Annotated in this window: 51 protein-coding genes and 2 pseudogenes (2 of these 53 cut by a window edge); 23 read left to right on the top strand and 30 right to left on the bottom strand. The window is 71.2% G+C overall.

The window, feature by feature from the left end; genetic code table 11:
* Nucleotides 1–752: the 3' portion of a DUF4331 family protein gene (locus tag ABZU69_RS21205; protein ID WP_354966049.1), read on the top strand. 271 nt of this gene lie to the left of the window's left edge; only the last 752 of its 1,023 coding nucleotides appear in the window; the start codon falls outside the window, past its left edge; it ends in the stop codon at nt 750–752.
* A gap of 187 nt (nt 753–939) precedes the next feature.
* On the opposite strand, the gene ABZU69_RS21210 is transcribed toward ABZU69_RS21205, so the two are convergent.
* Nucleotides 940–1,170, bottom strand: coding sequence for a DUF2188 domain-containing protein (locus ABZU69_RS21210; protein WP_354966050.1), 231 nt, complete (start codon nt 1,168–1,170; stop codon nt 940–942).
* A gap of 103 nt (nt 1,171–1,273) precedes the next feature.
* On the bottom strand, nt 1,274–1,921 hold the full coding sequence (locus ABZU69_RS21215; protein WP_354966051.1) for a M23 family metallopeptidase: 648 nt from the start codon (nt 1,919–1,921) through the stop codon (nt 1,274–1,276).
* Between the two features lie 146 nt (nt 1,922–2,067).
* Between ABZU69_RS21215 and ABZU69_RS21220 the strand changes: the two genes are divergently transcribed.
* The 8 genes and pseudogenes from ABZU69_RS21220 to ABZU69_RS21255 all read left to right on the top strand — a co-directional run bounded on the left by ABZU69_RS21220 (nt 2,068) and on the right by ABZU69_RS21255 (nt 11,022).
* Nucleotides 2,068–4,467: a PEP/pyruvate-binding domain-containing protein gene (locus tag ABZU69_RS21220; RefSeq protein ID WP_354966052.1), complete on the top strand. Its 2,400-nt coding sequence runs from the start codon at nt 2,068–2,070 to the stop codon at nt 4,465–4,467.
* A 27-nt stretch (nt 4,468–4,494) separates the two neighbouring features.
* A complete protein-coding gene (locus ABZU69_RS21225) occupies nt 4,495–5,160 on the top strand; it encodes a hypothetical protein (protein ID WP_354966053.1) in 666 nt (221 codons plus the stop codon).
* Between the two features lie 53 nt (nt 5,161–5,213).
* Nucleotides 5,214–5,795 carry a TetR family transcriptional regulator C-terminal domain-containing protein gene (locus ABZU69_RS21230; protein WP_354966054.1) on the top strand — a complete coding sequence of 194 codons (582 nt, stop codon included), beginning with the start codon at nt 5,214–5,216 and terminating at the stop codon, nt 5,793–5,795.
* Between the two features lie 126 nt (nt 5,796–5,921).
* Nucleotides 5,922–5,975, top strand: a pseudogene (locus ABZU69_RS21235) (hypothetical protein); the annotation flags it as partial.
* 76 nt (nt 5,976–6,051) lie between these two features.
* The gene (locus ABZU69_RS21240) at nt 6,052–6,267 is read left to right on the top strand and encodes a hypothetical protein (protein WP_354966055.1); all 216 of its coding nucleotides are present in this window, start codon (nt 6,052–6,054) and stop codon (nt 6,265–6,267) included.
* 93 nt (nt 6,268–6,360) lie between these two features.
* On the top strand, nt 6,361–7,008 hold the full coding sequence (locus tag ABZU69_RS21245) for an ATP-binding cassette domain-containing protein (protein WP_354966132.1): 648 nt from the start codon (nt 6,361–6,363) through the stop codon (nt 7,006–7,008).
* A gap of 85 nt (nt 7,009–7,093) precedes the next feature.
* Nucleotides 7,094–10,120, top strand: a complete 3,027-nt coding sequence (locus ABZU69_RS21250; RefSeq protein WP_354966056.1) for an FtsX-like permease family protein — start codon at nt 7,094–7,096, stop codon at nt 10,118–10,120.
* The gene (locus ABZU69_RS21255) at nt 10,117–11,022 is read left to right on the top strand and encodes an ATP-binding cassette domain-containing protein (protein ID WP_354966057.1); all 906 of its coding nucleotides are present in this window, start codon (nt 10,117–10,119) and stop codon (nt 11,020–11,022) included. The genes ABZU69_RS21250 and ABZU69_RS21255 overlap by 4 nt, the downstream gene beginning before the upstream one ends.
* A 10-nt stretch (nt 11,023–11,032) precedes the next feature.
* Here the strand turns inward: ABZU69_RS21255 and ABZU69_RS21260 are convergent, their stop codons facing one another.
* From ABZU69_RS21260 to ABZU69_RS21270, 3 genes are all read right to left on the bottom strand, one after another.
* Nucleotides 11,033–11,674: a GNAT family N-acetyltransferase gene (locus ABZU69_RS21260; protein WP_354966058.1), complete on the bottom strand. Its 642-nt coding sequence runs from the start codon at nt 11,672–11,674 to the stop codon at nt 11,033–11,035.
* A 73-nt stretch (nt 11,675–11,747) separates the two neighbouring features.
* The gene (locus ABZU69_RS21265; RefSeq protein WP_354966059.1) at nt 11,748–12,731 is read right to left on the bottom strand and encodes a hypothetical protein; all 984 of its coding nucleotides are present in this window, start codon (nt 12,729–12,731) and stop codon (nt 11,748–11,750) included.
* Nucleotides 12,728–14,023, bottom strand: coding sequence for an MFS transporter (locus ABZU69_RS21270; protein ID WP_354966060.1), 1,296 nt, complete (start codon nt 14,021–14,023; stop codon nt 12,728–12,730). The genes ABZU69_RS21265 and ABZU69_RS21270 overlap by 4 nt, the downstream gene beginning before the upstream one ends.
* Before the next feature lie 222 nt (nt 14,024–14,245).
* On the opposite strand from ABZU69_RS21270, the gene ABZU69_RS21275 reads away from it, so the two are divergent.
* Nucleotides 14,246–15,622: a DNRLRE domain-containing protein gene (locus tag ABZU69_RS21275; RefSeq protein WP_354966061.1), complete on the top strand. Its 1,377-nt coding sequence runs from the start codon at nt 14,246–14,248 to the stop codon at nt 15,620–15,622.
* 78 nt (nt 15,623–15,700) lie between these two features.
* Here ABZU69_RS21275 and mmsB read toward each other — a convergent pair whose 3' ends face one another.
* The 16 genes from mmsB to ABZU69_RS21355 all read right to left on the bottom strand — a co-directional run bounded on the left by mmsB (nt 15,701) and on the right by ABZU69_RS21355 (nt 35,106).
* Nucleotides 15,701–16,951: a multiple monosaccharide ABC transporter permease gene (gene mmsB / locus ABZU69_RS21280; protein ID WP_354966062.1), complete on the bottom strand. Its 1,251-nt coding sequence runs from the start codon at nt 16,949–16,951 to the stop codon at nt 15,701–15,703.
* The gene (gene mmsA, locus ABZU69_RS21285) at nt 16,948–18,486 is read right to left on the bottom strand and encodes a multiple monosaccharide ABC transporter ATP-binding protein (RefSeq protein WP_354966063.1); all 1,539 of its coding nucleotides are present in this window, start codon (nt 18,484–18,486) and stop codon (nt 16,948–16,950) included. The genes mmsB and mmsA overlap by 4 nt, the downstream gene beginning before the upstream one ends.
* Before the next feature lie 80 nt (nt 18,487–18,566).
* Nucleotides 18,567–19,709 (bottom strand): multiple monosaccharide ABC transporter substrate-binding protein, encoded by a 1,143-nt coding sequence (gene chvE, locus ABZU69_RS21290; protein ID WP_354966064.1) that lies wholly within the window; start codon nt 19,707–19,709, stop codon nt 18,567–18,569.
* 715 nt (nt 19,710–20,424) lie between these two features.
* Nucleotides 20,425–21,414: a LacI family DNA-binding transcriptional regulator gene (locus tag ABZU69_RS21295; protein WP_354966065.1), complete on the bottom strand. Its 990-nt coding sequence runs from the start codon at nt 21,412–21,414 to the stop codon at nt 20,425–20,427.
* 283 nt (nt 21,415–21,697) lie between these two features.
* Nucleotides 21,698–23,200, bottom strand: coding sequence for an L-arabinose isomerase (araA, locus tag ABZU69_RS21300; RefSeq protein ID WP_354966066.1), 1,503 nt, complete (start codon nt 23,198–23,200; stop codon nt 21,698–21,700).
* Between the two features lie 25 nt (nt 23,201–23,225).
* Nucleotides 23,226–24,215, bottom strand: coding sequence for a galactofuranose ABC transporter, permease protein YjfF (gene yjfF, locus ABZU69_RS21305; RefSeq protein WP_354966067.1), 990 nt, complete (start codon nt 24,213–24,215; stop codon nt 23,226–23,228).
* On the bottom strand, nt 24,212–25,282 hold the full coding sequence (locus tag ABZU69_RS21310; protein ID WP_354966068.1) for an ABC transporter permease: 1,071 nt from the start codon (nt 25,280–25,282) through the stop codon (nt 24,212–24,214). The genes yjfF and ABZU69_RS21310 overlap by 4 nt, the downstream gene beginning before the upstream one ends.
* Complete coding sequence (locus ABZU69_RS21315) at nt 25,279–26,820, bottom strand: sugar ABC transporter ATP-binding protein (RefSeq protein ID WP_354966069.1); 1,542 nt, start codon at nt 26,818–26,820, stop codon at nt 25,279–25,281. The genes ABZU69_RS21310 and ABZU69_RS21315 overlap by 4 nt, the downstream gene beginning before the upstream one ends.
* Before the next feature lie 69 nt (nt 26,821–26,889).
* A complete protein-coding gene (locus ABZU69_RS21320) occupies nt 26,890–27,891 on the bottom strand; it encodes an ABC transporter substrate-binding protein (protein ID WP_354966070.1) in 1,002 nt (333 codons plus the stop codon).
* A gap of 127 nt (nt 27,892–28,018) precedes the next feature.
* Nucleotides 28,019–28,711 (bottom strand): L-ribulose-5-phosphate 4-epimerase, encoded by a 693-nt coding sequence (locus ABZU69_RS21325; RefSeq protein ID WP_354966071.1) that lies wholly within the window; start codon nt 28,709–28,711, stop codon nt 28,019–28,021.
* On the bottom strand, nt 28,708–30,390 hold the full coding sequence (araB, locus tag ABZU69_RS21330) for a ribulokinase (protein WP_354966072.1): 1,683 nt from the start codon (nt 30,388–30,390) through the stop codon (nt 28,708–28,710). Before araB ends, ABZU69_RS21325 begins: the two co-directional genes overlap by 4 nt.
* A 183-nt stretch (nt 30,391–30,573) precedes the next feature.
* Nucleotides 30,574–31,362 (bottom strand): ABC transporter permease, encoded by a 789-nt coding sequence (locus tag ABZU69_RS21335; RefSeq protein ID WP_354966073.1) that lies wholly within the window; start codon nt 31,360–31,362, stop codon nt 30,574–30,576.
* Complete coding sequence (locus ABZU69_RS21340; RefSeq protein ID WP_354966074.1) at nt 31,359–32,315, bottom strand: ATP-binding cassette domain-containing protein; 957 nt, start codon at nt 32,313–32,315, stop codon at nt 31,359–31,361. The genes ABZU69_RS21335 and ABZU69_RS21340 overlap by 4 nt, the downstream gene beginning before the upstream one ends.
* A 41-nt stretch (nt 32,316–32,356) precedes the next feature.
* On the bottom strand, nt 32,357–33,199 hold the full coding sequence (locus tag ABZU69_RS21345) for a DUF4097 family beta strand repeat-containing protein (protein WP_354966075.1): 843 nt from the start codon (nt 33,197–33,199) through the stop codon (nt 32,357–32,359).
* Nucleotides 33,200–33,271: 72 nt separating this feature from the next.
* Complete coding sequence (locus ABZU69_RS21350; RefSeq protein WP_354966076.1) at nt 33,272–33,793, bottom strand: hypothetical protein; 522 nt, start codon at nt 33,791–33,793, stop codon at nt 33,272–33,274.
* A gap of 101 nt (nt 33,794–33,894) precedes the next feature.
* Nucleotides 33,895–35,106: an FUSC family protein gene (locus ABZU69_RS21355; RefSeq protein ID WP_354966077.1), complete on the bottom strand. Its 1,212-nt coding sequence runs from the start codon at nt 35,104–35,106 to the stop codon at nt 33,895–33,897.
* Between the two features lie 222 nt (nt 35,107–35,328).
* On the opposite strand from ABZU69_RS21355, the gene ABZU69_RS21360 reads away from it, so the two are divergent.
* Complete coding sequence (locus ABZU69_RS21360) at nt 35,329–37,584, top strand: hypothetical protein (RefSeq protein ID WP_354966078.1); 2,256 nt, start codon at nt 35,329–35,331, stop codon at nt 37,582–37,584.
* 8 nt (nt 37,585–37,592) lie between these two features.
* Here the strand turns inward: ABZU69_RS21360 and ABZU69_RS21365 are convergent, their stop codons facing one another.
* Complete coding sequence (locus ABZU69_RS21365) at nt 37,593–38,339, bottom strand: SDR family oxidoreductase (protein ID WP_354966079.1); 747 nt, start codon at nt 38,337–38,339, stop codon at nt 37,593–37,595.
* A gap of 318 nt (nt 38,340–38,657) precedes the next feature.
* Here ABZU69_RS21365 and ABZU69_RS21370 point away from each other — a divergent pair.
* From ABZU69_RS21370 to ABZU69_RS21395, 6 genes and pseudogenes are all read left to right on the top strand, one after another.
* Nucleotides 38,658–38,997: pseudogene (locus tag ABZU69_RS21370) on the top strand (RNA ligase RtcB family protein); the annotation flags it as partial.
* A 119-nt stretch (nt 38,998–39,116) separates the two neighbouring features.
* The gene (locus tag ABZU69_RS21375; RefSeq protein WP_354966080.1) at nt 39,117–39,950 is read left to right on the top strand and encodes a PIG-L family deacetylase; all 834 of its coding nucleotides are present in this window, start codon (nt 39,117–39,119) and stop codon (nt 39,948–39,950) included.
* Nucleotides 39,951–40,009: 59 nt separating this feature from the next.
* The gene (locus tag ABZU69_RS21380) at nt 40,010–40,654 is read left to right on the top strand and encodes a response regulator transcription factor (RefSeq protein ID WP_354966081.1); all 645 of its coding nucleotides are present in this window, start codon (nt 40,010–40,012) and stop codon (nt 40,652–40,654) included.
* Nucleotides 40,655–40,726: 72 nt separating this feature from the next.
* A complete protein-coding gene (locus tag ABZU69_RS21385; protein ID WP_354966082.1) occupies nt 40,727–41,896 on the top strand; it encodes a DUF418 domain-containing protein in 1,170 nt (389 codons plus the stop codon).
* The gene (locus ABZU69_RS21390) at nt 41,893–42,894 is read left to right on the top strand and encodes a histidine kinase (RefSeq protein ID WP_354966083.1); all 1,002 of its coding nucleotides are present in this window, start codon (nt 41,893–41,895) and stop codon (nt 42,892–42,894) included. The genes ABZU69_RS21385 and ABZU69_RS21390 overlap by 4 nt, the downstream gene beginning before the upstream one ends.
* 4 nt (nt 42,895–42,898) lie before the next feature.
* Nucleotides 42,899–43,426, top strand: a complete 528-nt coding sequence (locus ABZU69_RS21395) for a MarR family transcriptional regulator (RefSeq protein WP_354966084.1) — start codon at nt 42,899–42,901, stop codon at nt 43,424–43,426.
* Nucleotides 43,427–43,442: 16 nt separating this feature from the next.
* Here the strand turns inward: ABZU69_RS21395 and ABZU69_RS21400 are convergent, their stop codons facing one another.
* On the bottom strand, nt 43,443–45,749 hold the full coding sequence (locus tag ABZU69_RS21400) for an LLM class flavin-dependent oxidoreductase (protein WP_354966085.1): 2,307 nt from the start codon (nt 45,747–45,749) through the stop codon (nt 43,443–43,445).
* 207 nt (nt 45,750–45,956) lie between these two features.
* On the opposite strand from ABZU69_RS21400, the gene ABZU69_RS21405 reads away from it, so the two are divergent.
* From ABZU69_RS21405 to trxA, 4 genes are all read left to right on the top strand, one after another.
* On the top strand, nt 45,957–46,286 hold the full coding sequence (locus tag ABZU69_RS21405; protein ID WP_354966086.1) for a nuclear transport factor 2 family protein: 330 nt from the start codon (nt 45,957–45,959) through the stop codon (nt 46,284–46,286).
* A gap of 197 nt (nt 46,287–46,483) precedes the next feature.
* A complete protein-coding gene (locus tag ABZU69_RS21410; RefSeq protein ID WP_354966087.1) occupies nt 46,484–47,686 on the top strand; it encodes a chitosanase in 1,203 nt (400 codons plus the stop codon).
* Between the two features lie 66 nt (nt 47,687–47,752).
* Nucleotides 47,753–48,145, top strand: coding sequence for a MerR family transcriptional regulator (locus ABZU69_RS21415; protein ID WP_354966088.1), 393 nt, complete (start codon nt 47,753–47,755; stop codon nt 48,143–48,145).
* On the top strand, nt 48,115–48,462 hold the full coding sequence (trxA, locus tag ABZU69_RS21420; RefSeq protein ID WP_354966089.1) for a thioredoxin: 348 nt from the start codon (nt 48,115–48,117) through the stop codon (nt 48,460–48,462). Before ABZU69_RS21415 ends, trxA begins: the two co-directional genes overlap by 31 nt.
* 3 nt (nt 48,463–48,465) lie before the next feature.
* Here trxA and ABZU69_RS21425 read toward each other — a convergent pair whose 3' ends face one another.
* Nucleotides 48,466–49,017, bottom strand: coding sequence for a DUF5872 domain-containing protein (locus ABZU69_RS21425; protein WP_354966090.1), 552 nt, complete (start codon nt 49,015–49,017; stop codon nt 48,466–48,468).
* A gap of 98 nt (nt 49,018–49,115) precedes the next feature.
* On the opposite strand from ABZU69_RS21425, the gene ABZU69_RS21430 reads away from it, so the two are divergent.
* On the top strand, nt 49,116–51,011 hold the full coding sequence (locus ABZU69_RS21430; RefSeq protein ID WP_354966091.1) for an ABC transporter ATP-binding protein: 1,896 nt from the start codon (nt 49,116–49,118) through the stop codon (nt 51,009–51,011).
* A 61-nt stretch (nt 51,012–51,072) separates the two neighbouring features.
* On the opposite strand, the gene ABZU69_RS21435 is transcribed toward ABZU69_RS21430, so the two are convergent.
* The 3 genes from ABZU69_RS21435 to ABZU69_RS21445 form a co-directional block, all read right to left on the bottom strand.
* On the bottom strand, nt 51,073–51,627 hold the full coding sequence (locus ABZU69_RS21435; protein ID WP_354966092.1) for a PepSY domain-containing protein: 555 nt from the start codon (nt 51,625–51,627) through the stop codon (nt 51,073–51,075).
* A 74-nt stretch (nt 51,628–51,701) separates the two neighbouring features.
* Entirely contained in the window at nt 51,702–53,036 is a 1,335-nt protein-coding gene (locus ABZU69_RS21440; protein ID WP_354966093.1) for a HAMP domain-containing sensor histidine kinase, read from the bottom strand.
* Entirely contained in the window at nt 53,033–53,728 is a 696-nt protein-coding gene (locus tag ABZU69_RS21445; protein ID WP_354966094.1) for a response regulator transcription factor, read from the bottom strand. Before ABZU69_RS21445 ends, ABZU69_RS21440 begins: the two co-directional genes overlap by 4 nt.
* 102 nt (nt 53,729–53,830) lie before the next feature.
* On the opposite strand from ABZU69_RS21445, the gene ABZU69_RS21450 reads away from it, so the two are divergent.
* The gene (locus ABZU69_RS21450; protein WP_354966095.1) at nt 53,831–54,286 is read left to right on the top strand and encodes a septum formation initiator; all 456 of its coding nucleotides are present in this window, start codon (nt 53,831–53,833) and stop codon (nt 54,284–54,286) included.
* On the opposite strand, the gene ABZU69_RS21455 is transcribed toward ABZU69_RS21450, so the two are convergent.
* From ABZU69_RS21455 to ABZU69_RS21465, 3 genes are all read right to left on the bottom strand, one after another.
* On the bottom strand, nt 54,283–55,356 hold the full coding sequence (locus ABZU69_RS21455; protein WP_354966096.1) for a hypothetical protein: 1,074 nt from the start codon (nt 55,354–55,356) through the stop codon (nt 54,283–54,285). The two genes, ABZU69_RS21450 and ABZU69_RS21455, sit on opposite strands and share 4 nt — an antisense overlap.
* On the bottom strand, nt 55,353–55,700 hold the full coding sequence (locus ABZU69_RS21460) for a PadR family transcriptional regulator (protein ID WP_354966097.1): 348 nt from the start codon (nt 55,698–55,700) through the stop codon (nt 55,353–55,355). The genes ABZU69_RS21455 and ABZU69_RS21460 overlap by 4 nt, the downstream gene beginning before the upstream one ends.
* A 100-nt stretch (nt 55,701–55,800) precedes the next feature.
* A protein-coding gene (locus tag ABZU69_RS21465) for a ThuA domain-containing protein (protein ID WP_354966098.1) crosses the window boundary here: on the bottom strand, nt 55,801–56,646 show its 3' portion. Its footprint extends 3,090 nt past the window's final position; only the last 846 of its 3,936 coding nucleotides appear in the window; the start codon falls outside the window, past its right edge; its stop codon occupies nt 55,801–55,803.

The raw sequence follows: 56,646 nt of genomic DNA on the forward strand, positions 1-56,646 counted from the left end.
TCACCGGAGCGGATGCCCGTGACGACGCCGCGATGGGTACTCCCGTCGTCGAGGGCCGGACCGGCGAGGTGTCGAGCGGCGGAAACGTCCGGATCTGGGCCGGGCGGATCACCGACCCGTTCTACATCGACCTCGGCCAGCTCGCGACCGTCAACGCCGCGTTCAAGAACGGCGCGAAGCTGGACCGCGCGGCGTGGAAGGCCGACCAGGCCACAAACAGCTTCGCCGGCACCACCGTCGAGTCGATCGTCCTCGAGGTCTCCCAGGACGAGCCGCTGCTGCGCGACGGCACGCAGATCGGCGTCTGGTGCACCACCAAGCTGGCGACCGACGCCGGGGGGTGGCGGCCGATCAACCGTGGCGGCCACCCGATGATGTGGCCGACCTTCTGGCCGACCGACACCGACTTCTCCAACCCGGCCAACGCGCGACACCCCAGCAAGGACCTCACCGAGGACGGCGAGGAGATCGCGTCAGCGGTCGCGCGGGTGGTCGCCGCGAACGGGACCGCGCCGGATCCCCAGGCGTACGGCTGGAGCGTGGTCCGGCAGGTGTATCCCGATGTGCTGCCGTACCAGGTCGGGACGGCGGCCAACTACGGCTTCGCGGTCCGCAACGGTCGCACCATGGCCGACAACGCGCCCGAGGTGATGTTCTCCCTGGTGCTGAACACCGGGATGACGTCCGGCCTCACCCCGGACGTGACCAAGGCCGCCCGCGCCGACGCCTTCCCGTACGTGGTGCCGGCCTGACCCGGGCCGCCTCGGCCCCTGTCCGACGGGGCGGGTCAGGCCCCAGTAGCCCACGCTCGGCCGTATGACGCACGCACAGTTCGCGGACGAAGATGAAGCACAGTGCTGACGGGTCACGCAGTCGCTGAACGCGGACTGACCTCCTCGGCCGCGCCGAAGAGGTCAGTCCGCAGGAGGCTGGAGGCGGTCAGCCCTCAATGTCTCGCGGGTCGCGGCTGCGTGGGTAGGTGTTTTTCTCCCCGATCGTGCCGTCCTGCTTCTTAATCACGTGCTCGACGCCACGGTCGGCAGCCATCTCGCGACCCTGGGCCTGCGCGTCGGCCTTGGAGTCATGCGTACTGCTGGCCCGCTCATTGCCCTCGGGCCGGTTCTTCCACTGCCCGTCCTCGTGGTACGTGTCGACGTCACCCTTGGTCATCGTCGGCTCCTCCCTGCGGCTGAACTGTCACCTCATCAGTTGCCCGGAGCCGTTCTGGGCAAACGTGGGTCGCGCGGTCCTCAGCGGACGGTGGCGCCGACCGTCACTCCGGGCGGCAGTTGTTGCTCGTCCGCTTGACGATGTGTTCGCGCTCGTCGGTGGTGATACCCGACGGCTCCCCGTCGAAGTGCGTCTCGACCTTGTCCCAGCCGCGGCGCTGCTCGTAGTGCAGGTGCGGGGCCCCGGAGTTGCCGGTGCTGCCGAGGCGGCCGATCTGGTCGCCCTGGGCGACCCGCTGCCCCTCCCGGACCAGCGGCGGTTCGAGCAGGTGAAGGTACTGGGTCTCCCACTTGCCGCCGTGGTCGATCTTCACCCAGTAACCGCCACCGCGACCGCGCGGGCCCTCCGGATTCTCCGGGTTACGCCCGCCCAGCGATCCGTTGACGCCCGCCACAGTGACCGTGCCGGCGTAGGACGCGAGCACCGGCCGTCCCCACGCCTCACCCTCGGTCGGAAACAGGTCGACGTCGTAGTCGTCGTGGCCGGGATAGGTGCTGAGCTGCCACGTCTCGCCGCAGGAGACGGGAAGTTGGAAGAGCGGACGCGGGCCCGGCGGTCGCAGCATCGGCACGACGACCACGGCTACGCCAATGAGGGCTCCGAGCGCGACGAGCGCGACGAGAACCCGGACGGTGGTGCGGCTGCGGACGCGGCGGTGGGTGCGGACTCTGGTGGGGTGGCCGGTCGTCACCGCACCGAGCATGGCAGATCCCGGCAACGCCTCAGCTCCGGGTCACGGCTGCCGTCCGGCCGCCGCCCGACGTGACATTGCAGTCGTATCGCGAACCGGGTACGGTGGGATGCAATGCAGTTGCATTGCATCGAAAAGGGGCCCAGATGCACGTGATCGCGCTGTCCGAGGCAACCGCCGACATGGTCGACCTGGTGGGTGGCAAGGCGGCCGGGCTGGGCGAGCTGATCCGGCTGGGCGAACGGGTCCCCGAGGGGTTCTGCGTCACCGCCGAGTCTCACCGGCTCGGTGTCATCCCGCAGGCCGAGATCCTCGCCGCGTACCAGCGACTCGGCGCGGGCCCCGTGGCGGTGCGCTCCAGCGCCACGGCGGAGGACCTGCCCGACGCGAGTTTCGCCGGGCAGCAGGACACGGTCCTGAACGTCACGGGCGCCACCGAGCTGATCGCCGCGATCAGGAAGTGCTGGGATTCGCTGCACACCGCCCGCGCGACGGCCTACCGCGACGCCCGTGCCATCGATCATCAGGCGGTGCGGATGGCCGTCGTCGTGCAACACATGATCACCCCTGTGGTGGCGGGAGTGCTGTTCACCGCGAACCCACTGACCGGCCGCCGCGACGAGATGGCGGTCGACGCGGCGCCGGGGCTCGGCACCACCGTGGTGGAAGGTGCGACGACCGTGGACCACTACGTCCTCGACGGCGTCACCCGGGACGACACGGGATGCCTGACATCGGCGCACCTGGCGGAGCTGCGGACCACGGGTGCGCGGCTGCAGGGTCACTTCGGCTCCCCGCAGGACGTGGAATGGGCCATCGACGGGGACGGCCTGCTGTGGTTGCTACAGTCCCGGCCGATCACCAGCTTGTTTCTCCTCCCTCCGGAGACCGGCAAGCCCCTCCCCCGGGTCTATCTGGAGTTCGGTCACGTTCAGGGCATGCTGCAACCGGTCACACCGATGGGCATGTCCACGCTGCGGTCACAGATCGCGGCGATGCTCGCCGCGCTCGGCGTCCGGGTCGAGATCGTCGACATCGGCGGTCGCCTCTACGGTGACCTGACCGAGCTGGCCCGGAGCAGGTCGTCCCGCAAGCGGCTGGTCAAGCTCATGGCGGTCGACTTCGGCCCGCGGGCACAGGCGGTGATGGAGCACGTCCTGGCGGATCCGCGGTTCGCGCCGACCACGGGCAGCACCGAGCGCGGCGCGGCGGCCGGGGCGTCCCTGCGCACGGCCGGCCGTGCGGTGGTGGGAATCCTGCGCGCGCTGGCCCGTCCCGACGCGGCGCGGATCCGGATGTTCCAGGCGGTCGAGCGGATGGAAGTGCGGTCGGCGGCGCCCGACGACCTGCGGACCTCCACCGACCGGCTGCGCTTCCTTCGCGCGCAGGACGGCGAGAACAGTGCGGACGACATCATGTGGCCCATCGTGACGGGCATGCTCGCCGCCGCGTTGCCGGCCTCGTTGCTCAAGGGCGTCGCCCGCCCGGACGAGATCCACACCGTGCTGGGCGGGATGCCGCACAACGTCACCATCGAGATGGACCTGGCGCTCTGGCGACTCGCCCGGGACGCGGACGAGCACCGCCAACTCCTGCTCGACACCCCGCCGGACGAGTTGGCCGCGCGTTATCTGCGCGGCACGCTGCCCGACATCGGAATGGCCGCGTTCCTGGACGCCTACGGTCATCGCGGCGTCGCTGAGGTCGACCTCGGCGTGCCGCGCTGGGCGGAGGATCCGGCACCGGTCTTCGCGGCGATCGCCAACTACCTGCGGGTCACCGACCCGCAGCAGGGGCCCGATCAACGCTTCCAACGGGCCGCCGCGGCAGCCGAGACCGCGCTGGACGAACTGGCCGCGCGGGCCCGCCGTCGCCGGCCGGTACGCGGCACCATCGCCGGGTTCCTGCTACGCCGGGCCCGGTCGTTGGCCGGCCTGCGGGAGGCCGGCAAGTTCGCCGGGCTGTACCCGTTGCGGGAGAACCGCCGGCAACTGCTGCTCATCGGCGCCGACCTCACCGCCGCCGGTCTGCTGGAGCAGCCCGACGACATCATGTTCCTGACCCTGGACGAGGCGGAGGCTGCGGTCCACCGCAGCACCGATCACCGGGCCACGGTCACCTCCCGCCGGGCGGTGCACCACCGGGAGTTGCGCCGCAGGTCGGTACCGGTGGCCCTGCTGTCCGACGGCACCGACGTCGAGACCATCCTGCCCTCGGAACCCGCCCGCGACGGCACCCTCACCGGTGTGGGGGCGTCGGCGGGCCGGGTGACCGGCTCCGCCCGGGTCGTCCACGACCCGGCAACCGCCCACATCGAGCCCGGCGAGGTCCTGGTCGCCGCGACCACCGACCCCGGCTGGACGCCGTTGTTCCTCACCGCCTCGGCGCTGGTCACCGAGACCGGCGCGATCATGGCGCACGGCCCCACCGTGGCCCGGGAGTACGGCATCCCCGCCGTCATCTGCGTGTCTGACGCCACCCGGACCATCTCCACCGGCCAACTCGTCACCGTCGACGGCGGCGCCGGAACCGTCACCGTCCACTGACCGCCAGCCCACGAGCGAGGACGAGGAATGACCGACATGAAGGCCCCGACCAGGGCGAGGGTGGCTCCACTGCTCCGCCGGGCCGCAGCGACGGAGGGCGCCATGTGGCGCAGCCTCTACGTGTGGGCACGGCGTAAGCCGCTGCCGCTGGCCCAGGGCGACGATCCGTTCGGCTACCTCGGCGTGGTCAAGCCGATCCTCGGCATCTTCATCGCCCTGTCGATCGTCGAGATTCCGGTCTTCGACCTCATCGTCACCCACGTGGTGCCGTGGCGGCCGGCCCGCTGGATCGTGCTCGGCCTCGGCATCTGGGGTCTGCTCTGGATGGCCGGTCTCTACGCGAGCATGCGGATCCACCCACACCTCGTCGGTGACCGGGGCCTGCGGGTGCGGCTGAGTTCGGGAATCGACATCTGGATCCCGTGGACGGACATCGAGGCCCTGCGCAAGCGTCACCGCTCGCTGCCCTCCAGCAGGTCGGTGCAGGTCGAGCAGGAGGGCGAACGACGGGTCCTGAACATCTCGGTCGGCGCTCAGACCAGCATCGACGTTCTGCTGCGCCGACCGACGACCTTCGACCTGCCCAAGGGTCGGACCGAGCCGATGGACGAGCTGCGGCTGTACGCCGACGATCCGGACGGCCTCCTGCGCAGCGCTCGCGGCACCCCCGCGACCGGCGCCGTCAGCCGGTAGCCGCCGCCCGTCGGCGGCGTGTCCGCGCCATCCACTCTGAGATGATCGAGGTCATGCCCAAGAAGGTCGATCACCAGGAGCGACGCACCCTCATCGCTGACGCGCTGATGCGGGTCGCCGCGGATCAGGGCCTGGAGGCCGTCAGCCTCCGTCACGTGGCTGCCGAGGCCGGCGTGTCCGCCGGCATGGTTCAGCACTACTTCCGCACCAAGGACGAGATGATGGCGTTCGCGCTGGCCGTGGTCCGCGAGCGCAGCCAGATCCGGGTCACCGAGGCGATGGACCGGCTGGGCCCGGACCCAGCCCCTCGGCTGCTGCTCCGCACGATGATCGCCGCCCTGCTGCCACTCGACGAGCGGACCCGCGACGACGGCCGGGTGGCGCTGGCGTTCCTCGCCTACACCGCGGTGCGGCCGGCAGCCGCGTCCAGCCTGCGCGAGGACACCGGGCAGCTGACCGGGTTCATCGCCGGCCTGCTGCCCCTTCGGAACGCCGACGCCGCCGCGGCCGGCCTGCTGGCGCTGATGGAAGGGCTGGGCATCTATCTGCTGGGCGGGCAGTACACCGCCGAGCAGGCCTTGGTGGCGCTGGATGCCCACCTCGACCTGATCTTCGGCTCGACGACGGGTGCCTGAGCGAGGATGAGCTGATGAGCCGCGTCCTTCGGACCCGACCGGTGCTCCTGGAGGAGTCACACCGGGCGACCACCTTCGAGATCTTCTTCGACCTGGTTCTGGTACGCCTGGAGCTGCTACACCTGGCTGAGCAACCAGGTCCGCGCCGACGTCGGCCTGGTGCGGGCCGGGATGATCGTGGCGATGGCCGCCATCTTCGTGGCCACACTGGTGATCCCCGACGCGTGGCAGCACGAGGACGGGGCGGTGAGCCATCGTGTTGTACGGCGGCGCCGCGGTCTACCTGATCGGCCGGTTCCTGTTCCTCCGGCTGACCGTCCGCACCTCGCCGAGCCAGTTCGTCGCCATCGGCGTGACACTGCTGCTGGTGCCGGTCGCCGGGGTCCTGCCCGCACTGGCCGCCCTCGGGCTGCTCACCGCCTTCCTCACCATCCTCGTCCTGTACGAGAGGTTCACCGCGCCGGTTCAGTGACGACGTTCTCGACGGCGGCGCGACGAATCGACGGATTGTGCCGCCCCCGCTCGCCATGGCACTGTGCGAATCCTCGGGGAGGGGCGGTTGCAGATGTTGACCATCCAAAGGATGACGCTCGGGTACGGCGACGCGCCACCCGTCCTCACGGACGTCTCGGTGACGGTCCGGCCGGGTCGGGTGCTGGCGTTGACCGGCTCGTCGGGCGCGGGCAAGACCACCCTGCTCAACGCCATGGCGGGGCTGCTGCGGCCGCGCGACGGGGCGGTGACCGTTGACGGGCAGCCGCTCCGCGACCGTGATCACGCGGTGGACCACCGGATCGTCCTCATCCCCCAGGACAACGGGCTGGCCCCGATCCTGACCGCCGCGGAGAACGTGCAGGTGACTCTCGTCGCCGGCGGCGTGGCACCGCCCGAGGCGCGCCGGCAGACCGCCACGGCGCTGGCTCAGCTGGGCCTCGCCGGGCAGGCCGACCAGCTGGTCGAGGAGCTGTCGGGCGGCCAGCAGCAGCGTACGGCCATCGCCCGCGGCCTGGCCCTGGGCGGCGGTGTGCTGCTGGCCGACGAGGTGACCAGTGAGCTGGACGCGGGCAACCGGCAACGGGTGCTGGATCTGTTGCACGACGAGGCCCGGCGGGGCGCGGCCGTCGTGTTCGCCACCCACGACGCGGAGGTCGCCGCCGCCTGCGCGGCGGAGCTGCACCTCGTCGACGGGCGAGCGGAGATCGTGCGCGATTGAGGTAGCTTGCGGTAGGTAACCGGTCCGTATCGATCCGCGTACGCGGGGCGGTGCGCGGGCCGGCTCGTCGGTAGCGTCACCGTCCATGTTGGCCGTCATCGGGGGCGCGCTCGCGGCCCGCCGGGCGCAAGCCCTGGCGGTGCTCCTGCTCGCGGTGCTCGCCAGTGCCGCCGCCGCGGCCGCACCCGGCTACGTGGCCGCCGCCGGGCGGGCCCTCGCCAGCAACGAGTTCTCCACCGCCGACCCGAACGAACTGCGGCTGCGGCTCACCGACCCCACGGAGTACCCGGGGATGCCGGGCGACCCGACCGGGAGTGTGTTCGCCGCCAAGGTCGAGCGACTCGCGCCGGCCGGGTTCGTGGTCGTCCTCGGCGCGCAGAGCGGCGGCGTCGCCGCCGGCCCAGCCGGGCGCGTGACCTCGAACCTGATCTACCGAGCGGGGGTGTGCGAACGGGTCGTGATTGTCGGCGCCTGCCCCCGGTCCACCTCCAAGGGGCAGCTGCCCGAGGTGCTGGTCAGCACGAATACCGCAGCGCATCTGGGTGTCGCCACCGGCGGCCAGTTCACGTTCGGCGCGGTGCCGGTGCGGGTGGCCGGCGTCTACCGGCCGCTGGACGCGACCGACCCGTTCTGGCTCGGCGGCGAATATCTCCGGCCACCCGCACCGGGTTCGGCGCCCCCGTCGGCCGTGGGCAGCGCACCTGACGCCATCTTCACCTCCGAGTCCTCGCCCTTGGCCGACGACGACGCCATCCTGTACCGATCGATTGCTGACCTGTACGTGACCGAGCAGGCGGTGTCGACCCGGTCGGGGCAGGACCTGCGGGACACCGCCGCGGCGGTGACGCGCGACGGAAGCCGCGAGGGTTTCGGTGCCGGCACCTCGCTGCCGAGCCTGCTCGATCGCGTCACCCTCCAACGTGGGCAGCTGGCCGCGGGCGTGACACTGGGTGCCGGCCTGCTCGTCCTGCTCTGCTGGCTGGTGCTCTTCGTGGCGGTCAGCTCGGCGGCCGACGAGCGCCGACCGGAACAGGGCCTGCTCCTGCTCCGCGGGGTGCAGCGCCGACGGCTGTGGGCACTGGCGATCGGCGAGCACGCCGTACCCGTGCTGGTCGCGATCCCCCTGGGCTGCCTGGGTGGCCTCGCCGCCGCCAGACTGCTCGCCGCGCACACCCTGCCCGCCCGTGCCGACGTCATGGTGGACACGACCGTGATCGGCTACGCCGCCGTCGGCGCCGCCGGGGCGCTCACCGCGGTGCTGCTGGCCCAGGCGCGGACCCTGTCCGCACCGGTCGTCGACCTGCTGCGCCGGGTGCCAGCGCGGATGCGGGGGTGGCGGGCGACCGTCGGCGACATCGTGGCGGTGTCCATCGCGGTGGCCGCCCTGGTGCAGTTGCGCTCCGGCGGGTCGCCCTCGGGGTTGGCCCTGTTGGCTCCGGTGGCCGGCGCGCTCGCCGCGGGCCTCCTGCTGGCGCGGGTCGCCATGATCGCCGGGGCGGCGGTGGGGGCGGCGCTGCTGGCACGGGGCCGGACAACCGCTGGCCTCGCTCTCGTTCAGGTGACCCGCCAACCACGATTCCGACCACTGATCGCGCTGCTCACCGTGGTCGTCGCGATGCTCGCCTTCACCGCCGCGACGAGCGAGGTCGCGTCGGCCGCCTACACGGATCGGGCGACCGTCGAGGTCGGGGCACCCCGCGTGGTCGGCGTCGACGCGCTGTCGCACCGGCACCTGCTGGAGTCCGTCCGAGCCGTCGACCCCGAGGGTCGCTTCGCGATGGCCGCGGTGGTGAAGGAGGCAGCCACCGGGGTCGGCACGCCGGTGCTCGCCGTGGACTCGGACCGGCTGGCGACGGTGGCCGCGCCGCACTCGTCGTACGGCGTGGCCCTGGCGGACGTCGCACGAAAGATCCGCCCCGAGGCGCCGGGAGCACCGTTCCTGCTGCGGGGGCGTGAACTCACCGTGGTCCTCTCCGCCAGCTACGACGAGGACGCCTTCGGCGGGAACCGTGTCCGCCTCTTCGTCTCGGTCGCCAGCAGGACCGGCACCCGCCGGATCACCGCCCACAAGGACATCAGTCCCGACCTTCGCGAATACCGCGTGCAGGTGCCCGAGTGCGCGCAGGAATGCCGGTTGGTCAACATGGAGATCGTCGCCCCGGTCGTCTCCCGGCCGCTGAAGATCCGCTTCGAGGAGTTGCGCACCGGCGACAGCGACGCGGAGCGGCTGACCGGAGCGGAGTTGGCCGACCTGCGACGGTGGCGGCAATCCGACCCGACGGACACCTTCCTGACCGCCACGAGTGGCCGGGATGCCGCTCTGGTCTTCGATGTGGCCGAGAACCGTCGGTCCACGCCGGCCGGCATCGCCGTCATCGATTCGCCGTTCCCGTTACCCGGTTGGTTGACCCGGTCCAAGGCGGCATCCCTGCAACGGGGATACCCGTACGAGGGGATCGACGGGTCGCCGACGCAGGCGACGGTTGAGGGCCTGGCGGACCGACTGCCCCGACTCGGGGGATCCGGCATGATCGTCGACCTGGAGTACGCCGACCGGCTCTCCGTCGCCGGCCAGACCGGTGTCAAGGAGGTCTGGTTGGCGCCGACCGCGCCCGCCGACATCGTCGACCGGCTGCGGGCACAGGGTCTGGTCATCCAATACGACCGGACGACCGCCAGTATGCGGCAGGGCTTCGACCGGCAGGGGCCGGCGTTGGCGTTGCGCTTCAACCTGTTCGCCGCGTTGGCCGGGGTCCTGATCGGGGCGGCCGGTCTCATCGCGGCGGCAGCCGCCGAACAGCGCAACCGGGTCGCCATGCTGGTGGCGCTCCGGCGGCAGGGGCTGCCCCCACGCGCCGTCCGCGGCGGCTACGGATGGCCGGTCGCGGTCGCCACCGTGGCGGGCGGCCTCGCCACCCTCGTGATCTGGATCCTCATGCGGAGTGGGCAGCGCCTGTTCGGTGACGGCCGGTCGCCGGTCCCGTTGCCCGACTGGCCGGACGTTGGCCGACTGCTGTTGTTCGTGGTGCCCACGGTCGTTCTCTTCGCCCTCACCGCGGCGGTGCTCGGCCGGTTCGTCGCCGCCTCGGTCCGCCGCCGGACCGGCCGATGACCGCCGCACCGCCCTCCGAGGGCGTCCCCGTCACCTGCCACCGGCTGATCCACATCTACTCCACCGGGACCGGCGACGTGGTCGCGCTCTCCGGCGTGGACCTGTCCATCTCCGCCGGCGAGATGCTGGCGCTGGTCGGGCCGTCCGGCTCGGGCAAGTCCACCCTGGTCTCCATTCTCGGCGGGCTCATGCGGCCCAGCGCCGGCCGGGCGTACGTGGGCGAGCACGACCTGTCCCGGCTGTCCCCGACCGGTCTGGCCGCCCTCCGCGGGCCCACGGTCGGGACGGTGTTGCAGGGCGCCGAACGCAACCTGCTGCCGTACGTGTCGCTGTCGCGCAACATCTGGTTGGCCCAGCGGCCGGCGGCGCGGCTCGCCGGGCGCCGGCTGGATCCGCCGGAGGCGATCCTGGAGCTCGTCGGTCTCGCCGGCGCCGGCGCGCGCCGCTTGAGGGACCTGACCCCGGGGCAGCGTCAGCGGGCCGCACTGGCACAGGGGCTCGCCGCCGGGCCCGGCCTGCTCCTGGTCGACGAGCCGACCAGTCAGCTCGACGGGGCCGGTCGCGACGAGGTGCTCGCCGCGCTGGCCACCATCAACTCCGAGCGGGGGACGACGGTGGTCGTGGTGACCCACGACGGTGACGTCGGTGCCCAGCTGGGTCGAGCCGTCACCATCCGCGACGGCCGGGTGGGCGCGGAGGGACGGGACGGTCGGGACTTCGCCGTGGTGGCCGGGGACGGCACTATCCAGCTTCCGCCGGAGACGTTGGCGACCTTCCCGGCCGGGACGCTCTTCGAGGTCGACCACACCGGCGAGTCGATCACCCTGCGCGCCACCGTGAACCCGTCGACCTCCCGCAACGGCGAGGTGACGAGCGGCGAGCGCGGCCCCGCCGCCGGTTGACGAGCCGGCGTTAGAGGCCGAACATCGGCCGGCAGGCCGCCACCCCGTCGACGCGCACCGCGGGCCGCTGCTGCCGCGTCCACGTCTGCCTGGTGAGCCTCAGCCGGTCAGAGACCAGGGCCTCGTCGCCACGAGCGTCGACGGAGATGCCGTCGTGCTCGTAGCCGAGCTTGCGGGACACGCCCTGGGAGGCGTGGTTGTCCTGGAACACTTCGGTGCGGGCGGCCCGCGCGCCCAGGTGGTCGAAGGCCAGCGTGAGCAGACCCACGCGGGCCTCGGTCCCGTAGCCCCTGCCCTGGTGGTCGAGTCCCAGCCAGGCCGATGTCGTGACCTCCCGGACGACCGCGAAGTCGTTCGCTCGCAGGGTGACCACGCCGAGCGGGCGCCCGTGGTGGAACACTCCGAGCCCGAGCCGCCACCGTGCCGCGCTCCACCCCGCGAGCTGGTCCCAGTGTCCCTGCAACACGGACCGCGCCCGATCCTCCGGGCTGCCGTCGGTCCACGGGGTCAGGAACGGACGCTCATCCGCTCGGTGCACGCCGTCGCCGGCAAGCTGGGCCAACGCCGCCAACTCCTCGTCCCGGGGCAGGCGCAGTTCGAGTCGTGACGTCGAGATGATCAGGCCGTACTGGGGCCACAGGTCGGCGAGCATACGCTGATCATGATGCCGGCCGTTCGGCTCCGCCACCGGTTTGTGGAGCCAGCTCCGCCGGCCGCGCTCGCCATCAGGTGACCGGGGACGGGGACTCGGCGCCGGGCAGCATCAGTGTCGGCGCACCGGACCCGTCGGCCGGGACGGTCCAGACGTCGGGACGGCCGTCGCTCTGGCGCAGCGTGTAGGCCAGCGTGACGCCGTCCAGCCAGGCCGCTTGGTCGTCGACGCTGGCCGTCTCCGCCGTCGCGGTCACCCGCATGGTCGACAGGTCGAGGACCGACAGCCGCCAGCCCTTCGCCGGGTCGGCGTCGACGGCCTCCTTGAAGGCGATCCGCGTGCCGTCTTGCGACAGCGACGGGCACTCGACGTTCTCCTTCATCGTCTCGAGGGTGCGGGCGGCGACGTCGCCTCGGACCAGGTACCGCTTTCCGTCGGTGGACATGGTCGCGTAGAAGCGGTTGTCGTCGGCGGTGAAGGTGACGCCCCAGAAGTTGACGTCGGGATTGCGGTAATCGCGGCCGTCCCGGGTGACCGCGAACTCCTCCAGTGACATCACCGTGGCGCCGGTGGTGGTGTCGAGGATGCCCGTGCGCGTGTAGAACCCGCTGCTGGTGTAGGAGTCACCGCCGACGAATGTCGTCCAGGAGACCATCCGGCCGGAGGACGAGACCCGGGCCCGGTTCGGCAGGCCGGGCACGGGAACGGACCGCGTCGGTCGCAGCGCGGCGTCGAGCACGACGACCTGGTACGTCCACGGCGTCTCCGGCTTCAGGCAGACGCCGGTGCCGGCCGCCGCGTACACCCGAAGGCACTCCAGGTTGGTCACGGTGCGCGGCCCGGCGGGGTCGGCCACGGCGACCGACGAGACGTGCCGGTCGGTGATCGCGAGCAGGCGCGGCCCGGGCGTCAGGGTGACCGCCTGATCCGCGCCGGCGGCGGGTGGTGGGGTCCGGTCCCGTCGCGCGGCCGTGGCGGTGTATCCGACCGCCACGGTGCCCAGCAACACCGTCGAGACGGCCACCACACCGAGTTTCGTTCGGGTCGACAACGTCATCGGGGCACCTTCCGGGTGAGCAGGCGGGACGGGGTGGCCAGCAGGAGCACCTTGACGACGAGGACACCGCCGACGGCCAGGGCCGCGAGCCGGATCGCGGTCTCCGGTCCCCACGCATGCCAGGTGAGACCGAACAGGACCGAGGAGACGAGGTACGCCAACGCCTGCCCGGTCTGCACGAGCGCGATGCCGGTGGTCCGCAGCCGTGGTGGCAGCACCGGGCCGGCGAGCGCGATGAGCACGCCGTCAGTGGCCGCGTAGAACGTGCCGTACAGCGCCAGGGTCAGCACGAGCACCGGCCAGCCGTGGACCGGGCCGGCCAGCAGCAGGTACGTCACGCCGAGGGTCGCGTAGCCGCCCACCACCACCGGCAGCCGGCCGATCCGGTCGGCGAGCACACCGAGTGGGGCGGCGAGAACCAGGTACGCCAGGCTGGTCCCCACCGCGAGCAGCGGAAACCACCGCAGGCCGAGGTCCTCGCGGCGCTGGAGCAGCAGATAGACGAAGCCGTCGCCGATCGTGGCCAGCCCGAGCAGTGCCGCCGCCAGCAGCAGGCGGCGGGCGGGGCGGCTGCGCAGCAGACCGAGCGCCTCGCGTACGGAGACCTTTGGGTCGTCCGGGCCGTCCGTCGGCTCGCCGTGCGGACGCTCCCGGACGAAGAGCACGAGCACGACGACGGCCAGCACGGCGACGCAGAAGCTGGTGACGAAGACCGCGTCGTACGACTGCCCGACGGCCAGCAGCACCGCGAACGCGGCCAGCGGCCTGAGGAACGCGCCGACACTGTCCATCGCCCGGTGCACACCGAACGCCCGGCCCAGCGCCTCGGGTGGTGTGGAGAGCGTGATGAGCGCGTCGCGCGGTGCGCTGCGGATGCCCTTGCCGAGCCGGTCGACGGCGATGACGGCGCCGATGGCCGGCACGGACCGGCCGGCGAACAGCAGGCCGAGCTTGGCGGCCGCCGAGAGCGCGTAGCCGACGCCGGCCACCAGCTTGTGCCGACGGAAACGATCGGCGGCGAAGCCACCGACGACTCGCAGCAGCGCGCTCGCTCCGGTGTGGACGCCGTCGAGCACGCCGAAGGCCAGTGGGCTGAGTTGCAGACCCAGCACCAGGTAGAGCGGCAGGACGGCGGTCACCATCTCGGCGGAGACGTCGGTGATCAGGCTGACCGTGCCCAGGGCCACGACGTTGCCGCCGACCAGGGCCAGCCGGCGGCGGGGCCGTCCGGAGGCGGGCGGGTCGGAGGGGGGCGGGTCGGCGCCCGGTCGGGAGACGGTCGACAGGTACACGAGCATCTCCTCGAATCGGCGGCCTGACGGTCAGCCATCCTGCGAACTAATCGGAGGGGTTACAAGGAGCCGTCGGGAGCGAGCAGACGAGCGTCGGGTGAACACGTCACCAACATCGAAATGTTTCGCTGTTTGAGCGTACTGTTCATCTGGCCGTAGTCCGCCGGTCCGGCGACCTTCCTACGTTCCTTGCGCTCGACACACGCAGAGAAGGGGTCCTGGATGGACATTCGATTTCCCCGCCCACCGGTGGCGCTGGGGGCGATCGCGGTGCTGGTCGCCGCCACCGCCGCGGTCGTCGTGACCGGCGCAGGTGCGGCGTCGGCGGCGACCGTGACGTACGCGCCGGTCGCCGACACCTACGTCCAGAGCGACACGGCGTCCACCAACTACGGCACGTCCACGCAGATCGTGGCCGACAACTCCCCCGTCCGACGGTCGTTCCTGCGCTTCACCGTGAGCGGCGTCAGCGGCACGGTGACCACCGCGAAGCTGCGGCTGCGCACGATCAGCGGCAACAGCGGCAGCGACGCCGGTGGCACGTTCCGGAGGATGTCCAACACGAGCTGGTCGGAGACCGGCACCACCTGGAACAACCAGCCGGCCATCGACGGGGCCACGCTCGGCTCGATCGGGGCGGTCAGCGGCGACACCTGGTACGAGCTGGACGTCCGGGCGGCGGTCACCGGCAACGGCACGTACAGCTTCGGGGTGACCTCCGCCAGCGGTGACGGCGTCTACTACGACTCGCGGGAGAGCGGAGCCGACGCACCGCAGTTGGTGGTCACGACCGGGACCACGCCGCCACCCTCCGGCGACCCGGTCCTGGTCGGCGCCGGTGACATCGCCAACTCCGGCTCGGGCGACACCGCCACCGCTGCCCTGCTCGACAACATTCCCGGAACGGTCTTCACCACCGGCGACAACGTCTACAGCAACGGCACCGCCGCCGAGTTCAACAGCTACTACGCCCCCACCTGGGGCCGGCACAAGGCGCGCACCCGCCCGGCGCCGGGCAACCACGACTACAACACCTCGGGAGCCACCCCCTACTACAACTACTTCGGTACGCAGGCCGGCCCCAGCGGGCGCGGCTACTACTCCTACGACCTCGGCAACTGGCACGTCGTGTCGCTGAACTCGAACATCAGCATGTCGGCGGGCTCCACCCAGGAGCAGTGGCTACGGGCCGACCTCGCGGCCAGCAGCAAGCCGTGCACGCTGGCCTACTGGCACCACCCGCTGTTCACGTCGAGCTCGAACCACGCGCCGTCGACGTCGACGCGGCCGCTGTACCAGGCGCTCTACGACTACAACGCCGACGTGGTCGTCTGGGGGCACAACCACGTGTACGAACGGTTCGGCCCGATGAACCCGGCCGGTGGCTACGACGCCAGCCGGGGCATGCGCAGCTTCGTCGCCGGGATGGGCGGTGCGGACCACTACAGCTTCGGCACCATCCAGCCCAACAGCGAGGCCCGCAACAGCTCGGCGTTCGGGGTACTGAAGTTCACCCTGCACGCCGGCAGCTACGACTGGCAGTTCGTGCCGGTCGCCGGGCAGACCTACAACGACAGCGGCACCGGCAACTGCCACTGATCCGTCGACCCCGCTGCGCTGCTCGCGGCGCAGCGGGATCGCCGGCGGTGGTCAGGGGCCAGGCCGGGCGACGCGGCGTCAGCGGGTTCCGGCGGCGCGTCGCTTGTTATAGACGTCGAAGGCCACGGCCACCAGCAGAACGAGCCCCTTCACCACCGACTGTGTCGACTGGTCGACGCCCATCAGCTGCATGCCGTTGCTCATCACCGCCATGATCAGACCACCGACCATCGCGCCCACCACGGTGCCCACGCCGCCGGTGACCGCCGCGCCACCGATGAACGCCGCAGCGATCGCGTCCAGCTCGAACATGTTGCCGGCGGCGGGCTGGGCGCCGTTGGACCGCGAGGAGTAGATGACGCCGGCCACCGCCGCCAGGAAGCCCATGTTGACGAACATCCAGAAGTTGACGGTGCGGACCTTCACCCCGGACAGCGCCGCGGCCGAGAGGTTGCCGCCGATCGCGTAGACCTGACGACCGAACACGGTACGCCGGGTCAGCAGGCCGTAGACCAGGACGAGGACCGCCAGCACGATCAGCACGATCGGGAGGCCGCGGGCGTGCGCCAACTGCCAGGCGAAGTACATGATGACCGCGCCGACCGCGGCGACCCGGGCGACGAACAGCGGGAACGACTCGACGGGCTGCTGGTAGCGGATGCGCGCGACGCGGGTGCGGAAACCGCTCACCGCGTACCCGGCCACGGCGACGGCTCCGATCAGCAGCGTGAAGGCGTCGAAGCCCTGCCCGCCGAACAGTCCGTTGAGGAATCCCGCCGCGACGCGCTGGTACTCGGCCGGGAACGGCGACAGCGAGATGTTGTCGAGCACCCGCAGGGTGAGACCCCGGAACAGCAGCATCCCGGCCAGGGTCACGATGAACGCCGGGATCCCGGCGTACGCCACCCAGAAGCCGTGCCAGGCGCCCACCGCGACGCCGACGACGAGCGCGGCCAGGATGCCGACCCACCACGGGTAGCCCTGCTGGATCACCAGGACCGCGGAGACCGCTCCGGTCAGCGCGACCACCGAACCCACCGACAGGTCGATGTGCCCACCGATGATCAGGATGACCATCCCGATCGCGAGCACCAGGATGTACGAGTACTGCAGGACGATGTTGGTGATGTTGCCGGGGCTCAGCGACACCCCGTCGGTCAGGATCGCGAAGAGCGCGACGATGACGACCAGGGCGACGTAGATCCCGCTCTGCCGCAGGTTGTTCAGCACCAGGGCCCGAAGGTCGCTCGTCCCGGTGTGCAGGGCGGCGGCCGGCGCGCTGTCCGGGGGCGTCGGGCGCTCCGTCGAGGGGGTCTTGATGCTGGTCATCCGACGAGCTCCTTGTCCTTGGTCATCAGCTCCATGAGGCTCTCCTGGGTCGCCTCGCCGACCGGCTTCTCACCGGTGATCCGGCCGGCGGCGAGGGTGTAGATGCGGTCACACATCCCGAGCAGCTCCGGCAGCTCGGAGGAGATGATGATCACCGCCTTGCCCTCGCCCACGAGCCGGTTGATGATCGTGTAGATCTCGTACTTGGCCCCGACGTCGATCCCGCGGGTGGGCTCGTCCAGGATCAGCACGTCGGGGTCGGTGAAAAGCCACTTCGACAGGACGACCTTCTGCTGGTTGCCGCCGGAGAGCTTGCCGACCACCGCCATGACGCTGGGCGCCTTGATGTTCATCTCCCGCCGGCTCGCCTCGGCGACCTTGATCTCCTCGTTGCCGTTCACCCAGCCCAGCCGGGCCAGCCTGGCCAACGCGGCGGCGGAGACGTTGCGGCGGACGTCGTCGATGAGGTTCAGGCCGAACCGCTTGCGGTCCTCCGTGACGTAGGCGATGCCGTTGTCGATCGCCTCCGCGACCGTACGGGCCTTCGCCTCCCGCCCGTGCACGAACAGCCGACCACTGATGTCGCGGCCGTAGGACCGGCCGAACACGCTCATCGCCAGCTCGGTGCGCCCGGCCCCCATCAGCCCCGCGATACCGACGACCTCACCGGCCCGCACGGACAGGCCGACGCCCTCGACGACCAGCCGGTCCTGGGTCGGGTGCCGTACCGTCCAGTCCTCGATCCGGAGCACCTCCTCGCCGGGGGACGACACCCGGTCCGGATAGAAGCTGTCCAGGTCGCGCCCGACCATGCCCCGGATGATCCGCTGCTGGGTCACGTCGTCGGCCCTCATGTCGAGGGTCTCCACCGCGCGCCCGTCCCGGATGACCGTGGTGGAGTCGGCGATCGCGGTGATCTCGTTGAGCTTGTGCGAGATCATGATGCAGGTGATTCCCTGCTCCTTGAGCTGCCGCAACAGGTCGAGCAGGTGAGCCGAGTCGACGTCGTTGAGGGCGGCGGTCGGCTCGTCCAGGATGAGCAGGCGCACCTTTTTCGACAGCGCCTTGGCGATCTCCACCAGCTGCTGCTTGCCCACCCCGAGCTGGATGACGGGAGTGACCGGATTCTCGTGCAACCCGACGGACGCCAGCAGCTCCGCCGCGTCGGCGTTGGCCCGGTTCCAGTCGATGAGCCCACTGCGGCCGCGGCGCTCGTTGCCGAGGAAGAGGTTCTCGGCGATCGACAGGTACGGCACCAGGGCGAGTTCCTGATGGATGATGACGATGCCGTTGGCCTCGCTGTCCCGGATACCGCGAAACTGCATCGGTTTGCCGTCGAACAGGATCTCGCCGTCGTACGAGCCGGACGGGTGCACCCCGGAGAGCACCTTCATCAGCGTGGACTTGCCGGCGCCGTTCTCGCCGCAGATGGCGTGGATCTCGCCCCGGCGCACCGCGAGGGTGACGTCCTCCAGCGCGGTCACCCCGGGGAAGGTCTTCGTGATGCGACGCATCTCGAGGATGGTGTCGTCCATGGTCACTGTCCTCAGTCGGATCGGGACGCGGTACGCCATGATGCCGGGCCCGGCGGTGAACGCCGAGCCCGGCAGGCAGATTACTTCTTGGCCTGACCGGCGGCGACCTCTTCCGCCGTCCAGTAGCCCGAGTCGATCAGCGCCGTCTTGATGTCGTCCTTGTAGACGGTCACGATCGGCAGCAGGTACGACGGCACGACCTTCACGCCGTTGTTGTACGTCTGCGTGTCGTTGGCCTGCGGCTGCTTGTCCTGCAGGAACGCCTCGGCGGCGTTCACGGCCTGCTCGGCCAGCAGCCGGGTGTCCTTGAAGACCGTGCAGGTCTGCACGCCGTCGTTGATCAGCTTGATCGAGGCGATCTCGGCGTCCTGACCCGTCACCGCCGGGAGCTTCTTACCCGCCTTGCCGTAGCCGGCGTTCTGCAGGGCGGTGATGATGCCCCGGGAGATGCCGTCGTACGGCGACAGGACCCCGTCGACCCGCGCGCCGTCGTTGTAGCTGGAGGTGAGCAGGTCCTCCATCCGCTTCTGCGCGGTCTCCTGCTGCCACCGCAGGATGGCCACCTGCTCAATGGTGGTCTGTCGCGACTTCACCTTCAGCGTGCCGGCGTCGATGAACGGCTTCAGCGTGTCCATCGCGCCGCCGAAGAAGTACTGGGTGTTGTTGTCGTCCAACGACCCGGCGAACAGCTCGACGTTGAACGGACCCTTCGCCGTACCCTTCGAGCCGTCCTTGTTCTGCAGGCCGAGGCCGACCAGCAGCCCGGTGGCCTGGGCGACGCCCACCTTGTAGTTGTCGAAGCTGACGTAGAAGTCGACGTTCTTGCTGCCGCGGATCAGCCGGTCGTACGCGATCACCGGGATCTTCGCGTCGGCGGCGGCCTGCAACTGGCCGCTGAGCGCCGTGCCGTCGATCGCCGCGATGACCAGAACGTCCGCACCCTGGGTGATCATCTGGTCGACCTGCTGCGACTGGGTGGGGATGTCGTCGCCCGCGTACTGGAGGTCGACCTTGTAGCCCTTGGCCTCCAGCTTCTGCTTCACCGCGTTGCCGTCGGCGATCCACCGCTCGGAGGTCTGCGTCGGCATCGAGACGCCGATGGTCAGGTCGCCGGGTTTCTTCGCGCTGGTGTCACCGCCGCTGCCAGCACCCTCGCCACTGCACGCCGCCAGGCTCAGCGCCAGCACCGCGCCGCCGAGAGCAACCAGGAACTTCCTGCCCACGGGCCTCTCCTCTCTGGACTCCCCAGCCGACCGCCGGGGCCACCTGTCATCTTCCCGGGTAGTGTTAGCGCTCACATAGACCACGTCAACACTTAATCCGAAATGCCGGCGTCACGGTCTCGTAACGGCGGCCACCCGGCAAGCCGGCCTGCGCGGCTTCGGCCTGGCCGACGCGGCCCGCGACTGGCCGACGCGGCCCGCGACTGGCCGGCGCGGCCTCAGCTGGCCGGCGCGGACTTGCCGACCGCCCTGACAGCGACCCTGCGAATCTGCGCCCGAGAGCGGCCGGTGATCGACTCGTCTTCGTTGATGTCGGGGCCTCCCCGACGCCCGGACGCCCCGACATCAACGAAACCGAGTCGATCAAGCGGCATGGAGCCGCTGCGGCGGACCGACGGCGGACCGATCCGACCGCGGCCCGGTCCAGGCACCTCCCTGCCCCACATCTGGAGCAGGTCGACAGGAAGCAGGTGTGAGGTCGGCCGGCCAGCGACCAGACAGCGACCGGCCAGACAGCCGCCCCTGAGGACCTCCGCCTGAGGTTCCGCCGGTGATCGACTCGTCATCACTGATACCGGGGCATCCCCGATGCCTGGACACCCCGACATCAAGGAAAACGAGACGATCAAGCGGCAACAAGCCGCGCTCGGCCGGTCTGAATCGGAGGTGGCATGGGCCTGGGCGCTGCCAGCCGGCCGCCAGCGACCAGACAGTGTCAGCGGGCCGGGGGTGGGGCGACGCTGTCGCGGGCGACCAGGGTCGGTGCGATGGTCTGCCGCAGCGCCCCTCCGGTGCCCGATTCGATCTGGGCCAGCAACAGCTGGATGCTCGCCCGCGCAACGGCGCCGAAGTCCGGCCGGACGGTGGTCAGCGGCGGAATGAAGTACGCCGCCTCCGGCACGTCGTCGAAGCCGACCACGCTGATCTCGTCCGGCACCCGTCGACCGAACTCGTGCAACGCCCGCAGCACGCCGAGCGCGAGATGATCGTTGGCGGTGAAGATCGCGGTGACCTCCGGCATCCGCGCCAGCAGCTGCCCGGACCGGTAACCCGAGGCCGCGGACCAGTCCCCCTGCATCAACGGTGGCGGGTCGACCCCCGCGGCCAGCAGCGCCTCCCGCCAGCCTTCGATACGCCCAACGCTGTCGAACCAGTCGGACGGCCCCGACACGTGCCAGACCGTGCGGTGCCCGGCGTCGAGCAGATGCTGGGTCGCCGCCCGGGCACCCGCCACCTGGTCGACCGTCACCAACGGCACCGGACGGCGGGGGTCACCGTCGACGGTCACCAGCGGGACGTCCTTGGGCAGGCGTTCCAGCGCCTCACCGGCCGACTCCACCGGCGCGATGACGACGATGCCGGCTACCCGGTGCGACAGGTGCCGCTCGACCGCGTCCGAGATGGAACGGTGGTCCAGGTCCCGCACGCTGCCCACACTCACCGCGAAACCCTCCTCCGCGGCGGTCTGCTCCAGCGCGGCCAGCAACGACGCCGGCCCGTACAACGTCGTGTTCTGCGCGACCACGCCGATCACCTGCGATCGGCCGGTCACCAATGCACGCGCAGCACCGTTGGGTCGATAGCCCAGTTCCTCGATCGCCGCCCGCACCCGCAGCCGGGTCTGCTCACGGACGTTGGGGTGCCCGTTCAGCACCCGCGACACCGTCTGGTGGGAGACACCGGCCAGACGGGCGACGTCCGTCATCGCCGGACCATGCACGGCCATGTCACTTCCCCCGTCTGCGTACCCGAAGTCGCGGCCCGCCGACGTCGACTGGAGCGGTCGGCCGATCCCGGCGCTCAGCCACCACGCCGATGCCAAACCCCCGCTGACCAGCGCTGGATAGCCGCCAGTCTACGCCAGCCACAGCCCTGACCAGGCGTGCGGCTGGCCAGGGGTGACGTCCCGGGCGGCGTGGGCGTCTCCTGCCGGGGCAGGGCATCCTGCCGCCCACGCCGCCTGTCACGGTCACTGCCTCGTGATCATGTTAGAAACCGCGGGCCAGCCGGTAGTAGGCCTGGTTCCAGCGGATCTCGTCGGCGAAGCGGCGGGGCTCGGTGTCGGCGTCGATGACGACCAGTTCGGTTCGGCTCATCTCCGCCAGGTCGTGCAACTCCTCCACGCCCACCGCCTGCGACAGCACGGTGTGGTGCGGGGCGCCGGCGGTGATCCACGCCTCGGCCGAACCGGGCAGGTGCGGTCGCGGACGCCAGACCGCCCGGGCCACCGGCAGTCGCCGCAGCGGCTGCGGCGGAGACACCACGTCGATCTCGTTGGCCACGAGCCGGAAGCGCTCACCCATGTCGGCCAGCCCCAGCACCACCGCCGGTCCGGGTGCGGCGTCGAACACGAGCCGGACCGGATCCTCGCGGCCGCCGATGCTCAGCGGATGGACCTCCACGTTCGGGACGCCGCCCGCGATGGTCGGGCAGACCTCCAGCATGTGCGCGCCGAGCACCAGTTCCTCGCCCGGGGTGAGGTCGTAGGTGTAGTCCTCCATGAACGATGTGCCGCCGTCCACGCCCACCGACATCGCCTTGAGGGTGTGGACCAGCACGGAGGTCTTCCAGTCGCCCTCGCCACCGAACCCGTAGCCGTCCGCCATCAACCGCTGCACGGCGATGCCGGGCAGCTGACGCAGCCCACCGAGGTCCTCGAAGTTCGTGGTGAACGCCCGGAACCCGCCCGAGTCCAGGAAGGCGCGCATGCCGAGCTCCAGGCGGGCGGCGTAGCGCAACGAGTCGTGCCGCTCTCCCCCGGAACGCAGCGCCGGGACGATCCGGTAGCTGTCGTCGTACTCCTTGACCAGATCGTCCACCTGCGCGTCGGCGACCTCGTCGACCACCTGGACAAGGTCGTTGACGCCGTAGGTGTTGACCGACACCCCGAAGCGCAGCTCCGCCTCGACCTTGTCGCCCTCGGTCACGGCGACATCGCGCATGTTGTCGCCGAAGCGGGCCAGCCGCAGCGACCGCATCGCCGACCAGCCGAGCGCCGCGCGGGCCCACGCCCCGACACGGGCGGTCACCCGCGGATCGCTGACGTGCCCGGCCACGGTCTTGCGGGCCACACCGAGCCGGGTCTGGATGTACCCGAACTCACGGTCGCCGTGGGCGGCCTGGTTCAGGTTCATGAAGTCCATGTCGATGTCGTCCCACGGCAGCAGGACGTTGGCCTGGGTGTGCAGGTGCAGCAGCGGCGTCTGCAGGGCGTCCAGCCCGGCGATCCACATCTTCGCCGGAGAGAAGGTGTGCATCCACGCGACGACCCCGATCGCCCCCTGGGCGGCAGCCTCGCGGCAGACCCGCAGGATCTCACCGCTGTTGGTCAGGACCGGCTTCCAGACCACCCGGGCCGGAATCTGCGGCGAGCCGTCGAGCGCGGCCGCGATCAGGCGGGACTGCTCGGCCACCTGCCGGAGAGTCTCCTCGCCGTACATTCCCTGGCTGCCGGTGAGGAACCAGATCTCGGGTGCGGTGTGTGGTGCCATGGGGTTGCCTTCCGCGAGAGGGGCGTCACTTGTAACGGATTCCGATGAGGCGCTGGAGGAGGATGAACGCGAAGAGCAGGCCGCCGATCACGATCTTGGTCCACCAGGAGTTGAGGCTTCCGTCGAAGGTGATGAGGGTCTGGATCACGCCCAGGACCAGGACGCCGAGCACCGTGCCGAAGACGTATCCCGAGCCACCGGTGAGCACGGTGCCGCCGATGACGACCGCCGCGATGACATCCAACTCCATGCCGACGGCGATCAATGGCGCGCCGGAGAGGGTGTAGAAGGACAACAGGATCCCGCCGATCGCGGAGCACAGGCCGCTGATCGTGTAGACGGCGATCCGGGTACGCCCCACCGGCAGGCCCATCAGCAGCGCCGACTGCGGGTTACCGCCGACGGCGTGCACGTTGCGGCCGAGACGGGTGTAGGCCAGCGTGTACGCGGCGACGACGACCACGGCGAACGCGATGAGCACGCTGATCGAGACGAAGTTGCCCCGGGGATCTCCGATCCGCTCCTGGGACATCCTGGTCCAGAACCCGTCGGTGATCGGGATGGACGAGCCGGAGATGAACGTGCACATCCCCCGGGCGAAGAACATCCCGGCGAGCGTGACGATGAACGGCTGGATGTCGAAGAAGTGGATGGCGCAGCCCATCAGCAGGCCGAGCGTCGGGCCGATGAGCAGGGCGATGACGAGCACGAGCGCCGCCGGCAGGCCCTGCTGGAGCAGCGAGGCCGACACCATCGCCGTCATGGCGACGACGGAGCCGACGGACAGATCGATGCCGCCGGTGAGGATCACGAAGGTCATCCCCACCGCGACGACGAGCAGGAAGCCGTTGTCGATGAAGACGTTGAAGATGACCTGCACGTTGGAGAACGCCTGGTACTGGGACACGCCGATGCCGTACATGACCAGGAGCAGGACGAGCGTGGCCAGGACCGGTATCTGCCGCCTCGGCAGCCGGAACCGGGTACGGCCAGCGGTGAGCGATCCAGTGGTCATGCCGGCACCTGCTCCTTCGGCGAGTCGGTGACGGTGCTGGGCGGCGGGGCACTGCTCCTGCGACGGGTGAACCGCGCCCGGAACGCCGGCGCCTGGATGAGGCAGACGGTGATGACGACGACCGCTTTGAACAGCAGCGACGTCTGCGGTGAGATGTTCATGGCGTACACCGTGGTGGTCAGGGTCTGGATGATCAGCGCGCCGAGGATGGTGCCGCTGAGGAAGAACCGCCCGCCCGCGAGGGACGTGCCGCCGATGACGACCGCGAGGATGGCGTCGAGTTCCACCCAGAGGCCCGCGGCGTTGCCGTCGGCGCTGGAGACGTTGGCGGTCATCATGAACCCGGCGACCGCGGCGCAGACGGCGCTGAGGACGTACGCGAGGAAGATGACCCGGCCGGAGCGGATGCCTGCCAGTCGGCTCGCCTCGGCGTTGCCACCCACCGACTCGATGATCATGCCGAGCGCGGTACGGCGGGTGAACGCGGCGACGAGCAGCGCCGCGGCGAGCGCGATGAGGATGGCCAGTGGCAGCGTCAGCACGTGGCCCAGCCCGATCGCCCGGTACGGGCCGGAGTTGATCGTGATGATCTGGCCCTCGGTGATCAGCTGCGCCAGGCCTCGGCCGGCCACCATCAGGATCAGGGTGGCGATGATCGGCTGGATGCCGATCACGGCGACCAGCACCCCGTTCCAGGCGCCGAGCACGAGCGCGACCCCGAGCGCCATCGCGAGGGCGGTCAGCACCACGGGAAGGCTGTTCTGGTCGGGCTGCTGGCTGATGTACAGGCAGGCGGTCGCGCCACTGATCGCGCACATCGACCCGACCGACAGGTCGATTCCGCCGGTCGAGATGACCACGGTCATGCCCAGCGCGACGAGGATCAGCGGCGCGCTCAGCCGCAGGATGTCGATCGGCGTGCCGTACAGGTGCCCGTCCTTGAGCTCGACGGACAGGAACCCGGGCCGGTAGACCGTGTTCGCGGCGAGCATGACGACGAGCACGGCGGCGGGCCAGAACAGCCGGTGACCGGTGATCGCCCGGTAGCGGCCCACGGTGTCGTTCATCGGTCTGCCTCCTCCCGGTGGGTTCCACTGGCGATGGTCTGCATGACGCGGTCGGCGTCGAGGCTCTCGTCGTTGGCGAGCTGCGCGACCATCTGCCGGTCCCGCATCACGGCGACCTTGTGACTGAGGCGCAGCACCTCCTCCAGTTCGGCGGAGATGAACAGCACGGCCATGCCGCCGTCGGACAGCTGCGTCACGAGTTTCTGGATCTCGGTCTTCGCGCCGATGTCGATGCCCCGGGTGGGTTCGTCGAGGATCAGCAGCCGCGGCTCGGTGATCAGCCACCGGGCCAGGAGCACCTTCTGCTGGTTGCCGCCGGAGAGATTGCGGACCGGCACCTCCGGGTCGGCGGGCCGGATGCTGAGGGCCTTGATGTACCTCTCGACCAGCTCGTCCTGGCGTCGACGTGGGATGGGCCGAAGCCAGCCCCGGGCGGCCTGCATGGCGAGGAGCAGGTTCTCGCGGACCGACAGGTCGGCGACGATGCCCTCCGCGCGACGGTTCTCCGAGCAGAAGCCGATGCCCCGGTCGATGGCCTGCGCCGGGGTGCGTAGGCCGCTCGGCTCGCCGTCGACCGCGACCTGACCGCCGTCCGCCCGGTCGGCACCGAACAGCAACCTCGCCACCTCGGTACGCCCGGAACCCAGCAGACCGGCCAGGCCCACCACCTCGCCGGCGTGGATGGTCAGGCTGAACGGCTCGACCGCGCCTGCCCGCCCGAGGTTCGACACCGCCACCAGCGGGCGGCCCTCCTCCACGGCGGCCAGGTCCCGTCGCGAGTGCTCCTCGATGCCCTCGAGGACATCGAGTTCCTTGCCGATCATCTTCTCGACGAGGCTGAGCTGGGGCAGCTCGGCGGTCGGGTACTCGCCGACGAGCCCGCCGTTGCGCAGCACGGTGATCCGGTCGGCGATCTCGTAGACCTGGTCGAGGAAGTGGGTCACGAACAGGATCGCGATGCCCTCGTCGCGCAGTTGCCGCATGATGCGGAACAGCTGCGCGACCTCGCCCGCGTCGAGACTGGACGTCGGTTCGTCGAGGATCAGCACCCGGGCCTGGATGTCGATGGCGCGCGCGATGGCGACCATCTGCTGGATGGCCAGGGAGTACGAGCCGAGCGGCGCGCTGACGTCGAGGTCGAGGTCGAGGCGGGCCAGGAGCGTACGGGCACGACGGCGGACCTCGCCCCAGCGGACGGCGCCGAGCAGCCGGGGCTCGCGTCCGATGAAGAAGTTCTCCGCCACCGAGAGGTTGGTGCAGAGGTTGACCTCCTGGTAGACGGTGCTCACCCCGGCGGCCGTGGCCTGCATCGGCCCGCTGAAGGACACCGGCGCACCGTCGAGGGTGATCGCACCCTCATCGGTGTCGTAGACGCCGGTCAGCACCTTGATCAGGGTCGACTTGCCGGCCCCGTTCTCGCCCATCAGGGCGTGCACCTCGCCGGGGAGGAGCCGGAAGTTGACATCGTGGAGTGCGCGCACCCCGGGGAAGGTCTTGCTGATCCCGGTCATCGTCACGACCGGACGGTTATCCGTCATCCGATCAAGCCTCATCTGGAGGTTGGACACGGGGGCCGCCGCGCGAGCGCGGCGACCCCCCGGCGTCGGTCAGTACTTGCGGTTGGGCAGGGCCTCCTTGGCCTGCTCCTGCGTGAAGGTGGTCTCCTCGGTCTCGATCCGAGCAGGCACCTCCTCCCCGGCGGTGACCTTCTTGGCCAGGTCCATCAGCTGCGGGCCGAGCAGCGGGCTGCACTCGGCGATGAAGTTGAACTTGCCGTCGGCGAGGGCCTGCATGCCGTCCTTGACGGCGTCGACCGTGATGATGGTGATGTCCTTGCCGGGCACCTTGCCGGCCGCGGTGATCGCCTCGAGCGCGCCCAGGCCCATGTCGTCGTTGTGCGCGAACAGCACGTCGATCTTCGGGTTGGCCTTGAGGAACTGCTCCATGACCTGCTTGCCGCCGGCCCGGGTGAAGTCACCGGTCTGCGAAGCGATGATCTTCAGGTTCGGGTTGGCGGCGATCGCCTCGGCGAAGCCCTTCTTGCGGTCGTTGGCCGGGGCGGCGCCCGCGCTGCCCTGCAACTCGACGATGTTCACCGGCCCTGACGCGGTCTTCTTCTGCTCGACCAGCCACTCGCCGGCGAGCCGGCCTTCCTTGATGAAGTCCGAGCCGAGGAAGGTCTTGTAGAGGCTCTTGTCGGCCGAGTCGACCGAGCGGTCGGTCAGGATGACCGGGATGCCGGCATCCTTCGCCTCCTTGAGCACGGTGTCCCAACCGGACTCCACCACCGGCGAGAAGGCGATCACGTCGACCTTCTGCTGGATGTAGTTGCGGATCGCCTTGATCTGGTTTTCCTGCTTCTGCTGCGCGTCGTCGAACTTCAGCTCGACGCCCGCGGCGGCGGCCGAATCCTTGATCGAGGTGGTGTTCGCGGTACGCCAGCCGCTCTCCGCGCCGACCTGGGAGAAGCCCAGCGTGATCTTGCCGTCGTCGGCGGCGCCACCGCCGGTGTCGCTGTTGCCGCAGGCCGCCACGCTGCCGACGAGCAGCACGGTGGCGAGGACCGCGGCGGCGCGCCACGGAGCGGAGTGCGTTCGCATCTTTCTCATCGGATCTCCTTGGCTCGGGGGTTCTGGGCGCCCGCGTGACCGCCGACGTGGGGGCGGGCGGCGTACGCGGGTGGTGCAGGCTGTGCCGTCGGTGGTGCAGCCCGGCGGGCTGTGCCGGGGTCGCCGGTCAGGAACTCGCCGGTGCGGTCGGTTGCTGGCCGTAGACGTTCTGGTAGCGGTGGTAGAGCGCGTCGATGTCCGCCTGCGCGATCGGCAACGGCTGCCCGAGTGCGCGGGTGAGGTGCGCGGTGCGGGCCACGTCCTCGCACATGACCGCCGCCTTGACCGCCGCGCGGGCGTCACGGCCGATGGTGAAGACGCCGTGGTTACGCATGAGCACCGCGGGTGAGCGGTGCCCGGCAAGCGTGGTGACGATGCCCTTGCCGATGTCGTCCCCGCCGATCAGCGCGAACGGGCCCACCGGGATCTCCCCGCCGAACTCGTCGGCCTGCGCCGTGAGGTGGCAGGGAATCGCCTCCCCGCGAGCCGCCCAGGAGGTGGCGTACGAGCTGTGCGTGTGCACCACCCCGCCGACCTCCGGCATGGCGCGGTAGACGTAGGCGTGGGCGGCGGTGTCGCTGGACGGGGCGAAGTCTCCCTCGACGAGGACGCCGTCGAGGTCGCAGACCACCATGGTGTCCGCCGAGAGGTCGTCGTAGCCGATGCCACTCGGCTTGATGACCATGAGGTCCCGGCCGGGAACCCGCGCGGAGATGTTGCCGGACGTCCAGGCCACCAGGCGGTACCGGGTCAGTTCGCCGTGCAGGCGGGCCACCGTCTCGCGCAGCTCGCCAATCTGTCGCTTCACCTCGGCGTTCATGCGACCACCTCCAGCGCGGTCTCTTGCGTGGCTGCGCCGGCCTCGACCGCCGCGTTGCGGATCGCGCGCAGACGGAGCATCACGTCGTTGCCTCCACGACCGAAGTGGTCGTGCAGTGTCCGGTACTCGGCGTAGAGGGCGTCGTACGCGCGGGCCCGGTCCGGATCCGGTCGGTAGACCGCCTCGTGCACCCGACCCATCGCCTGCGACGCCTCGTGGATCGACGGGTACTCGCCGGCGGCGACGGCGGCATGGATCGCCGATCCGAGCGCCGGCCCCTGCGCGGAGCCGATGATGTTCAGCGGCCGGTTGGTCACGTCGGCGTAGATCTGCATCAGCAGCTCGTTGGAGGTGAGACCACCGGCGATCACCAGGTCGTTCACCGCCACCCCGGCCTCGACGAACGCGTCAATGATCATTCGCGTGCCGTACGCCGTGGACTCCAGCAGCGCCCGGTAGACGTCCTGCGGCCGGGTGGCCAGGGTCATCCCGACGATCATCCCGCTGAGGTCGTGGTTGACCAGCGGTGACCGGTTGCCGTTCCACCAGTCCAGCGCGACGAGGCCGTGCGCGCCGACCGGCTGGCTGGCGGCCAGCTCGGTGAGGCGTTCGTGCGAGGCGACCCCGGCCGGGGCGGCGTGCTCGACGAACCAGCCGAAGATGTCGCCGACTCCGCTCTGCCCGGCCTCGTAGCCCCACGCGCCGGCGCTGATGCCGCCGTCGACGACGCCGCACATCCCGGCCACCTCGGCGAGGTGCGAACTGTTGACCACGTGACAGGTGGAGGTGCCCATGATCGCCACGAGTCGACCTGGCTCCACGGCCTGCGCGGACGCCGCGGTGACGTGCGCGTCGACGTTGCCGGCGGCAACCGCGATCCCCTCCGGCAGGCCGGTCCATGCGGCGGCACGGGCGGTGAGCGTGCCGGCCCGGGCGCCCAGCGGCAGCAGCGGACCGTCCAGTTTGGCGATGAAGTCACCGAAGGCCGGGTTGAGCGCGGTCAGGAAGCTCTGCGACGGGTGCCGGCCATCCTGCAGGATGCCCTTGTAACCGGCCGTGCAGACGTTGCGGGTCTCGGCGCCGCTCAGCTGCCAGACGATCCAGTCCGCGGCTTCGATGAAGCGCTCGGCGCGGTGGTAGACCTCGGGGTCCTCCTCGAGGATCTGGAGGCCCTTGGCGAACTGCCACTCGGCGGAGATCTTTCCGCCGTACCGGCCGATCCACGGCTCCGCCCGCTCGTGGGCGAGGGCGTTGATCCGGTCGGCGTGCGGCTGGGCCGCGTGGTGCTTCCACAGCTTGACCCAGGAGTGCGGGCGGTCGCGCAGCTCCGGCGCCTCGCAGAGGGGCGTGCCGTCGGCGAGCGTCGGCAGCACCGTGCAGGCGGTGAAGTCGATGCCGATGCCGACGATCGCGGCGGGGTCCACCCCCGCGGCGGACACGGCGGCCGGGACGGCGTACCGCAGGACGTCGCGGTAGTCGTCCGGATTCTGCAGAGCCCAGTCCGGCGGCAGCGGCCGACCTGAAGGGAGGGCCGCGCTGATGACTCCGTCGCCGTACTCGTGCACCGCGGTCCCCAGCTCGGCGCCGTCGCCGACCCGGACCACCAGGGCTCGCCCGGACAGGGTGCCGAAGTCGACACCGACGACGTAGCGTTCGCCAGCTCCGTCCACAGGATTCATGTCCACCTCCACCGTCAACGCGCCCAGTGTTAACGCTCACATCTATCCTCGTCAAGACACCCGCCGGCAACAGCTCCGTAACGTCAGCCGGGAGCCCGACAGCGGGACGGCACGCCGATGGCCCGGCCTGTCGGCCGGGCCATCGGGATCTCGCGGCTGTTGAACCGCGAGCGGGCGCTGCGCTCAGCGGGCGGGGTTGCGGTTGTACAACGCCCTGGCCCAGAAGAAGCAGAGCACGGTGATGACGGCACACCAGGCGACCGCGAGGATCCCGTTGGCGCCGATCCCGGTGCCGAGCAGCAGGCCACGGAGGGTCTCCATCACCGGGGTGAAGGGCTGGTAGTCGGCGAACAGGCGCACCGCCGTCGGCATCGAGTCGGTGGGGACGAACCCGCTGCCGAGGAACGGCAGCAGCACCAGCGGCATCGGCAGGTTGCTGGCCGTCTCGACACTCTCGCTGACCAGCCCGAGGGCCACCGACAGCCAGGTGAGCGCGAGAGTAATCATCGCGAGGACGCCGATCACGGCGAGCCACTCGACCGGGTTGGCGTTCGGCCGGAAGCCGACGAGCAGTGCCACGCCGGTCACGACCGCGAGACTGAGCAGCGTCTGGATCAGGCTGCCCAGCACGTGGCCGGTGAGGACCGACGGTCGGAAGATCGCCATGGTGCGGAACCGGGCGATGATGCCCTCGGTCATGTCCATGGCAACCGAGATGGCGGTGCCCTGCGCCGCGCTGACAACCGTGATGAGCAGGATGCCGGGGGTGACGTAGTTGGCGTACTGGGCCCGGTCGCCGGAGGGCCCGAGGCCGGCGCCGAGCGTGCCGCCGAACACGTAGACGAAGAGCAGCAGGATGATGACCGGGATGCCGATGAGCAGGAGCGTCATCGACGGATAGCGCCGCATGTGCAGGAGGTTGCGCCGCAGCATCGTGCTCGAGTCGCGGGCAGCGAGGGTGAGGGTGCTCATCGCGCCATGGCCCTTTCGTTGTCGGGTCGGCCGGTCAGGGTGAGGAAGACGTCGTCCAGGTCGGGGCCGTGCACGGTGAGACCGGCCACGCCCACCGAGGCGCGGTCGAGCTGGTCGAGCAGGGCTCGGAGCGACCCGACCCCACCGTCGCTCGGGACCTGCAGGGTCAGTGCCGCGTCGTCCCGGGTGCCCGACGCCAGCAGGCCAGTGGCCGCGTCGAGCCCCGCCTGGTCGGCGAACTGCAACACGACGTGACCGCCGGGGATGAGCCGTTTCAGCTCGTGCGGGCTGCCCTCGGCGATCAGGCGGCCGTGGTCGAGGAAGGCGATCCGGCTGGCGAGTTGATCGGCCTCCTCCAGGTACTGGGTGGTCAGGAGGATGGTGACGCCGTCGGCGACGAGATCACGGATGATCTGCCACATCGCGCGGCGGCTGCGCGGGTCCAGGCCGGTCGTCGGCTCGTCGAGGAAGATGACGCGCGGATCGCCGACCAGGGTCATCGCGAGGTCGAGCCGACGGCGCATCCCGCCGGAGTACGTCGCCACCGGCTTGTCCGCCGCCTCCGTCAGGTCGAACTGCGCCAGCAGCTCGACGACGCGTCGTCGGCCGGACGCCCTGCCGAGGTGGCGCAGGTCGGCCATCAGGCTCAGGTTCTCCCGACCGGTGAGCAGGTTGTCGACGGCGGAGAACTGGCCGGTGACGCCGATCAGTGCGCGTACCGCGTCGGGCTCCCGGGTCAGGTCGTGGCCGCCGACGCGGGCGTCGCCGTCGTCGGCATCGATCAGGGTGGACAGGATCTGCACGGTGGTGGTCTTGCCGGCGCCGTTGGGGCCGAGTAGCGCGAAGATCGTTCCTTCGGCGATCTCCAGATCGACGCCGTCGAGCACGACCTTGTCGCCGTAGGACTTGCGCAGGCCGGTCGCGACTATCGCGGGTCGGGAAGGGCTGGCCATGGTCTCCTCGATTCGTGTACGGGGTGTCGTCGTGCGATCCATCAGGCGCGCCGGATCGTGATGTCGCCGTAGGAGGTGTTCGCCCGGACCTCGACCGTGTCGTCGGTCTGCGCCGGGCTGTCGGTCGTTTCGAGCGCGTTGTGCACCCGGCCGTGCCTGGAGCTGACGTCGAGCCAGGCGGCGGTCCCGCGGCGGACGCCAACCTCGATGGCCCCGTAGGAGGTCTGCAACTCGATCGACCCCCGCACGACCTCGCCGAGCCGAACGTTGCCGTAGGCGGTGCGTGCCGTCACTGAGGCCATCGGCCCGTCGAGGGTGATGTCGCCGTAGGCGGTGTTGACCCGGACGTCGCCGTCGCTCCGGCCGATCCAGCAGTCCCCGGACGAGTTCTTGATCTCGGCGGCACCGTCGACCGCACCGATGCGCACCTTGCCGGAGGACGCCTTCACCCGGGCTGATCCGGCGACGTGCTCCACGGCCACCTCGCCGTGACTGGTGTCGATCTCCAGCGGCCCGGTCCGGTCGAGTCGGATCGCGCCGCCGGTCTTGACGTAACACTCGCCGAGCCGCCCCTCGCAGCGGAACGCCGCCCAGGATGCCGTGGCGTGCATCCGTGACCCGCTCGGCACCTCGATCAGGAGGTCGACCGAGGGTCCAGCGCCGGGGCCGAAGCGACGCCAACTCTTCGGCGCTCTGATCATCAGTTGGCCGGCGGCGTACTCGACGGTGGTCTGCTCGGCGGCGCTCACGTCGGCCTTGCTCGACGGGTCACGGGGCCGCACCTGCACGACCGTGTCGGTGCGGTCGGTCGCGGCGATCCACGCGTCCCCGACGGGCAGCTCGATCTGGACGGAGATGGGCTCTGGCGTATCGAAAACAGGCATGGTGGTCTCCCGGAATGTGGGCAGCGGGCATCGCCGCAGGTGAGTGGGGGGAAAGAAAGAAGGGGTACGCGGTCAGCGCGCCCAGCCGGTGAAGTGCTGGCCGGACCGCGGCTCCACCCGGCGCGGCGGGCGGCGGTCCGGCTCGCCAGCCCCGACGGCGCCGGCGACGGCTCGCACCAGCCAGGCGTTGACCGACAGTCCGGCCCGGCCGGCGGCCTCCTCGACGCTGGTCTTCAGGTGGTCCGGGAGGCGGAGATTGATCCGCGACGTGCCGCCGTCGTCACCGTCCGGCGCGGGCACCGGCGTCGGCAGCACCGGCGGGCCGGCTTCCTCGACCGGCTCGGCCGGGGTGCTGGCCGGCGTCACCACGAAGTCGGGCTCGCGACCGCGCAGCCGGACGTGCACCGAGCCCGGCGCGAGCTCGCGGGTGATCTCGTCGGCCGCGTCGGACAGCGCGTCGAGCAGCATGAGACGGGTCGCCGCCTCCAGTTGGGTGAAGAGCCGCTCGGCCAGGGCCCGGCCGTCCGGGTCGACCCCCTCCGCGGCCACGGCGTACTCGTTACGCAGGTTCTCGACGTACGGCCTCAATTCCATGGCACCATCATGGCACCACTTTGGCTCATCACGCAACACCTTTGGCTCACAGTGATGCCATCGCCCTGGGGTGGGTGTCATTCCGCTCGGAAATGCGCTGCTCACCCACGGACCCGGGTGGACGTCCTCAGCTCACCGAAGGCGCGTCGGACCATGCGGTTCGCGGCCTCCTGGGCGACCCCGGTGGCCACCAGCAGATCACTGACGGTCGTACGGACCTGGGCGACCACGACCGCACCGGAGAAGCCGACCCCCTCCCGGTAGGCGTCGCCGGCCGCGCAGACCGCCCGCAGCGCCTGCTCCCGCGCCCGCTTGGGTTCGTCGCCGGCGGCGAACTGCCGCTTCATCAGCCGGACCGCCTCGGCCAGGTCGGTGACCGCCCTCGGCATCGGCTCCGGTATCGGCTCGCCGTCCTCGATCAGGCTCACCGACCGGCGGATCAACGTCCCGCTGTTGCGCATCGCCCGGTCGATCGGCTCCGCCGCCTGCGCGTACCGGCCCACCGGTCCGTGCCGTTCGTGCCAGTGCACCGGCGACAGGGTGCTGGCCTCCCGTGCGCCCTGGGTCGCCTCGACGAGTGCGCTCAGCTCGTCCTTGTTCTGCCGCAGCTTGACCATGGCGGCACGTGCCGGGGCGGCATCGTGCCGGGCCAACGCGCCGGCCGTGGCGTCGAGCTGTGTGCTCAGGAGGTCCAGAGCCGGCCGTGCGGCCCGGTTGAGCACCCGCAGCGGGTTCAGCGGCAGCAGTACGGCGGTGACCACCAACGCCACCGCTCCACCGACGAGGGCGTCCACGAACCGGGGGATCTCCAGGTCCCGCACGGACGGACTGAGCGTGGCGATGAGCACCGCTGTCGCCCCGGCCTGGATCACCACCGCCGCACTGCCAACGAGAAACAACGCGACGACGATCGCCAGCACGACGATCAGGGCGAGTTGCCACCAGCCGGTACCGGTCACCGCGAGCAGCAGGTCACCGATCAGCACCCCGACCGTGACGCCCAGGACCAGGTCGATCGTGCGGCGCAGCCGTTGGCCGACCGACGCGGCGAGGGTCGACACCGCGGAGATCGGCGCGAACACCGGCTGCGAGATGTGCAGCACCTCGTGCACCACCAGCCAGGACAGCGACGCGGCCAGGCCCGCCTGCACGGCGAGCCCGCTGATGGCGCGTGCCCGAAGCAGGCGGTCCCGCAGAGTGGCCACCGTACGGCCGCGAAGCCGGGCGGCGATCGCCGCCAGACCGGCATGGTCGGTGCCGTCGGCGCGGGTCGGCGCACTCCCGTCATCTCCGTGCCGATTGGCGTCGACCATGGCGGCACCTACCCCACCAAGACCGGATCAATCCTGACCGCCGGCGCCGCGGGACCGGCGCACCCGGCGGTCCGCCGCGCGGGTGACCGGCGTCAGGTGAGCGGCAGCGCGTCCGCTGTTGCCACGGTTGGGTCGGTGTGGGTGGGGTAGACGCCGGTCTGTCACCGCGATGGCCGTCCTGCCGAATCGCGTGGCCAGGGCTGCCGGGCGCATCGGGGGGCGATGTCGGATGGATCAGCGGGGTTGAGCCGGCCGGAGATACCCGACGGCGGCATCGTGGAGCTGCGGGTGCACGGGGTGTCCGGCGCGAGTGCCGCCGACGTGTTGGACCTGCGGCAGGTGGCGCAGGTGGCGGGGGACCGCAACGGGGGCTTCTACCGGCCCCGCCCGCGCTGCTCGGAGACCGACGGCGTGCGAGGGATCACGCTGGAGGCGTACCGCTGGGGTGACCTGCCCTCCGGGACCGTGGCCCGCACGATGGCGCTGGTGTTCCTGGCGCCGTTCATGCTGGCCAACGTGGCCATCTGGATGCGCCCGGCCAACCCTGGATCCGCGGCGTTGGTCAAATCCCTGTGCCGGGTGCTGGCGCTCACGCTCACCGCGTTCTACGTGCTCGCCATTGCCGGCGTCGCCCTGGACCTGATCGCCTGGAGGTGTATGGCCTCGCCCCGCTGCCTGGCCGGACGTAGCTGGTTGTCCTGGCTGGGAGGGCACCCGACCGGACTGCGGCTGGCGGTGCTCGCGCTGGTCCCGGCCGCTGCCATCGGCGTGATCTGGCGCGTCAGCAACCGCCCGGGGAGGACCTTCGACGCGTTTCACGCACCCGAGAAGGCGGTCTCCGACCATCCGCTCGGCGCGGTCGGTCAGTGGGACGCCGAGCCGCTGGTGGGTCGGCTGCGTTCCATCCACGTGGCGGCGGCGTTCGCGACACTCGACCTCACTCTGCTCGCCGCCCGAGCCGCGACCGGCGCCTCGGGCGTCACGGTCGCGCTGGCCATGGTCACCGGGGCGGTCCTGGTCGCCTGCGTGGCGCTGCTCTGCACGCCCCCGCTCATCGACCGTGGCACCGCCGACCGGCGGCTCGACGGGGTCACCCGCACGCTGCGGACGACCGCCATCATCCTGACCGTCGTCGTCGTGACCCACGTGCTGGCCAGCCGTGCGTCGTGGCGTGCGGGGGGCGGCCTGCCCGGCTACGACGCGACCCTGGCCTGGCTGTTCGTCACCCAGACGACGCTGCTGGCCGCGCTGGGCGTGGTGCTGCTCTGGCGCCGGGACCGGCGACGGGACGTCACCCCGCTGTTCGGGCTGGGAGCGCTGGTGATCGCGGCCACCGCGGTCAGCCTCGCGGTGGCGTACTCCGCCGAGCTGGTCTACCGGGTGTCGGACTTCCTGGACCGCGATCTGTCGACCGGCCTGGGCATCGCCACCGGCGCGCCCCGGGCGTACACCTGGGCGATCTACGGCTTCTTCCGCGCGGTGCTGATCACGCTGATCGTCGCGGGCCTGATGATCCTGATCTCCCGCCGCGGCCGGTACCGTGCCGCGTCGGCGATCGTCGCGGGCGACTACCCCGACGCGCCCCCGCAGACCGAACCCCGGCTGCGGCAGGTGCGGCAGGCGATAGCCCGGGCCCGGTTCACCGAGGACCTGGTGCCGTTGGCCGTGGTCTACGGCTGCCTCGCCGGACTCGGCACGGCCACCACCTCCATCGGCCTGCTGGAGCTGTTCCCGAGCGACGTCATCGAGCGGCACGTGGGGGTGCCCGCCGGCGTGGTCACCTTCGGCATCGCGTTCGGCAGCTGGCTGATCGCGGCGATCATCGTCAGTCTGATCATCGCCGGGGTCTTCGCCTACCGGACCGTCCCGTTCCGGCGCCACGTCGGCGTCCTCTGGGACCTCGGAACCTTCTGGCCCCGCGCCGCCCACCCGTTCGCGCCACCCTGCTACTCCGAACGGGCCGTGCCGGAGTTGGCCCGCCGGATCACGTACCTGGTCTCCCAGGGCAACGCGGTGCTGCTCACCGGGCACAGCCACGGCTCGGTCCTGCTCGCCGCCACGGTGCTCCAGCTGCCACCGCAGGTCGGCAACCGGGTCGCGCTGCTCACCCACGGGTCGCCGCTGCGCCGGCTCTACGGTCGGCTCTTCCCCGCCTACATCGACGACGCGGTACTGCGCGAGATCGGGGACCGGGTCGGCTGGCGGTGGGTGAACCTGTGGCGCGACACCGACCCCATCGGCGGCTGGCTCTTCTCCGCCCACCGGCCGGGTGCGCCGGCCACCGTGGAAGGCCCGCCGGCCGCGGTGGACCGTCGACTGCGAGATCCCAGCGATGTGGTGACGCCACCCAGCGACAGTGTCCCCCCACCGATCGAGGGGCACTGCCCGGAGGAATCGAGCGAGTCGCTGACCGCCGCGGTGGGTGAGCTGGTGCGGCGCCTCGGAGGGCCGGCGGACCCGCCCGCCACGGCGACGTAGTGCCGACGCTAGGCCGCCTGCGTGCGCCAGTCGTCGAGGCGCGTGCCGGCGAGGCGGGCGCCATCGGCGGGGACGAGGGAGCGTTCGCCCAGCGTGGTTCCGAAGTACTGGGCGGCGGGGTCGGTCACCACCGAGCGGGAGTCGTGACGCGCCGCGAGAGTGGATCGGCCCAGCTCGTCGAGGCGGAACTGCTCCGGCCCGGCGATCTCGACCACGGCGTTCGTCGGTGCGCCGACCGTGACCTCGGCGACGGCGGTCGCGACGTCGTCAGCCGCCATCGGCTGGATGAGCGCCGGCGCGAGGCGGACGGTGTCGCCGTCCGTGGCGGCGTCGATGATGCCCTGGACGAACTCGAAGAACTGCGTGGCGTGCACCAGCGAGTACGGCAGCCCGGACGCGGCGATGAGCTTCTCCTGGGCGACCTTGGCCCGCATGTACCCGCTGTCCGGAAGCCGGTCCGAGCCCACGATCGAGAGGGCCACGTAGTGCCCCACCCCGGCTTCCGCCGCGGCGGCGAGGAGGTTCCGGGTGGACGTCTGGAAGAACTCCAGCACGGCGGCAGCCTCGAACGAGGGGGAGTTCGACACGTCGACCACGATGTCGGCGCCGTCGAGCACCGCACCCACCCCTTCGCCGGTCAACGTGTTCACGCCGGTCTTCGGCGACGCCGGGACGGCCTCATGGCCCTGCGCGCCGAGCTTGCCCACGAGCTTGGAGCCGATGAGGCCGCTGCCGCCGATAACGACGATCTTCATGGACCAGCCTTCCTGCTGTCAGCTGACGGATGACCCCCGGAGCGGACGGGGTCACGACGACATCAGGCTACGTACCTGCGGATACCTCGCGTGGAGACATCGCCCCTCATGACTGGGTACGGCCACCGGCCGCACCACGACAGCGCAGCTCGGCGGGGCGGCGGGGCGGCGAAAGTCGGTTGCCGGGCGCGGCGGGCTCCGAAAGAGTGGCGTCCATGACGTACTGACGGACAACGCCTCCTGCTCCGAGCACCGGTGACAACATCCCGGTGCCGTGATGCCGTCCGTCCCTGCGTTTCCCTCAGAAGCGAGCGTCTCTTGTCTGAGCACCACTCCCGTCGGGAGTCACTGCCCCCGTCCACTCCAGCGACCCTCTCGGTGGTCGCCTCACCCGTCGGCGCCGCCATGACGTCGACCGTGCGGTACCCGTTTCTGGTGGGCTCCGACATCGGGGGCGGCGTCGCCGTTCTCCCCATCCGGCTCACGGGCGTCGTACCCGAGTGCCTGGCCGGGCGGTTCCCCGACCTCGACCATGCGCTGGATCGAGCGGGACGCCGAGGACCCGACCCGGGCCGTCGTGCCGGGCGACAGTCCGGCCGGCGACCTGGAGGGCCTCGGGGCGGTCGGCCGGGGCAACCACTTCGAACGTACGCGCGTCGACACCTTCTTCGACCCCAGTTGCGCGGGCCGTCCCGGGCTCGGCGCCGGTGACCTCCGTGCTCATCGCCGAGAACGGGCGTGTCGGCTCGGGCGCGGGCGGCCTCGTAGGGTGATGGCATGGCTGAGCGATCTCTGACCTTGATGGCGGTGCACGCGCACCCCGACGACGAGGCGACGAGCACCGGTGGTGTCCTTGCGCGCTACGCGGCGGAGGGGATCACGACCGTGCTCGTGACCTGCACCGACGGGCGCTGTGGCGACGGCCCCGGCGGGGTCAAGCCCGGCGACCCGGGGCACGACGCGGCCGCGGTCGCGGCGATGCGCGAGGCCGAGCTGGAGGTCAGTTGCGCGGCGTTGAAGGTCACCCACCTGGAGACGCTCGGCTATGCCGATTCCGGGATGATGGGCTGGGCGACCAATGACCTGCCCGGCGCGTTCTGGGCCACGCCGGTCGACGAGGCCGCGGACCGGCTGGCGGAACTGATCCGCCGGTACCGGCCGGACGTCGTCGTCACCTACGACGAGAACGGCTTCTACGGCCACCCGGACCACATTCAGGCCCACCGGATCACCATGGCCGCTGTCGCGAAGACGGACGTTCCCGCAAAGGTGTACTGGACCACGGTGCCTCGTACGGCGTTCGCGGAATTCGGCCGGATCATGCGGGAGCTCGGCGTCGATTGGGCCGATCCGGACGCGTCGTCGGCCGAACCGGCGCCGGAGCTCGGCCTGCCCGACGAGGAGATCACCACCTGGGTGGACACGCGCAGCTATGGCGAGCAGAAGTTTGACGCGTTGGCCGCGCACGCCAGCCAGACCGAGAACATCTTCTTCCTGCAACTGGGCCGGGAGCGGTTCACCGAGCTGATGGGCCTGGAGACCTTCGTCCGGGTCCGGGACACCACCGGCGCGCCGGTTCCCGAGGACGACCTCTTCGCCGGACTGCGCTGACGCGTCGACGCGGCGCACAGGCCGCAGAGCTGAAACAGCGCGCAGGCTACCGTTGCCCGGTGCGAGCGGTGGTGGCGGAAGATCTCGTGTTGCTCCGGGACGGGCTGATCCGGCTGTTGGAGGCACACGGCTTCCAGGTGGTCGCCGCCGTGGGCAGCGGGCCGGATCTGCTGCGGGAACTGCTCGCGCAGCGTCCCGACGTGGCGGTGGTCGACGTGCGGCTACCGCCGACGTACACCGATGAGGGGCTGCGGGCCGCGCTCGCGGCCCGCAGCGAGGTGCCGGGGCTGCCGGTGCTGGTGCTCTCCCAGTACGTGGAGCGGTTGTACGCGCGGGAGCTGCTCGCCGACGGCCACGGCGGGATCGGCTACCTGCTCAAGGATCGAATCTCCGACATCGGCGAGTTCGTGGACGCGGTCCGCCGGGTCGCCGGCGGCGGCACCGCGCTCGATCCCACCGTGGTGGCGAAGCTGCTCGACAGCCGTCAGCGGGTGCTGCCGCTGGACCGGCTGACGACCCGTGAGCGGGAGGTGCTCGCGCAGATGGCACAGGGCCGGTCCAACGCGGCGATCGGGACCGCTCTCTTCATCACCGAGAAGGCGGTCGCGAAGCACACCAACAGCATCTTCGCCAAGCTCGGGTTGCAGTCGTCCGAGGACGACAACCGGCGGGTCCTCGCCGTCCTCGCCCACCTCGACGCATAGGGGTACTGGTACCACCACGGGAGGGGTTCCAGGCTCCTCGAAACGCGCCGCGCGAACGGCGAGCCTGGAGCCATGACCGCAACCCCCAGCACCGTGACCCCGCAGGCGGGTCCCGTCCCCCGCGCCGAACGCGCGCTCGCCCCGGACCTCGCCCGCGGCGCGATGCTGCTGTTCATCGCCCTCGCCAACGCCGCGAACTTCGCGTTCGCCGGCCAGCCGGGCCTCGACGGCACACCGCACGGCATGCAGCGCGCCATCAACTTCGTCCTGGCCACACTCGTCGACAGCCGCGCCTACCCGGTCTTCGGCGTCATGTTCGGCTACGGCCTGGTGCAGATCACCCGACGGCAGGGCATCGCGGCGCGTCGGATCCTGCTGCGCCGCAACGCCGCCCTGATCGGCTTCGGCCTGGTCCACGCGACACTGCTGTACTTCGGGGACTTCCTCGGCGCCTACGGCATCGTCGGTATCGCCGCCACCCTGCTGTTGCTGGGCAGGAGCGACCGCTTCCACCGCATTGTGCTGTGGCTGTGGGGCGTCCAGACGGTGTACGCCGGGTTCCTGGCGGTGCTGGCGCTCACCAGCGCGCGTGGCGGGGAGGCGGTGCTCACCAACACGCCCAACCCGTCGCTGGCCGCCGCCTCGTACGGCCAGTCGCTCCTGGACCGGCTCGCCGAGTGGCCGGTGCACACCGCCACCGTCCTCCCGTTCATCGTCATCGTGTGGCTGGGGATCTGGGCCGCCCGTCACCGCGTCCTGGAGGACCCCGCCACGCACCGCACGCTGCTGCGCCGTGTCGCCGTCGGCTGCCTCGGCATCTCCGTCGTCGGCGCGCTCCCCTACGCGCTCATCGCCGCTGGTGCCGTACACGTCGACGCGGCTACCGTCGAGTCCATGGCACTCCTGCACGCGGTGAGCGGCGAGTACGGAGGCCCGGGCTATGTCGCGTTGTTCGGACTGTTCGCGCTCCGACTCAGCGGCGCCCGTCGCGGCCGGGCGCTGCTCGCCCCGGTGATCGCGCTCGGGCAGCGGTCGCTGAGCGGGTACCTGCTGCAGTCCGTGGCCTGGCTGGCGCTGTTCTCGCCGTGGGCGCTGCACCTGACCGGCACGTACACCGCCGCCGGGGCCGCGGTCGCGATCTGGCTGGTCTCCGTCGCCGCGGCGCAGGCCATGAGCGCCACCGGCAACCGTGGGCCCGCCGAGACGCTGCTGCGGCGGATCACCTACCGTCCGGGCCGATGACCGCCGCCACCCGCAGGACCGTGGCCGGGACGCTCTGCGTCGCGGCCACGGTCGCCTGGCTGGTCACCGGCCGCGGCGAGTTCTGGCCACGCTGGGTGTACTTCGGCATCGGCACCGTGCTGCTCGGCCGTCTCCTGCTGCGCCGAGCGCTGCGGGTGCCGACCGGCCGGCGTCGCTGGCTCGCCCTCGACGTCGCCGCCTGCACGTTGCTCATGGCCGTGGACCTCAGCGTCTGGGTTCTCAGCGGTGGCGGGTACTTCTGGCCGATCTGGACCCTCCTCGGCGTGGCGCTGATCCTCGGACTGCACGCGTGGGTCGTCAGCCGCCCACCGGGCGCCCGCGAACGGGAACTCGCCGAGCGGATCGCCACCCTGACCCGTTCCCGGCGCGGTGCCGTGGATCGCCAGGCGGCCGAGCTCAAACGGGTGGAACGCGACCTGCACGACGGCGCCCAGGCCCGGCTGGTCTCCCTGGCGCTGACCCTCGGTCTGGCCGGTGACCTGGTACGCCGCGACGCCGACGGCGCCGAGCGCCTGCTGGAGGAGGCCCGCGCCACCGCGGTCGCGGCCCTCGACGACCTCCGCACGGTCACCCAGAGCATCCACCCGGCCGTCCTCGCCGACCGCGGCCTCGGTGACGCGGTCCGAGCGCTGGCCCTCGACCTTGCCGTGCCAGTCAGGGTGAGCGGCGACCCACCCGAGGACCTCCCACCTGCCGTGCAGACCGCGGCGTACTTCGCGGTGGCCGAGGCCCTGGCCAACGTGGCGAAGCACAGTGGCGCCACGCAGGCGTCCGTGGTGTTCGACCAGACCGGCGACACGCTGCGGATCGTTGTCACCGACAACGGCACCGGCGGTGCCGACCCGTCCCGTGGCACCGGCCTGCGCGGCATCATCGAGCGGCTCGACGCCATCGACGCCCGCCTGCGGGTGAGCAGCCCCGCCGCCGGCCCGACCCGGGTCACGATCACGATCCCGGTCGACCCGTCGCTAGGGTAGGCACATGTCCGACATCGACCCCTGCGAACTGCCAGCCGACCGCCAGCGCGGTTCGAACTTCGGGTGGTCGCTCGGCATGGTGCTGCGGCGCTGGCACGAGTACGTCGAGGAGGCTCTGATGGACCTGCCCCACGGCAGCCGCGGCTACCACATCCTGGCCGTGGTCGTCCACGAGGAGGTGCCGACACAGGTCGCCCTGGCGTCCCGCCTGGTGATCGACCGCAGTGTCCTCACGTACGTGATCGACGACCTGGAGAACGCCGGCCTGATCGAGCGGCAGCTGGACCCGCGCGACCGCCGTGCCCGCCGGATCGTGGCCACCGAGCACGGGAGGCTGGCCCTCGCCGACGCCGAGAAGCGGGTCGCGCACGCCGAGGACCACGTGCTGGCCGGGCTGCCCGAGGAGCAGCGGGCGAGTTTCCGCGACTTCGCCGACCGCGCCGCCGAGGCGATCCAGGCCGCCGCGCCCGGCACCGATCCCTGCGTCGCGGTCACCAGTGTCATGGGGCCGACGGACCAGTCCCCGCGCTGACCCGGGCCCGACGGTCTCACGCGGCATTGTCGGTCTCCTCTCCGCCCTGCCGGGCAGGCGCCGGTGGGATGGGGAAGTTGCGGTTGAAGACGTTGTCCGGGTCGTACGTCGCCTTGACGGCGCGCAGCCGGCTGAGGGTGGGCTCGGGGAAGGCGTCCAGGAGCCGCTCCGGGCTCGTGTCGGACTCGAAGCTGAGGTACATGCCGTCGAGGTGCTCGTCCAGGTCCGCCCAGAGCTTGTCGAGTCGGGACCGACGCTCCGGCACGGTGGCGGCGAGCACGGAGAAGTTCTGGTCCCGGTGCGCGTACGCGGTGGTTTCCCGGGCGAGGTCGTTGACCGCTGCCCCGACGGACCGGAACTGCATGACCATCACGTCACCGGAGCCGATCATCGTCGCCATGACCTCCGCGGCCTGCGGTGTGATGTGATGCAGCAGGCCGCTGTGGCTGTCCGACAGTCCCTGGCCCCGATGCTGGTTGCCGGGCGGCGCGACGAGCGCCGGATACGGCGCGAGCTGCGCCTGCTGGTCGAGGATCGGCCCGATCTCCAGGAACGGGCTCAGCGCGGACTGCGCCGCTTCGATGTCGTCTCCGGCGTACACCAGGGTGACCTGGGCCGTCGGCGGGTCGCCGCGGCGTCCGGGGAACAGGGAGAGGAAGCTGGTCAACTCCCGCGGCGCGTCCTCGACGAGCCGACCCCAGCGACCGAGAACGTCGGCCGTGTCGCTCGCGTCGACCACGAGCCGGGCGAAGACGACCTTGTCGACCTCGTACGCCTCCAGCTCGAGCGCGGTGACGACACCGAAGTTGCCGCCCGCGCCGCGGATCGCCCAGAACAGGTCGGGGTGCTGGTGTTCGTCGACCCGGAGCAGGCTGCCGTCCGCGGTGACGATCTCGGCGGCGACGATGTGGTCGATGGTCAGGCCGTACTTGCGCACCAGGTATCCGACGCCGGCGGTGGTGGCGAGGCCGCCGACACCCACGTCGCCGTAGTCCCCCGAGCTCATCGCCAGCCCGTACGGGGCGAGCGCCTGCGCGACGTTTCCCCAGCGGGCTCCCGGCTCCAGCCGGATCCGGCGGGTGGCCCGGTCGAGCACCTCGACCTTGTCCATCGTGGACATGTCGATGACGAGTCCGCCGTCGTTCGTCGACCGTCCGCTGATGCCGTGCCCGCCGCTGCGGACGGCGAGTGGAAGCTGCTGCGTGCGCGCGTAGGCCACGGCGTCGACCACCTCGGCGGCGTTCCGGGGGCGGATCACCAGGGCCGGTGAGCCCGGCCAGCTGTAGCTGTGCCGCACCCGCTCGTACTCCGGGTCGCCGGGCTCGACGGACGTGCTGGCCAGCGACGCGGGCAGAGCGTCGTAGTCGACGCCGGGCTGGCGCTTGGCCAGGGCGACGCTCGACCGGACCCGGCCGGTCGTGGTTCCGCTGCCGGCGCGCGCCTTGGCCACGGCCTCCCGCAGCGCGGGGGCGATCTCCTGCCCGAACGCCTCGATGAGGCGTGGGTCGTCACGGCCGATCAGGAAGGTGCTGAACCCCTCCTCGAGGACCAGTGGGAGGAGCTGATCGATCCACTGCTCGGCCGGCCCTTGGAGGAAGCCACGGCTACGCGACGACACGTCGACCGTGAACAGGTTGAGCAGGCGGCGGATCTGTCGCGGGTCGCGTCCGGCGGTCACCGCCGCCTCGTCGATGAGTCGGTTGGCGGTGGCCCGGTCCGGTGACCGGAGGTACTCCAGTGTCGGCAACCAACCGTCGGCCTTCTGGCCGGTCAACGCCAGCATCCGGGGCTGGTAGGCGCCGAGCCAGATGTTGATGTCGTGCTCCGGTGCCGGGCCGCGCCGCATGCCCGGAATCGGGTAGTACTTTCCCTCGCGCTGGAGCGGTCCGGCGGGGCCGTCGTCCCAGACGCCACGCAGCACGTCGATCGCCTCGCGCAGCGCCTCGACGCCCTGCCCCGCGGTCAGCCGGCGTACGCCCATCCCCTCGATCCCGTCCCAGGAGGCACCGGCGCCGAGACCGAGTTCGAACCGGCCGTGCGACAGCCGGTCCAGGCTCACCGCGGCCCGGGCCAGGACGGCCGGCGGGCGCAGCGGCAGGTTCAGGACGTTCGCGGAGACCCGGAGCCGCTCGGTGCGGGCGGCGACCCAGCTCAGCAGAGTCCAGGTGTCCAGGAAGTCGGCGTTGTAGGGATGGTCCTGGAAGGTGGCGAGATCCAGCCCCGTCGCCTCGGTCAGCTCAGCCAACGCCACCACCCGGTCCGGGTCGTGCGCGGTCGGCGTGAGGAACGTCCCGAACAGGAGGTCGTGTCCGTAATCGGGCATTGCCGTACCCACCAATCTGCTCCTCGTCAGGTATCTGTTGATCCACAACTTATTTACCCGCCCGCACATTCCGTCCAGGGCGAGGTGTGTTGGTCACAACATGAGTTGTCGAACAAACGGTGAGCATCGGACGCGTTCGGCCGGAGGTCAGGAGCGGTTGCTCTACGCTCACCACCGGGTTCTTGCCAACCGACGAAAGATCGACTCATGGCCACCACGGACACCCCCGCCGCCATCCGCGCCTTCATCGACGCGACCAACAGCGGCGACTCAGAGGCCTTCGCCGCCGCCTTCACCGACGACGCCTACCTCAACGACTGGGGCCGCGAGTATCGGGGCCGTGACGGCGTACGCGACTGGGACGGCACGGACAACATCGGCAAGCAGTCGCACTTCGAGATCGTCGCGATCGAGCCCGGGTCCGATCCCGACAGCTACGTCGTCACCCTCACGGTGACCGGAAACGGCTACAACGGCACCGGCCCGATGACCTTCCACCTGCGCGGCAAACTCATCGCGAGCCTGCGGATCAGCTGACGGCCGCGCCACCTCGGGGCGCCCGGAACCGCGCCGACCCGCCACTCCCGTGGACGTGCGTCCACGATTGACAGCACATCGACGCGCAGCTATTTGTTAACAGAGTTTCCTGATGCTTGCGGCGCCCACGGGGTCGATCCGCCGCACGGGGGCCACCGACCCGCCGGCGGCACGCCACCCCGTCCCCGAGGAGCACCATGCTTCGCAAGAGGTCAGCCGCCTACGTCGTGGGCGCGCTGCTCGGCGGCACCGCGGCGGTCGGGTACGGCCTGCCGTCGGCCAGCGCGGCGGCCGCCGGCCCGATCACCGGCCTCGGCGGCAGGTGCGTCGACGTCGCCGGAGCCAACCCGGCCAACGGCACCGCCGTCCAGCTCTACGACTGCAACGGCAGCGCGGCCCAGACGTGGACGGTCGGCAACGCCGACAACTCGGTCCGGGCGCTGGGCAAGTGTCTGGACGTCACCGCCGCGTCGACCGCCAACGGCGCCAAGGTGCAGATGTACGACTGCAACAACACCGGCGCCCAGAAGTGGACGGCCAACAACGGCGCGCTGGTCAACACGGGCTCCGGCAAGTGCCTCGACGTCACGGATCGGAGCACCGCGAACGGCGCCCGGTTGCAGATCTGGAGCTGCTCCGGCGCCACCAACCAACGGTGGACCCTGCCCGGTGGTGGCACCCCCACCCCGACCGTCCCGGCCGGGCGCAACCTCGACGACCCGGCGAAGAAGGACGTCGCCATGCAGCTCGTCTCGGCAGCGGAGAACTCGTCGCTCGACTGGCGCGCGCAGTTCTCCTACATCGAGGACATCGGCGACGGGCGGGGCTACACCGCCGGCATCATCGGCTTCTGCTCCGGCACCGGCGACATGCTCGAACTGGTCGAGGCGTACACCCGCACCAAGCCGGGCAACGTGCTGGCCTCGTACCTGCCGGCGCTGCGCGCGGTCAACGGCACCCCCTCGCACGCCGGTCTCGACCCCAACTTCCCCCGCGACTGGCGGGCCGCGTCCACCGACACCGTCTTCCGGGCCGCGCAGGAGGCCGAGCGGGACCGGGTGTACTTCAACCCGTCGGTACGCGACGGCAAGGCCGACCAGGTCCGGGCGCTCGGCCAGTTCGCCTACTACGACGCGGCCGTCATGCACGGGTACGAGGGCATGCGGGCGATCCGCAACCGCGCACTGGCCCGGGCGAAGCCTCCGGCGCAGGGCGGCGACGAGCGCACCTGGCTCCACGCCTTCCTCGACGAGCGGGTCATCGAAATGAGGAAGGAGGCGGCCCACTCGGACACGTCCCGCGTCGACACGGCTCAGCGGGTGTTCCTCAACAACGGCAACTTCGACCTGAACACGCCACTGGTGTTCGCCGTCTACGGGGAGCAGTTCCGCATCGGCTAGGTGCCCTTGCCTTGACGTCGGCGACAAGGTTTAGCGTGGTCGTGACGGGCTGGCGGAGGGGGTCGGATGCTGATCGGTGAGCTGGCGGAACGGGCTGGCACAAGCACCCGCGCCCTGCGCTACTACGAGGCGCACGGCTTGGTACGCCCAGAGCGCTCCGCCAACGGCTACCGGGTCTACGACGAGGCGGAACTCCGGGTCGTACGGGAGATCCGGGCGCTGCTCGACGTCGGCTTCGGCCTCGACGACGTCCGTCCGTTCGTCGCCTGTCTTCGGGCTGGCAACGCGTCCGGCGGCGTCTGCCCGGACTCGGTGGTGGTGCTGCGACGCAAGCTCACCGAGGTCGACGCCTACCTCGACCAGCTCGGCGCGGTCCGCCAGCAGCTCCACACCCAGCTCACCCACGCCATCGCGCACCGGGAGGAAACATGCCCCAGGAAACGACAGTCGGCTCACTAGTCACCGTCACCGACGACACGTTCGCCGAGCTGGTGCTGGCCAGCGATCGACCCGTGGTGGTCGACTTCTGGGCGGAGTGGTGCCCGCCCTGCAGGGCGATCGAGAAAAGCCTGGCCGAGCTGGCCGGGGAGTTCGGCGAGCGGATGGTCGTGGCCAAGCTCAACTCCGACGAGAACCCGGAGGCCACCCGGCGCTACGGCGTCATGTCCCTGCCGACGCTGCTGGTGTTCCGCCAGGGCGAGGTCGTCGGCTCGACCGTGGGGTCCAGGCCGAAGACACACCTCCGGCAGATCCTGACCACACAGGCCGACCTGTGAGGGTCAGCGGCGGCTGAGCTCCGCCTCGAGTCGCTGGATGAGCGTCTTGCGGGCTTTTCCATCGCGCTCCCGCCGCAGGGCCGACTTGAGCTGTCGCGTGTCGAGGCCACGGACCAGCTTGACGGCCTCGGCGACCGACATCTCCGGCATCCGTCCGGCCGTCGTGGCGTCCCGGCGGGCCCGACTGGCCGGCCCCGTGTTGGCCACGAACTGTCTGCCGGTTCGCGACGCCTTCCGTTTCTTGGTGTCGGTGGCGCGCTTCTCGTCCTCCGACAGCTCCTCCCAGGCCTTCTTCGGCAGGTAGCGACTGGTTGTGTCGCCGTGCCGGGCCCGGGTGTCGCCCTCCCTGGTCTGCCAGTCCTCCGCGCCCCACCGTTGCAGGGACTTCTGCCGCTCGTCCTTGGGGCCCAGGAATCCCCCGCCGCGCCTCTTGTACTCCTGGGTGACCAGTTGTGACTTCCGCGCCGACCACTGTCCCGGTCTGCCACCCTTGTCGGAGGACTTGATCTCTTCCTTGATCTGCTCTCTGAGCTCGGGCTTCGTGTACCGCGCCATGGATCGCAGCTACCCGGGACCACACCGTCCATGCCTCCCGCGCGGCGGCTTGACCTCAACCTCACACGAGGTTCTAGCCTTCTTCGCGGAGGTACGGCATGAGCATGGAAGTTACCGCGTGGACGTCCCTGCACCACGCGATGAACGCGCAGGACGAACGACCACTGTCCCGGGCGACCCTGAAGCGCATCGCGCGGTTCGCGCGGCCGCACCGAGCTTTGATCATCAGGTTCCTGCTGTTGAGTGTGGTGACAGCGGCCCTCACGGTGGCGGCACCGGTCCTCGCCGGACGGGTCGTGGACGCGATCGTCGACGGCGCCGACAGCGGCATCGTGATCCGGTTGGCCGTGCTGATCGCCGTGATCGCCCTGGCCGAAGCCGGCCTGGGCCTGGTGACGCGGTTCCTGTCCGCCAGCATCGGCGAGGGGCTGATCGTCCAGCTGCGGACAGCCGTCTTCGATCACGTCCAGCGCATGCCGGTGGCGTTCTTCACCCGGACCCGCACCGGTGCGCTGGTCAGCCGTCTGAACAACGACGTGATCGGCGCGCAGCGGGCCTTCAGCAACACCCTGTCGGGTGTGGTCGGCAACGCCGTGACACTGCTCCTGACGCTGGCGGTGATGCTCAGCTTCTCGTGGCAGATCACGCTGCTGGCGCTCGTCCTGCTGCCCATCTTCGTCCTCCCGGCCCGGCGGATGGGTTCGCGGCTCGCCCGGTTGCAGCGCGAGGCGGCGGAGCACAACGCGGCCATGAGCACCCGGATGACCGAGCGCTTCTCGGCACCCGGCGCGACACTGGTCAAGCTGTACGGACGTCCGGCCGAGGAGTCGGCCGAGTTCGCGGCGCGGGCGCGGCGGGTGCGCGACATCGGCATCCGTGCCGCCATGCTCCAGTGGGTCTTCATCACCGCGCTCACCGTTGTCGGCTCGTTGGCGCTGGCACTGGTCTACGGGCTGGGGGGTCTCCACGCCCTTCGGGGCAGCCTCGACGCCGGCACCGTGGTCGCGCTCGCGCTGCTGCTGTCGCGCCTCTACGCGCCGTTGACGTCGCTGGCCAGCGCCCGGGTCGAGGTGATGAGCGCCCTGGTGAGCTTCGAGCGGGTGTTCGAGATCCTCGATCTCAAGCCGCTGATCCTCGACAGGTCCGACGCCCGGCCGCTCCCGGACGGGCCGGTCGCGGTCGAATTCGACGCGGTACGGTTCGGCTACCCCTCGGCCGACAAGGTGTCCCTCGCCTCCCTTGAGGACGTGACGAAGCTCGATACGCGCGGCGGTGAGGAGGTGCTGCACGGCGTGTCGTTCCGCGCCGAAGCGGGGCAGATGGTGGCCCTCGTCGGCTCCTCCGGAGCGGGCAAGTCGACGATCGCCCAACTCGTGCCGCGCCTGTACGACGTCGAGGGTGGCACGGTGAAGCTCGGCGACGTCGACGTACGCGACCTGTCGGCCGAGTCGATCCGAACGGCACTCGGCGTGGTGACCCAGGACGGGCACCTGTTCCACGAGAGCATCCGCGCCAACCTGGTTTTCGCCCGGCCGGATGCGACCGAGGAGGAGATGTGGGAGGTACTGGGACGGGCCCGGCTCGACACCCTGATCCGCTCACTTCCGGATGGGCTCGACACCGTCGTCGGTGAACGGGGGTACCGCCTGTCGGGCGGGGAACGGCAACGCCTCACCATCGCGCGGCTACTGCTGGCCCGTCCCCGTGTGGTCATCCTCGACGAGGCCACGGCGCATCTGGACTCCACGTCGGAAGCCGCCGTACAGGACGCCCTCGCCGAGGCCCTGACCGGCCGGACCAGTGTGGTCATCGCGCACCGGCTGTCCACCATCCGTGCGGCCGACCAGATCCTCGTCGTCGAGGACGGACGCATCGTGGAACGCGGGCGCCACAGCGAGCTGCTCGCCGCCGGTGGCCGGTACCAGGACCTGTACCGCACCCAGTTCGACCAGGACGGGCCGGCGGCCCAGGAGGAGCGCGTCGCGGCCGTCTGAGAAATGCCTTCGTACCGCCGCCCGCCACGGTGCGTCCGTAGCGGGCGGCGGCAACCCGGCGTCAGTCGTCGTCGCCGGCCCTGTCGTCATCGTCATCGTCGTTCCGGTCGTCGCCGTCGTCGTCACCCTCGTCGACGGACTCCTGTTCGGCCTTGACCACCGTGCCGTTGTCCCGGTCGACGTCCACCTCGTGCTCGATGTCGCCGGCGATGATCTCGACGCTCCAGACTGGTCGGCCGTGCTCCTGCTCGGCCTCCACCTCGGTGATCCGGCCGCCGCCGGCCCTGGCGAGCGCGATCTCGCCGGCGCGCTGCTCGTTGACCGCCGCGCCCGCCGGCGAACCACCTCCCGACGGCGTACCGCTGGTGCTCGGCGCGGCGGTCGTACCGCTGGTGCTCGGCGCGGCGGTCGTGCCGCTGGTACCCGGCGCGGGCGTCGTGCCGCGGGTGGCGCTGTCGTCCGGCGCGTCCGTGGCCGTCGGACCGACGGTGGCGGCGGCGAGTGTCGTGCCCCTGGCCCGTGGGTCGCCGGCGGCGCTCACGCCGACGGCGACCCCGGCCACGGCCAGCACCGCCGCTCCGCCGACCGACGCCAGGAGCAGAGAGCTGCGCTTCATCGTGATGCCCACCTTTCCTCGGTTGTCGACTTCGAGGATCGGTTGGATCGGGATAGCGCCGCGCTGTCCGGACGCTAAGGCCGGGTTAAGCCGTTCCCGGCGGGCCTGGGCCCGCCGTCCACCGCTGGTCGCCCGGGCGTCGGCGGCCCGAGCCGGAGCAGCACCTGCGGCCCGCCCTCCGGACCGGTACGCAGCTCCAGCCGACCGCCGCCGGCCTGCGCGGCACGGCGGGCGATGTCTAGGCCGAGGCCGGTCGACCCGGCCGGGCTGGCACCCCGCCGCACCGCCCCGGCCGGCATCCCCGGGCCATCGTCGGTGATCGTGAGCAGCGCCTGGCCCTCTTCCCAGGCGAGCCGGACGGCGAACGGCGTGCCGTCGGGGGTGTGCGCGAAGACGTTGCCGAGCAGGGCGTCCACGGCCGCCGCCAGATCGTCGGCGGGCACACCGACCGGAAGCGGGCCGGGCGCCAGGTCGAGGGTGACGGTCCGGCCGGTGTCCTCGGCCAGCACCGACCAGAACGCGACCCGGTCGGCGACGATCGTCGCGGCGTCCGAGGTGGCCGCTCCCGTCGCCGGTGACCGGCGCCAGCGGGCCTGCCGGATCAGGCCGGTGACCGCCCGTTCCAGCCCGTCGGCGGCGGCGGTGATCCGTGCCGCGTCGTCCGGGTCGCGCAGCGACTCCGCCTCCAGCCGCAGCGCCGTCAGCGGCGTCCGCAGCCGGTGCGACAGGTCGGCGACCTGCTCGCGCTCCTGGAGCAGGAGCACCTGGATCCGCCCGGCCAGGTGGTTGAGGGCCCCGGCCACCTCACGCAGCTCCGCCGGGCCGGCCGGCACAACCCGGGCGTCCAGCTCGGCGTTCGCGAGCCGGTGGGACACGGCGGAGAGGTCGCTGATCGGCCGGACCAGGGTGCGCGCCAGCCGGTCGGCGACCACCAGCCCGATCACCACCAGCACCACTCCGAGCAGGGCCAGCACCAGCCAGGCCCGGGTCACCCCGGCGGTCAACTCGTGCGGGGGCACCAGGATCCGGATCACTCCGGTGCCGTCGGCCCGGCCCTGCACCGCGATGACCACCTCCCGGCCGGCCGCCGACTCCCCCGTGAGGCTCTGCCCGCGCGCGGCCAGGGCCACCGCGGGCGTACGGGGCACCGGGGCGCCGAGCACCGTGCCGTCCGGCAGGAAGACGCTCACCGGTCGACCGGACTCCGCGGCGAGCTGCTCGACGGTGAGCCGGATGGTCGCCGCGTCGGCGGTGCCGACCACCGGTACCAGGCTCTGCGCGTCAGCGGTGGCCCGGACCGTGGCCCGGTCCTCGGCGACGGTGCGGACCAGCAGCGCCAGCGGCACGAGGAACGCGATCAGGGTGAGGACGCTGACCGCGGCGACCAGCAGCGCGAGCCGGGCCCTCACCGCTGTGCCCCCGGTGCCTCCAGCCGCACCCCGACGCCGCGCACGGTGTGCAGGTAGCGGGGTTCCAGAGCGCTCTCACCCAACTTGCGGCGCAACCAGGACAGGTGCACGTCGACGGTCTTGTCGGCGCCGCCGTACGGGATCTGCCAGACCTCGGTGAGCAGCTCGCGCTTGGTGACCACCTGACCCGGCCGGCCGGCGAGGTGGTGCAGCAGATCGAACTCGCGGGGCGTCAGCTCGACCGTCGTGCCGTCCAGGGTGACCTGTCGGGCCCGGGGGTCGATCCGCAGCCCGCCGACGGTGAGTGCAGGGTCCTGCGCGCCGGCGCCGGAGGTGCCCCGCCGGAGCACGGCCCGCGCGCGGGCGTCGAGCTGGGCCGCGGTGAACGGCTTGACCACGTAGTCGTCGGCCCCCGCGTCGAGGACCCGGACGATTTCGGCCTCGTCGTCGCGGGCGGTGGCCACGATGACCGGCACCGAGCTGACCGCCCGCAGCATCCGCAGCAGCTCACGGCCGTCCAGGTCGGGCAGCCCCAGGTCGAGCACGACGAGGTCGGGCCGGTCGTCCAGCGCGTCGCGGAGCCCGGCCATCGCGGTCGAGGCGGCGGCCACCGCGTGGCCGCGTTCCCGCAACGCCCGGATCAGCGGTGTACGGATCGTCAGGTCGTCCTCGATGAGCAGCAGGCGGGCCACAGCTGGCAGGCTAGCCGCTGCGGCGGGGAGCGAGGCGCACGTTAACCGTGCCTTAGCCTCCGGATATGCCGACGACAACGATGGATCGGGGATAGTCGGGTGATGGGCCGTCGTCCGATCCTCGTCGCCACCGGGTGGGTGGCCACCGCCGCCGTGGCCACCCTGATCGGGTTGGGCGCGATCCGGCTGGTGGGCGAGAGCATCACCGGCACCCCGGGCGGGATACGCAGCGAGGCGGACATCGAACGCGCGCTCGCCTCGCCGGAGCCGGCGCCCGCCGGCACGACGGGCGCCTCACCGACCACGGCGAGCGCGGCGCCGACCGCGAGCTCCGGGGTCCGTCGGGGTTTCGCCACCGCGGGCGGCACGGCCGTGGCCGAGTGCGGCGCCGACGGGGTACGCCTCGTCTCCTGGGCTCCTGCCCAGGGCTACCGGGTCCGCGACGTGGATCGGGGGCCGGACGACGACGTCGAGGTCAAGTTCGAGGGGTCGGCCGGCGAGTACGAGCTGAAGGTGCGCTGCATCGGCTCGGAGCCGGTGGCCGTCGCCGACGACTAGCCCGCTGGCCGCTCACGATCCGCGGCCCTGCCGATGGCGACCATGCGCAGCGTCTCCTCCCGGCGACGGACGAGCAGGGCCCCGGCCAGGAACGTCACCGGTGGGACGAGAACCAGCATCGCCCACTGCACGGGCACCAGGCCAATGGTGTGTCCCATGTGCATCGTGGAGGTGGCCCAGCCGGCGAGGGCACTGTCGATCACGAGGGCGAGCGCGGCCACCGGCAGGAGCATGACGACGATCCGCCGACGTACCCCGGGGTCGAGCGTGGCCAGCGCGACCAGCATGGCCAGCGCGGCGGCCACCAGACCGGCGACGTAGAGCCAGAGGACCAGCTCACTGCTGGCCTCAAGGCCGTAGAAGATTTGGTAACTGACCCCGCCGTCAGGGTCGAACCCGGGCCTGTTCACCCGGTTGACCTCCAGCAGCGCGACCGCGGTGGCCGGCGCGAGCAGCAGCGCCACCAACCGGCGTACGCCCAGCAGCGCGAGCAGCCGGTGCCGCGGAGCCGGCACCGTCAGTGCGGCGGCCGCCACCACGGCGAGCGCGAACTGCGGCAGGGTGTCCACCACGTACGTCAGGTTGTCGCCGGCCTGCGGGGCGACCAGCGCGCCCCAGCCGATCACGCCGGCCCAGGCCAGACCGGCGGCCACCCAGCGCCACCCGGCCAGAGCGGCCGCGCAGACGCCCGCCCAGCCGGCCACGCGCAGCCAGTCGACGAGGTCGGGGCCTCCCGGCCCGAATCCCGGCGGCAGACCCGGGTTCCGGATGAGCTGGTCGAGCAGCGACTTCCCGGCGAGGGCGAGCAGAACGAGGCCGACCAGCAGGCCGGTCACCGCCGCCGCGTCCGCCCAGGTCGACTCGGTGAACCCCCGTGCGCTCACCCGCAGCCGGGCCCGCAGCCCGGCACCGACCAGATTCAGCACGTCACCGGCGACGGGTCGCCGCTGGCCCGGCCGCGCGCCGGCGACGAGCACGGCCAGCATCTCGTCCTCGTACGCCCGGCGGTGCTCCCACGGGTAGACGGCCAGCAGCCGCCGGTAGCGGCGCTCCAGGTCGTCGCTGCTCACGCCGCACCCCCGTCGGTCAGCAGGCCGCCGCGGCGCAGCCGTACGCGAGCCGCGTCGGCGTTGTGCCGCAGGCGGGCCGCCTCCTCGGCGAGTCGACGCGCGCCGAGGGCGGTGAGTCGGTAGTAGCGGCGCAACCGCGACTGCACCACCTCCTCGCGCTCGACCTCGATGAGGCCGTCGGCGCGGAGCCGGTCGAGAACGGCGTAGAGGGTGCCCGCGCGAAGGCGCACCCGGCCGTCGGAGATGCGCAGCACGTCCTCGATGACGGCATAGCCGTGCCTGGGTGCCTCGGCCAACGCGGTGAGCACCAGGAACGTCGGCTCCCGAAGTGGACTCTCGGTCATACCGAAAAGCATATACCGATAGCCGGCATATGCAATGGAAGTCCAACACGGACGTGGCCAGCACGGGTTTCCCCGTGCCGGCCACGTCATCGGTGATGGTTCAGCTCGCGTACGCCTCCAGCTCCCAGAGCGAGTGGCCCCACGGCGTGCCCCGGGCGGTGCCGTAGATCCGCAGGTAGCGACCGTTGGCGCCGAGCGCGGTGTGCTCGTCCACACCGCCGTCGGCGCCGGTCACCGTCTTCACGGTGGTCCAGGTGGTGCCGTCGTTCGAGGTCTGGATGACGTACGCGCTGCTGTACGCCGCCTCCCAGCTCAGCTTCACCCGGCCGATCGCGGTCGGGCTGCCGAGGTCGACCCGGATCCACTGCGGGTCGGAGAACGCGCTCGACCACCGGGTGGTGAGGCTGCCGTCCACCGCCTGGGCGCCGGACACGTCGGCCCCCTCGTTGCTGGACGTCAGAGTCGGCTTGTTCAACAGCAGGTTGGGGCCGGGGCCGGTCGGGCCGCCGGTGCCGCCGTACACCTCGAACTCGAACAGCGAGTAGCCCCAGGCGGTGCCCCGGGTGGTGCCGGTGAGCCGGATGTACCGGCCGGAGCCGGTGAGCCCGGTCAGGTCGTCCACCCCGCCGTCACCGCCGGTCACCGTCCGGATCGTGGTGAAGTTGACCCCGTCCGGTGAGGTCTGGATCTGGTATCCACTGCCGTACGCCGCCTCCCAGGTCAGCTTGACCCGGTTGATGCTGCAGCTCGCGCCCAGGTCGACGTCGATCCACTGCGGGTCGCTGAACGCGCTGCCCCAACGGGTGCCGAGCGCCCCGTCGAACGCGTTGGCCGCGACGTAGGCGCCCTCGAAACTGGATGCCCGCGCCGGCTTGCCCCGGGCCAGGTTGGCCCCCGGCTCGGGGTCCGGGTCGGGTCCGGGACCGCCGGGGCTGGTGGAGAGGGT

This window comes from Micromonospora sp. NPDC005206, from assembly GCF_040608175.1.
GTDB lineage: Bacteria > Actinomycetota > Actinomycetes > Mycobacteriales > Micromonosporaceae > Micromonospora.

Excerpts from the sequence above, each read along its gene's own strand:
- ABZU69_RS21210 (WP_354966050.1), bottom strand. The coding sequence starts at position 1,170 with ATGACCAAGGGTGACGTCGACACGTACCACGAGGACGGGCAGTGGAAG.
- ABZU69_RS21220 (WP_354966052.1), top strand. The coding sequence starts at position 2,068 with ATGCACGTGATCGCGCTGTCCGAGGCAACCGCCGACATGGTCGACCTG.
- ABZU69_RS21225 (WP_354966053.1), top strand. The coding sequence starts at position 4,495 with ATGACCGACATGAAGGCCCCGACCAGGGCGAGGGTGGCTCCACTGCTC.
- ABZU69_RS21230 (WP_354966054.1), top strand. The coding sequence starts at position 5,214 with ATGCCCAAGAAGGTCGATCACCAGGAGCGACGCACCCTCATCGCTGAC.
- ABZU69_RS21245 (WP_354966132.1), top strand. The coding sequence starts at position 6,361 with ATGTTGACCATCCAAAGGATGACGCTCGGGTACGGCGACGCGCCACCC.
- ABZU69_RS21250 (WP_354966056.1), top strand. The coding sequence starts at position 7,094 with ATGTTGGCCGTCATCGGGGGCGCGCTCGCGGCCCGCCGGGCGCAAGCC.
- ABZU69_RS21255 (WP_354966057.1), top strand. The coding sequence starts at position 10,117 with ATGACCGCCGCACCGCCCTCCGAGGGCGTCCCCGTCACCTGCCACCGG.
- ABZU69_RS21260 (WP_354966058.1), bottom strand. The coding sequence starts at position 11,674 with ATGCTCGCCGACCTGTGGCCCCAGTACGGCCTGATCATCTCGACGTCA.
- ABZU69_RS21265 (WP_354966059.1), bottom strand. The coding sequence starts at position 12,731 with ATGACGTTGTCGACCCGAACGAAACTCGGTGTGGTGGCCGTCTCGACG.
- ABZU69_RS21275 (WP_354966061.1), top strand. The coding sequence starts at position 14,246 with ATGGACATTCGATTTCCCCGCCCACCGGTGGCGCTGGGGGCGATCGCG.
- mmsB (WP_354966062.1), bottom strand. The coding sequence starts at position 16,951 with ATGACCAGCATCAAGACCCCCTCGACGGAGCGCCCGACGCCCCCGGAC.
- mmsA (WP_354966063.1), bottom strand. The coding sequence starts at position 18,486 with ATGGACGACACCATCCTCGAGATGCGTCGCATCACGAAGACCTTCCCC.
- ABZU69_RS21295 (WP_354966065.1), bottom strand. The coding sequence starts at position 21,414 with ATGACGGACGTCGCCCGTCTGGCCGGTGTCTCCCACCAGACGGTGTCG.
- araA (WP_354966066.1), bottom strand. The coding sequence starts at position 23,200 with ATGGCACCACACACCGCACCCGAGATCTGGTTCCTCACCGGCAGCCAG.
- yjfF (WP_354966067.1), bottom strand. The coding sequence starts at position 24,215 with ATGACCACTGGATCGCTCACCGCTGGCCGTACCCGGTTCCGGCTGCCG.
- ABZU69_RS21310 (WP_354966068.1), bottom strand. The coding sequence starts at position 25,282 with ATGAACGACACCGTGGGCCGCTACCGGGCGATCACCGGTCACCGGCTG.
- ABZU69_RS21315 (WP_354966069.1), bottom strand. The coding sequence starts at position 26,820 with ATGACGGATAACCGTCCGGTCGTGACGATGACCGGGATCAGCAAGACC.
- ABZU69_RS21320 (WP_354966070.1), bottom strand. The coding sequence starts at position 27,891 with ATGAGAAAGATGCGAACGCACTCCGCTCCGTGGCGCGCCGCCGCGGTC.
- ABZU69_RS21325 (WP_354966071.1), bottom strand. The coding sequence starts at position 28,711 with ATGAACGCCGAGGTGAAGCGACAGATTGGCGAGCTGCGCGAGACGGTG.
- araB (WP_354966072.1), bottom strand. The coding sequence starts at position 30,390 with ATGAATCCTGTGGACGGAGCTGGCGAACGCTACGTCGTCGGTGTCGAC.
- ABZU69_RS21335 (WP_354966073.1), bottom strand. The coding sequence starts at position 31,362 with ATGAGCACCCTCACCCTCGCTGCCCGCGACTCGAGCACGATGCTGCGG.
- ABZU69_RS21340 (WP_354966074.1), bottom strand. The coding sequence starts at position 32,315 with ATGGCCAGCCCTTCCCGACCCGCGATAGTCGCGACCGGCCTGCGCAAG.
- ABZU69_RS21345 (WP_354966075.1), bottom strand. The coding sequence starts at position 33,199 with ATGCCTGTTTTCGATACGCCAGAGCCCATCTCCGTCCAGATCGAGCTG.
- ABZU69_RS21350 (WP_354966076.1), bottom strand. The coding sequence starts at position 33,793 with ATGGAATTGAGGCCGTACGTCGAGAACCTGCGTAACGAGTACGCCGTG.
- ABZU69_RS21355 (WP_354966077.1), bottom strand. The coding sequence starts at position 35,106 with ATGGTCGACGCCAATCGGCACGGAGATGACGGGAGTGCGCCGACCCGC.
- ABZU69_RS21360 (WP_354966078.1), top strand. The coding sequence starts at position 35,329 with ATGTCGGATGGATCAGCGGGGTTGAGCCGGCCGGAGATACCCGACGGC.
- ABZU69_RS21365 (WP_354966079.1), bottom strand. The coding sequence starts at position 38,339 with ATGAAGATCGTCGTTATCGGCGGCAGCGGCCTCATCGGCTCCAAGCTC.
- ABZU69_RS21375 (WP_354966080.1), top strand. The coding sequence starts at position 39,117 with ATGGCTGAGCGATCTCTGACCTTGATGGCGGTGCACGCGCACCCCGAC.
- ABZU69_RS21385 (WP_354966082.1), top strand. The coding sequence starts at position 40,727 with ATGACCGCAACCCCCAGCACCGTGACCCCGCAGGCGGGTCCCGTCCCC.
- ABZU69_RS21390 (WP_354966083.1), top strand. The coding sequence starts at position 41,893 with ATGACCGCCGCCACCCGCAGGACCGTGGCCGGGACGCTCTGCGTCGCG.
- ABZU69_RS21395 (WP_354966084.1), top strand. The coding sequence starts at position 42,899 with ATGTCCGACATCGACCCCTGCGAACTGCCAGCCGACCGCCAGCGCGGT.
- ABZU69_RS21400 (WP_354966085.1), bottom strand. The coding sequence starts at position 45,749 with ATGCCCGATTACGGACACGACCTCCTGTTCGGGACGTTCCTCACGCCG.
- ABZU69_RS21405 (WP_354966086.1), top strand. The coding sequence starts at position 45,957 with ATGGCCACCACGGACACCCCCGCCGCCATCCGCGCCTTCATCGACGCG.
- ABZU69_RS21410 (WP_354966087.1), top strand. The coding sequence starts at position 46,484 with ATGCTTCGCAAGAGGTCAGCCGCCTACGTCGTGGGCGCGCTGCTCGGC.
- ABZU69_RS21415 (WP_354966088.1), top strand. The coding sequence starts at position 47,753 with ATGCTGATCGGTGAGCTGGCGGAACGGGCTGGCACAAGCACCCGCGCC.
- trxA (WP_354966089.1), top strand. The coding sequence starts at position 48,115 with ATGCCCCAGGAAACGACAGTCGGCTCACTAGTCACCGTCACCGACGAC.
- ABZU69_RS21425 (WP_354966090.1), bottom strand. The coding sequence starts at position 49,017 with ATGGCGCGGTACACGAAGCCCGAGCTCAGAGAGCAGATCAAGGAAGAG.
- ABZU69_RS21430 (WP_354966091.1), top strand. The coding sequence starts at position 49,116 with ATGAGCATGGAAGTTACCGCGTGGACGTCCCTGCACCACGCGATGAAC.
- ABZU69_RS21435 (WP_354966092.1), bottom strand. The coding sequence starts at position 51,627 with ATGAAGCGCAGCTCTCTGCTCCTGGCGTCGGTCGGCGGAGCGGCGGTG.
- ABZU69_RS21450 (WP_354966095.1), top strand. The coding sequence starts at position 53,831 with ATGGGCCGTCGTCCGATCCTCGTCGCCACCGGGTGGGTGGCCACCGCC.
- ABZU69_RS21460 (WP_354966097.1), bottom strand. The coding sequence starts at position 55,700 with ATGACCGAGAGTCCACTTCGGGAGCCGACGTTCCTGGTGCTCACCGCG.